The following is a 55,445-nucleotide window of genomic DNA, read 5'->3' as shown; positions in this document are numbered from 1 at the left end:
GCAGGTGGCGCAGTCGCTCCCGCTCCACGGCCAGTTCGGCAGCTTCCTTGCGCAGGCTTTCCTGTTCAAGGCCCGTGAGGCGCCGCAGGGGCATCGACAACACCGCATCGGCCTGACGCTCGCTCAGGTCGAGTTGCACCTGTAGGGCCGCCCGGGCACTGGCGGCATCGGGCGCCGCGGTGATCAGGGCGATCACCTGCTGCAGGGCATGGAGCGCCTTTAGTAGGCCCTCCACCACCTCTAGGCGGTCTTCGCAGCGCTTGAGGGCGTGACGGGTGCGGCGGATCAGGGTCAGTTCCCGGTAGTCCAGGAATTCCTGCAGCAGGCGCCGCAGGTTCAGCTGCACCGGCTGGCCGTTTACCAGGGCCAGCATGATGGCGCCGAAGTTACTTTGCAGGGCGGTACGGCGCTGCAGGTCGGCCAGCACGGTTTCGGCGTTGGCGTCGCGGCGGAGTTCAATTACCACCCGCATGCCTTCACGGTCGCTTTCGTCGCGGATATCGGCGATGCCGCCGATCTTGCCGTCGTTTACCTGCTCAGCCAGTTTCTCGATCCAGCCGGCTTTACTGAGCTGGTATGGCAGCTCGGTGATCACCACGGCGCCGCGGCGATGGCGTCCCTTTCCGGGCTGTACCTCCTCGATGTGGGCGACTCCCCGCATCGGGATGCTGCCGCGGCCCACGAGGTAGGTATCGCGGACTCCTTGCCCCACCAGCACTTCGCCGCCGGTGGGAAAGTCCGGGCCGGGCACTAGCTCCAGCAGCTTTTCATCGCTTAGCTCCGGTTTGCGAACTAAGGCGATCAGGGCATCCACCACCTCGCCCAGGTTGTGGGGCGGGATGTTGGTGGCCATGCCCACGGCGATACCGGTGCAGCCATTTAGCAGCAGGAAGGGCAGCTGGGCTGGCAGCACCGTCGGCTCTTGCTGGGAGCCATCGAAGTTGGCCGCGAAGTCAACGGTGTCGGCGCCGATTTCATCCAGCAGCGCTTCGTTGGCGATCGGAGCCAGGCGGGTTTCGGTGTAGCGCATCGCCGCCGGGGGGTCGTCGTCGACGGAGCCGAAGTTGCCGTGGCCATCCAGCAGGGGATGGCGGCTGGCGAAGGTTTGCACCTGGCGCACCAGGGCGTCGTAGACGGCCTGATCACCATGGGGGTGGTACTTGCCGAGTACGTCGCCGACGACCCGGGCGCATTTCCGGTAGGGGCGATCCGGGGTGAGCCCCAGCTCGTGCATCGCAAACAGGATGCGGCGCTGCACTGGCTTGAGGCCGTCGCGTGCGTCCGGCAGGGCCCTGCCAACGATCACGCTCATGGCGTATTCGAGGTAGGACCGCTGCATCTCCAGGTGCAGCGCAATCGGTTCGATGCGGGCGTCGTTGCCCGGTCCGATGGATTCGCCTGATCGCTCCTCGGCCATCCGGTGTTGGGGTCTGGGGCAGCAAGCTGGGGCTCAGCCTACAGATGATGTCCAGGCCTCCCCATCTACTCCTCGTCGCTGCTTTCGCCCTCCGGGCTGGCATTGGCAAGGGCCCGATCCACCACGGGTTTGAGTTCGGCCAGCTTGAAGAGTTCGGCGGTGCTGCTGCGTAGCTTCGGTCCCCAGAGCTGGTCCTTCTGGTGGCTGTCGAGCACGTAGTTGGGTTCGGTGTCGAGGGCCTTGCCAACCAATTCGACAGCTTCGCTGCGATTTTCCGGACCGATGGCAAACAGACTGGCAGCCAGGGCCAGGGTTGGTTCAGCCGCATCTGGCTTGATCTTCAACACCTCGCGCCAGCGGCTGATAGCCGCCTTTTTATTGCCCTGCTCGAACAACACCAGCCCCTGGTTGTTGAGGGCTTCCCAGAAGCCTTTGCGCAGGGAAGAGGCCCGCTCAAAGGCAGCCAAGGCTTGGCCGCTCTGGCCTAGCAGGATGCGGGCGTTGCCCAGGTCGAAATAGGCGCCGGCGTTGCGCTTATCCAGTTTCAGGCCTTGCTCCAACAGGCCGATGGCCTCACTGGGTTTGCCGGCCCGTAGGGCTAGGGAACCCTCGGCAAACCAGATTCCAGGGTTGCTTGGATCGAGTTTCTTGGCCTTGGCCAATGAGGTGCCGGCCTGTTCAAGCTGGTTGCTGCGCAGCTGGGCCTCAGCCAGCAACACCCAGCCGCGGGGATCTTCTGGTAGCAGCTGCACAGTCAGGGCAGCCAGCCTGGCGGCGTCCTTGGCTTGACCAAGTCGCAGCAGCCGGGCCGCCGCCTGGGCGATGCCCAGACCGGCAGCTTCGAGTTCCTGCCGTTGGGGCACGTACACGTAGGGCACCAACGCCCGGGCGGGCAGCCCCGCTGTCAGCAGCAGCCCGAGGGCAGCGGGCAGCAGGGCAGTTCTGAAATCAGGGCGCGACCAGCGCGGAGCCATTACGGGGAGACGGGTTTGGCCAGCCTAGGCAGTGCCGCTCCGGCTGGCCCGCAGGTTGCGCCGCCACATCCAGGGTTTGAGTCGGCGCAGGGCCGAGGCTCGCAGCTTGGTATCCCAGTCGGCGTCGCTCCACCCCAGGGCTTCCTCGGCCTGCAGGTTCAGCAGCCAGGGCCGGGGCTGTAGATCCGGATCTTCACTGCTTCGCAGCGGCTGTTGATTCCAGGGACACACGTCCTGGCAGATGTCGCAGCCGGCGACCCAGCCCTCCAATTTGCTGGTGATCGCTTGCGGCAGTTCGGGATCGCGGTTTTCGATGGTGTGAAAGGCCAGGCAGCGGCGGCTGTCCACCACGAAGGGCTCGGTGATGGCGCCGGTGGGACAGGCAGGCAGGCAGCGGCTGCAGCTGCCGCAAAGGGGTGTGGCGGCAGCATCGGCAGGCAGCTCCAAGGTGGTGAGCAGGTGGCCCAGCAGTAGCCAGGAGCCACGCTCGCGATTGATCAGGTTGCCGTTTTTGCCAATCCAGCCCAGGCCGGCCTGCTCGGCCCAGGCCTTATCCATCAGCGGTGCACTGTCGACGCAGGCCCGCCAGCCCACCCCAGGCACCTGCTGCTCCAACCAGCGACCCAGCTGGCGCAGGCGGCCATCGATCACCCGGTGGTAGTCCCGCCCCCAGCCGTAGCGGGCCACCTTGAGCGCCCCCGGTGCCCGATCGGCCTCCACGTAGTAGTTGAGGCCCACCGCCAGCAGGCTGCGCACCCCGGGCAGTAGCTGCTCCACCGCGCGCCGGCGCGGGTCGGCCATCCAAGCCATGTCGGCTTGATATCCCGCTGCAAGCCAGCGCTCCAGGGCCGCCGTGCGCAGCTCTAGGCGCTCTCCGGCTGGTACGGCGGCGAGGCCCACCGGGTCAAACCCAAGCTGCTGGGCTTGCTGTTTTAGACGGAGTGCAAGGTCGTGGTGGGCGTGCAGCGTCATCGCCCGTACAGTTGCGCCGTTGTCTAAATCTGCCGCGAGACCCTTCTGTGAGCACTGCTTCCTTCGGCCGCCTGGGCCACCTGTTGCGCTGGCTCGGTCTCACCCTGGTCGTGATCTTCGGGTTGCACCTTTTAGCCATGTTGGCCAGCTGGAACTGGGCTCTGGAGCCGTTCCGAGCCATGTTCGCCGATCGCCTAGTTGGCGAGGCGCCGATCGCCCTGGTGGGCCTGCTCCTGATGTTGCTCGGTAGTCGCCTCGACCATCCCGCCGCCGGGCGTACCCCGCTCCGCTGGAGCGTGGTGGTGCTCTCCGGCTTGCTGGCGTTGGCGATGGTGGTTGCTGTTCCTCTGTCGATCACTTCCACCCAGAACCTTGAGCAGCAGGCCATGCAGGCCGATGCCGCCCTCGCCCAGCAGACCAGCGAGCTAGAGCGCCAGAAGCAGCAGCTTCAAGATCCCGCCTTCATCGATCAGTTGGTTGCCCAGGGCGAGCAGAGCGGCCAGCTCCCTGCCACCGATAGTTCGGAGATTAAAAAGCAGAAGGCTCGCAGGGTCATCGACACTCAGATCAAACCCCAGCTTCAGCGTGCTGAGCAGCAACTTGGCCAGGCCCGTTTGGGTCGTGATCTGGCCATTCAGCAGCGTCGCTTCGTGGGCACCGGCACAGCGGTGGTGCTGGCTATCGGCTTCGTGCTTTTGGCCTTAGTGGCCCTGCTGTGAGGACGGCTGGCTAAGTTGAAAGCAGATTGCTGCAGGCCGGATCTCCGGATTGTCACTTGGTTCAATCCAGCCCCAGATCGGATCAGCCCCTAGGGGATCGGCTTCAATCCGATCTTAAGAACGATTTGATCGCTGGTTTGCTGGTGGTGATTCCACTGGCAACCACGATCTGGTTGGGCACCACGGTTAGCCGTTTCGTGCTGGCGTTTCTCACTTCTATCCCTAAGCAGTTCAATCCCTTCAATACCCTCAATCCGGTGTTGCAGGAGCTGATCAACCTGGGCGTTGGTCTACTGGTGCCCCTGCTCGGCATCCTGTTGATCGGCCTGATGGCCCGCAACATTGTTGGTCGCTGGCTGCTTGAGTTTGGCGAAGGGACTCTGCTGCGCATCCCCCTAGCTGGCTCGGTTTACAAAACCCTCAAGCAGCTGCTGGAAACTTTCCTCCAGGGCAACTCCAGCAAGTTTCGTCGGGTCGTGCTGGTGGAGTATCCCCGCGAGGGTCTCTACGCCCTGGGCTTTGTGACTGGCGCGATCGGCTCTGCCCTGCAGGCAGGCTTCACTGAGCCCATGCTGAGTGTGTTCATTCCCACTGCGCCGAATCCAACCACCGGCTGGTACACCGTTGTGCCAGAGGGTTCTGTTAAGGATATCGAGATCTCGGTGGAGGATGCTTTCCGCACGATCATTTCCGCCGGCATCGTCAACCCCGACGAGCGCTCCACCCCCAATCGCAGCTTCTCCAGCCTGCTGGCCCAGCTGCGCACCCCCCAACTTTCCTGAGGCAGAACCCACCTGATGCAGAGCCGCACCCTCTCCCGTGAACTGGCCCTGCTGATGCTTGGTCAGACCAGTGATCGCGGCTCGTCTGCCCCGGCCTTGCCAACTGGCATGGAGGGCCTGTTGCAGCAGGTGCTCGCCACCCTCAGCCAGGACGTGCGTGAGTCCCTGGATCGCTCCGCCGAAGACTTGCAGGCCGCCCAGCAGCAACTGCTTGATAGCGAGTTGCAGGAGCAGGGTGAGCAGCAGTTGCCCCGGGTGCGCCAGCACCTCAACGCCGGCCTGGTCGCGGCTGAACAGGCCCTTAACCGCCTTTCTGCAAGCCTGGAGTTGCCCCGGCTGCTGATGCTGGCCGACCAAGATGAGGTTCGCCTAGGCGCCATTGCCCGGGTCGAGGCCGTGCTGCGCGACCGTCAGGCGATTGATGAGCGACTGGATCGTGTGATGGAGGGATGGCGTCTTACTCGCCTGCCCCGCATCGATCGGGACATCCTGCGGCTGGCAGCCGTAGACCTCGAGAGCTTCCGCACCCCCCCTGCTGTGGCCTGTAACGAAGCCGTGGAGTTAGCCAATCGCTATAGCGATGAGCAGGGCCGCCGCATGATCAACGGGGTGCTGCGGCGCTTTACGGCAGCTCGTTCCGCGGCGGAGGCCTGAGCAAGCCATGGTTTACGACTGGTTTAATCGCACCGGCCCATCCCCAGCTGACCCATCAGCAACCCCGCCGCCAGCTTCTGAACAGGTTTCGGGTCAGGGTCCAGAACAGGCTCAAGAACAGCCTGTTGAGGTTTCCTCCGATCCCAACGCTGAGGCGCTCGAATGGGCCCGCCAGGCCTACGCCCGCCTCAAGGCTCAGCAGGAGGAGCAAAAGCGGCGGCAGCTTGAGCCCGAATCTGCCACTGAGCCCCCTCTTCCAGATTCTGTACAGCCTGTACTGATCAATACCCAGCAGCCCGAACAGGGTCTTGAGCAGGATCCTCAGCAGGTTGCCCAACCGGCCACTCCAGTGGCCGCGCCCCTTTCCCTGCTGGAGCAGGCAGCGGCCCAGCGGGCCGAACGTCAACAGGCGATCACGGCTCCAGGAGCTCCCGCCCTTGAAGCCCCTGCAGCGCCCGAACTAGCTGAGCCCAGCTTGGGCGCTTTCGACGCCACCTTCACCTGGTCGGCTGAGGTACTCGCGGCCCAGGGCAAGCGGGTTGATCAGGTTTCGCTTGAGGAGATCGACTGGCTCACTCGTTTGCGCCAGGGCCTCGAGAAAACCCGCCAGGGCTTGGTCACCCAGCTGCTCGACAACCTGGGTGATGACCCGCTTACGCCAGAGGTGGTTGATGGTCTGGAAACCACCCTGCTGCGGGCAGACGTTGGGGTGGAGGCCACCGACCGGGCCCTTGGTGCCCTGCGCCAGCGGCTCAACCAGGAGGTGGTGGATCCCGCCGAAGGCCTGCGCTTCCTTAAGGAGCAGCTGCGCGCCATTCTCGACCAACCGATCGAGGCCAGTGGCCAGCCCCTGCTAGCCCCCCGCCGCGAGCAACTCAACGTATGGCTGTTGGTGGGGGTAAACGGCGTGGGCAAGACGACCACGCTCGGCAAGCTGGCCAACTTGGCGGTGCGCAGCGGCTACAGCTGCTTGATCGCTGCTGCTGATACTTTCCGGGCCGCGGCGGTGCAGCAGGTGCAGGTGTGGGGTGAGCGCAGCAAGGTGCCGGTGATCTCCAATCCCAGCGCCAATGCGGATCCAGCGGCCGTCGTCTACGACGCCATCGGTGCTGCCCAGGCCAAGGGCACTGAGCTGGTGTTGGTGGACACGGCTGGCCGCCTGCAGACCAAGCACAACTTGATGGAGGAGCTCAGCAAGGTGCGCAGGATTGTCGACAAGCTGGCGCCGGAGGCGGTGGTGGAGTCGCTTTTGGTGCTGGATGCCAGCCAGGGTCAGAATGGCCTGCGTCAGGCCATGGCTTTTGCCAAGGCCGCCGGACTAACCGGCGTGGTGCTCACCAAGCTCGATGGCAGCGCCCGTGGTGGTGTGGCCCTGGCCGTCGCCTCTGAAGCCAGGCTGCCAATCCGTTTCATTGGCGCTGGTGAGGGTATTCGCGACTTGCGCCCCTTCAACAGCTTTGAGTTTGTTGAGGCCTTGCTGGCTCGCTGAGGTCCTGCTTGCCTTGGCCGGTAGGGCACTTGCCCGCTTCGCCGCTATCTTGCGAAACCGCTGCGGCCGCACCGTGCCCAATCGGTGAGCAACAAGCCGCCCCCCCATCCGGTTTCTCCCCAGGGTCCGGCCCTGTTGTCGGCTGCAGCCTCGCTGCGGCAACTGCTCGATAGCCTCAGCCGCGAGCAGCGGCGCAACCAGGAGCTGCTGGCTTCCTTGGCTTTTGCCCTGCGCAGTTTCACCAATCTGGGTCGCTTTCTGGAGCTGGTGCCGCTGGTGGCGGCCCGGCTGGTGGAAGCCGAGGGGGCAGTGCTGGTGGTATTCCACGAGGATGGCCGCCTCTGGCGCGAGTATCTGCAGGCCACGCCTGCCGAGCCCTGCGCCGAGCTGGTGCGCCAGCTGGCGGCGTTGGCGGATGGGGATTTGGCAGCTCTCAGCGGTGATGCGGCTGTGGCGGCCTTGCTTGATCAGCGGGTGGGCCGGTTGCTGGGCGAAGCCCAGGTGGTTGCCACATCGGTGGTTTCCCGCAGCCTCCAGCGAGGCCGCCTCTACATCTTCAGCAATCGGCAGGGCTTTGCCTGGAGCGAGGTGCATCGCCGCCACCTGCAGCTGGTGGCCGACCTTGCCGCCGTGGCTCTGGAAAACGAGGCCCTGCTCCAGACCATGCGGCGCCACGAGCGGCTCGATCGCCAGCTCAGCATCGGTGCTGAAATCCAGGCCCAGCTGCTGCCGGACCGCTGTCCGGTGATCGATGGCGTTGAGCTGGCCGCCCGCTGCCGCCCCGCCTTCCAGGTGGGTGGTGACTATTACGACTTCATCCCCACCCGCCCCCAGCTGCTGGGCCGCCGCCGCGAACAGGCCCGCTGGGCGCTGGTGATGGGCGATGTGATGGGCAAAGGCGTGCCGGCAAGCCTGCTGATGACCATGCTGCGCGGCATGTTGCGGGCCGAGGTGCTGAGCGGCCACTCCCCCGAGCGCATCCTTCACGACCTCAACCAGCTGGCCCAGGAAGACCTGGCCCAGTCGCACCGGTTTGTGACCCTCTTTTATTCCGATTACGACCCCCGCACCCACCTGCTGCGCTACGCCAATGCGGCCCACAATCCGCCGTTGATCTGGCGGCGCCAGCGCAACCAGGTGGAGCGCCTTGATGCCCCAGGTCTGCTGATTGGTTTGCAGAGCGAAGCCGATTACGGTCTTGAGCAGATCGTGCTGGATCCAGGCGATGTGCTGCTCTATTACACAGATGGGGTGACTGAGGCCACTGGCTTCAGCGGCGAGCGCTTCGACGAGGAGCGGTTGGTGCTTCAGCTGCAGGTGGCCTGCCGCTCCGGCATCGGCGCTCAGGGGATTCTCGACCAGCTGTTTGCCCGGCTCGATCGCTTCGTGGGGGCAGACCGGCAGCTCGACGATGACGCTTCGATGGTGGTGCTCAAGGTGAAGGAGGAGCTGATGCTGCCCTCCCTGCCAAGCTGATTACCTGCCTAGCGCCGCCCGCCGAGCCCCGAATGGCTGTTGATTCCACTGCGTCTACCTGGAGCCAGCGTTTCGAGCAGGGCCTGCATCCGGCGATCGAGCGCTTCAACGCTTCGATCGGTTTTGACATCACCCTGCTGCAGCAAGACCTGGACGGCTCCATCGCCCATGCCCGCATGTTGGGTAGTTGCGCTGTGATCAGCGAGAGCGAGGCGGCCCAGTTGATCGAGGGCCTGGAGAATGTGAGAGCTGAGGCAGCCAGGGGCGAGTTCAACCCCGGCCTGGAGGCTGAAGATGTGCACTTCGCCGTTGAGCGGCGTCTGATTGAGTTACTCGGCCCCCTGGGTAAGAAACTGCACACCGGCCGCAGTCGCAACGACCAGGTGGGCACCGACCTGCGTCTGTGGCTACGCGGCCAAATTGATGCCATTGACGGGGGCTTGTTGCGCTTTGAGCGGGCCCTGCTGGCTCAGGCCGAGTTGCATAGCACGGTCTTAATCCCCGGATACACCCACCTGCAGAGGGCCCAGCCGGTGTGTCTGGCCCACCACCTACTGGCTTACATCGAGATGGCCGAGCGGGACCGGGCCCGTTTGGCAGACGTGCGCGGCCGGGTGAATATCTGTCCCCTGGGGGCCGCGGCCCTGGCGGGCACGCCGGTGCCCATCGATCGGCGCCAGACCGCCGCCGAGTTGGGCTTTGACACCATCTACGCCAATAGTCTCGATGCGGTTAGTGATCGGGACTTTGCGGTCGAGTTCATGGCTGCCGCCAGCTTGGTGCTGGTGCACCTAAGCCGGCTCAGTGAGGAGGTGATTCTCTGGGCCAGCGAAGAGTTTGGCTTTATCGGCCTCACCGACCGCTGTGCGACTGGCAGCAGCTTGATGCCCCAGAAAAAGAACCCTGATGTGCCCGAGCTGGTGCGGGGTAAGAGCGGCCGGGTGTTTGGCCACCTGATGGGTTTGCTGACCATGATCAAGGGCCTGCCCCTCGCCTACAACAAGGACTTCCAGGAAGACAAGGAGGCCCTGTTTGACGGGGTGCGTACCTGCCTCGATTGCCTGGAGGCGATGGCGATTCTGTTTGAAGAGGGGCTCGAGTTTCGGCCCCAGCGCCTGGAGGCGGCAGTGGCGGCGGATTTCTCCAACGCCACTGATGTGGCCGACTACCTGGTGGCTAAGGGGGTGCCCTTCCGCGAGGCTTACCAGTTGGTGGGCGGCCTGGTGAAGGGCTGCCTGGCTGAGGGAATCCTGCTGCGCGACCTGCCCCTAGGGCGCTGGCAGCAGCTGCACCCTGCCTTTGAAGCCGACATTTATGAGGCCATTACTCCCCAGCAGGTGGTGGCGGCCAGGCGCAGCGAGGGGGGCACGGGCTTTGACCAGGTTGAGCAGCAGTTGCAGCAAATTCGGATGCGACTTGCCTGCTGAGAGCAGCCAGCTTTCGTCAGTCGTCTTAGGGTGGATCGGTTAGTGGCCCATTGGCCCACATGCATCGGTCCCGCGGCCGATCTTCAGTTCGTGAGTATTTTTGTCGGCAACCTTCCCTTCCGCGCTGAGCAGGAAGACGTGGCGGAATTGTTTGCACCCTTCGGTGAGGTGTCTAGCTGTTCCCTACCCCTTGAACGGGATACCGGGCGCAAGCGCGGTTTCGCCTTTGTTGAGATGGGCGATGAAGCAGCAGAGGCAAAGGCCGTTGAGGCATTGCAGGGTGCTGAGCTGATGGGTCGTCCCCTGCGCATCAACAAAGCCGAGCCTCGCACCGGCGGCGGCGGCGGAGCTGGTGGTGGTGGCCCGCGCCGGGGTGGTTATGGCGGCGGTGGCGGCGGTTACGGAGGAGGCGGTGGTGGTGGTGGAGCAGGCGGTGGCGGCGGTTATGAGGGTGGCGGCGATCGGGGATCTGGTGCCCGCGGCTGGGAAGATCGGAGCTATGGCGCTGGCAATCCTGCTGGTGGCGACAGCTTCGACGCTGGGCGCACCCGCCGCCGCCGCAGTGGCGGTGGCGATAGCGGTGGTGGCGACTTCTACGGTGGTGCCGAGGGCTAGTAGCCCCGCTCTGCCAGGGATAGGGCCGCGGCTGCCAGAACGCCAGCATCTGCGTCCCTTGCCCCTGCTTTTTCGGTGAGTTGCTGGCGCCAGCGTTTGGCGCCGCCTACCCCCTCCACCACATGTACTAGGTGGCGGGCGATGGGCCACAGCCGCCCGCCCCGACTGCGCCATTGCTCGGCGTAGGCAACCAAACCCCCCACCACGCTGGAGGCTGTGGCCAGCGGCTGGCTGTCGTCGGCGTAGATCTGCTGGTCCACCTGCCTCCACTGGAGGGGATGGGCATAAGCAGCTCGACCCACCATGGCCCCGTCCACCAATTCGAGCTGCTGCACGCAGTCGTCCAGGCTTTCCAGACCGCCGTTTAACTCGATGCTCAGTTGCGGTCGATCGCGCTTGAGGGCGTGCACCACGTCGTAGCGCAAGGGCGGGATCGTTCGGTTCTGTTTGGGATCGAGCCCCTCCAGCCAGGCTTTGCGCGCGTGTACTGAAAAGCGCTGGGCCCCCGCTGCCGCCACCGCATCCACGAAGGCCAGCAACTCGGCGTATGAGTCGCGCTCATCAATGCCGATGCGGTGTTTCACCGTTACCGGCAAGGGGCAGGCGGCGGCCATGGCGGCAACGCAGCGGGCCACCTGGTCAGGATCGGCCATCAGACAGGCCCCAAAGCGGCCTTTTTGCACCTTCTCGCTGGGGCAGCCCACATTCAGGTTGATTTCGTCGTAGCCCCATTCAGCCGCCAGGGCAGCGGCCTCAGCCAGCAAGCCAGGATCGTCGCCGCCCACTTGCAGGGCTAGGGGTTTTTCGATCGGATCGAAGCCCAGTAGGCGCTCCAGCCGCCCCCCCGGTGCGCTGGCATCAGGTGCTTGCCTGGCGTGGTGCAGGGCCTGGGCTACCACCATTTCGGTGTAAAGCAGGCTGCGCCTGCTGATCTGCCGCATCAGCACCCGGAAGTGCCGATCCGTGTAGTCCATCATCGGGGCCACACTGAAGCGATAACTGGCTGGATCGATCTGGCCCATCTCCCCATGCTGCCAATTCATGCTGCAGTTGTCGTGGCCGGTGGCGGTGCCGCCGGGTTCATGGCCGCCATCTGTGCTGCTGAGGCCGGCCTTGGCGATATCGCCCTGCTGGAAGCCACCAACGAGCCGTTGAACAAGGTGTTGATCAGTGGCGGTGGGCGCTGCAATGTCACCCATGCCTGCTGGGATCCTCGGGCGTTGGTGGGGCACTATCCCCGGGGCGGCCAAGCCCTGCGGGGTCCCTTTTCGCGCTTTGCTCCCGGCGATGCCGTCGCTTGGTTTGCTGACCATGGCCTCGAGCTGGTGGAGGAGCCGGACGGCCGCCTGTTTCCCCGCTCAAATCGTGCCGAATCGGTGGCAGCCACTTTGCGCCGAGCGGCCCTCCAGGCTGGGGTGGAGCTGCACACGGGGGTGAGCTTGCAGCGGGCCGCGGCAGCTGCTGCCGGTGGTTTTGACCTGCTGGTGCGGGGCGGCGGGGCGATCAGAGCCGATCGGTTGGTGCTTGCCACCGGCAGCCATCCCAGCGGCCGCCAGCTGGCGGCGGCCCTAGGCCATGGGCTGGTGGCGCCTGTGCCCTCCCTATTCACTTTGGCCCTGGCTGGCGATCCCCTGCTGGAGCTGGCCGGAGTGGTGATGGATCCGGTGGAGCTGGCTTTGCACCTGCCGCAGGAGCCCCAGGCCGCTCGGGCTGCCCAGCCTTTTCGCCAGCGGGGCCCGGTGCTGATCACCCATTGGGGTCTGTCCGGTCCAGCCACCCTGCGGCTCACGGCTTTTGCTGCCCGCGCCCTCAAGGCCAGTGGCTATCGGGGTGAGCTGCGCCTTGATTGGAGTGGTGGCTTGTCCCAGCAGGATCTTGAGGGCTTGTTTGCCGAGGCCAAGCGAGACCAGGCCAAGCGGCAACTAGCCAACTGGCGCCCCTGGCCCGCCCTCAGCCGGCGCCTATGGCTGGCCCTGTTGCAGCGCCATGGCCTAGACCCTCAGCAGCGCTGGGCTGACCTTGCTAAGCGGCACCAGCAGCTGTTGGTATCGGCGTTGCGTGATACCCGGCTGGCCATTACCGGGCGGGGCCCCTTCGGCGAAGAATTCGTGACGGCAGGGGGCATTCCTCTAGGTGAGGTGAACCTGGCGACGATGGAGAGTCGCCAGCAGCCTGGTCTTTATTTGGTGGGTGAACTTTTGGATGTGGACGGGGTGACGGGGGGGTTCAACTTCCAGCACTGCTGGAGCAGCGGCTGGCTGGCCGGCCAGGCTTTGGCTGAGAGTTATTTGATCTGATCAAACACCGAGAACATCGGTAGATACATAGCCAGCAGGATTGAGGCCACAATGCCGCCGACAAGCACGATCATGGCGGGCTCCAGCATGGAGGTAAGTGCCTTGACGGTGGCTTCCACTTCGTCTTCATAAAAGTCAGCCACCTTGGAGAGCATGGCGTCCATTTCGCCTGTTTCCTCGCCGATGGAGAGCATGCTGATAGACATATTAGGAAATACGTTCATGCGTCCAAGCGCCACACTTAACGGAATTCCCTGCAACACGTCTTGGCGGCTATTGCTAATTGCATCTGAGATAATGGAATTATTTGTGATTTCCCTAACTATGTCAAGTGACATCAAAATGGGCACCCCCGCGCGCGTTAGGGAGCTAAAGGTTCGGCAGAACTGGGCCGTTGCTGTTTTTTGAATCAATTCGCCAAACAGGGGGAGCTTGAGCACAAGGGCATCTACTCGCCGCCGGCCTATCGGTGTGGCATAAAACTTGCCAAATAGAAATACCCCGGCAATAAGTCCTAATACCAGATATAGAGAAAAGGTTGAGCGCAGTAGGCTGCTGAGGTCCACCATCATCTGAGTGAACCAGGGGAGTTCGGCGCCTAGGCCATCAAAAATACCGGCAAAGGTGGGAATGATGAAGATTGTCATTCCCAGAAAGACTGAGATGGCGATGAACAACACAGCCACCGGATAGCCCATGGCCCCTTTGATCTGGTTTTGCAGCTTGGCGTTGTCCTCAAGCAGTTTTGCCAGTCTCTTTAGGGATTCATCCAGCACACCGCCGGCTTCCCCCGCCTCCACCATGGCGATGCTGAGCTTGTCAAATACTTTGGGCCAGCGCCGTAGGGCTTCGCCCAGGGAGATCCCCTGGTTTACCTCCAGGCTGATCGATTGCAGGGCCCGTTTGAACAGGGGCATCTTTTGTTGAGATGCCATTAGGTCGATGCTGCGCACAATTGGCACGCCAGCATTGACAAGGGCCGACATCTTGCTGGCAAATACAGCTTTATCCTTGATGCCAGGTTTTGCCTCTAGCAGTTCATTGAGTTTGGAGAATTTGAGTTTTTCACTTAGTTGGGCTGCGGCACTTGATCCCGTCGCCGTGGTTTTCGGCTTGGCCTTGATTTCGGTGGCTCGGATGCCTCGCAGCCTCAAGCTGCGCTTAGCGTGGGCCGGATCGGTTGCCTCGATATCTACAAGGAATGACTTGCCTCGAGGATTGATGCAGGTGGCAACGAAGGCAGGCATGGCTTAGGAGTTCCTAGTGGTGAATCAGCTCAGTTGCTTGACTAAACGTATGAGCTCGTCAGGCTTTGAGGTTTTCAAAAGGGCTTCATCCATCATGACTTGGTTGCTGAGCACTAGATCCCCAAGGGCTTTTTCCAGCGTTTGCATTGATAGTTGACCACCTGTCTGAATTGCAGAGTAAAGCTGGGCGGTTTTACCTTCCCGGATCAGGTTTGCGGTGGCTGGTGTATTGATCATGATCTCCTGAGCCATGACTCGACCAGATTGGCCGGGGCTTGGATTGTGGCGCTTGCACAGGGTTTGGGCAAAAACGGCCACAAGGCTGCTGCTTAGCTGCACCCGAATCTGATTCTGTTGGCTGGGGGGAAAAACATCCACCATGCGGTCCACGGTTTGGGCGGCCGAACTGGTGTGCAGGGTGCCCAATACCAGGTGACCGGTCTCTGCTGCCGTAATTGCTAACTGGATGGTGTCGAGGTCTCGAAGCTCGCCCACCAGGATTACGTCGGGATCTTCCCGAAGGGCTGCCTTTAGGGCATTGGCAAAGCTGCGGGTGTCTTCGTTGAGCTGGCGCTGGTGGATGACACTTTTTACTGGTCTGTATGTGAATTCAATCGGGTCTTCAATGGTCAATATATGTTCTGCCCGGGTTTGATTTATATGCTCGATCATTGCCGCCAGGGTTGTGGTTTTGCCAGAGCCGGTGGGGCCTGTTACGAGAATCAGCCCTTTGGGCATGTGGCTCATTTCCTCCACAATCGGTGGTAGCCCTAGGCTTTCCAGGGTAGGTACGGTGTTGGAAAGGGCTCGCAGGCAGGCGGCGTAGGTACCCTTCTGGCGATAAACATTGACCCTGAAGCGGGCGATCCCTTTAAGGCCATAGGCGCAATCTAATTCCCAGGTTTGCTCTAGCTGCTTGCGCTGGGCATTATTTAGCATGGAGAAGATTAGTTTATTGCAGCTTTCTTCGTCTAGGGAAACATCGTGTATGGGCCTTAGTTGACCGCTGAACCTTCCATAGGGAGGTTGGCCGGCGCTGATATGGAGATCACTGCCGCCATCCTTTACAAGCTGGGTCATCAAGTCTTCAATCATTACGGCCATGGGACCCTCAGCGGCTAGTTAGACAGTAGGGACATTCAAGCCAGTCGTCATGGAGCCCGGCGCCGCAGTTGCTGCAGGTGAGGGTGCTTAGTGACTTAGAGCGGCGTTCAGCTTCCAGGCCTGAATCAGTGAGCAGCATCCGTTCGACCTCGGCCAGGGTTGTGTGACCTTCGCGCACTAAGTGCAGCCCGTAGCCCAAAAGGGTTTTCATGCCGTTTTCAAGCGCCATTCGCCGCAGCACATCTGTGGGTTCCCTCTTGGCGACAGCTGCTGCCAAGGTATCCGTCATCCGTAGGATTTCGTAGACACCGATTCTTCCTTTGTAGCCGGCACCGTTGCAAGCAGGGCAGCAGCCTTCCTGGTTGCGGTTCTGGGTGTTGGCCTTGAAGAAGGTCACCGTGGTTTCGTGGCTACTCAACAGACCAAAACGGGCCAGTTCTTCCGGATTGGGGGTGTAACTAATTCTGCAAGCCGAACACACCCGACGCAGCAGCCGCTGGGACACGATGCCCAGCAGTGATGCGCTCACCATGAAGGGCTCCACACCCATTTCATCGAGGCGGGCGATGGCGCTGGCCGCGTCGTTGCAGTGCAGGGTGGTCATCACTAGGTGGCCAGTAAGTGCGGCCTCGATCGCCGTTTTGGCCGTCTCCAAGTCGCGGGTTTCCCCCACCAGCAAAACGTCAGGGTCCTGTCGCATAAAGGTACGTAGCGCCATACTGAAATCGAGCCCCTTCTCTCGATTTACTTGGGTTTGGGTGATGCCATGCAGGGTGTATTCAATCGGGTCTTCAACCGTGGAAATGTTGATGCCTGGATCGTTGCGCTCAGCCAGTAGGGCGTAGAGGGTGGTTGACTTGCCCGAGCCGGTCGGGCCTGTCACCAGAATCATTCCGTAGGGTTTAGATCCCAGCTCTCGCAGGGTTTTTCTTGCATCCGCATCGGTGATTAGGGTTTCTAGGCCGAGCTGAGTAGCGCCGCTGTCAAGTAGGCGCAGGCATACTTTTTCACCATTTCGGCTGGGCAAAGTGCTTACCCGAAAATCCATTTTGCGGCCGCGGAACATGCGCCTTATGCGGCCGTCTTGAGGCAATCGTCGCTCGGCGATATCCAGATCCGCCATGATTTTGATGCGTGATGTGACGGCTGGCGTCAGGCTCTTTGGGAGGTCCTCGAAGTGCTTCTGCAGCACACCGTCGAGGCGAAAGCGAATTTCCAGGGTGTTTTCCTGGGGTTCCACGTGAATATCACTGGCCCCCAAGGTGAGCGCCTCGATCAGGATTCTGTCCACCAGGCTGATGATTGGTGACGCATTGGCACTGCTGCTGCCAGCAGCAGTGCCCTCCAGATCTTCGACATCGGCAACCTCCTGCAGCTGCCCTTCGGAGGTGCCAGGGATTCCTAGGTCTTTGGTTAGGGAGCGGGGGGGGTTAAAGCTTGCAGGTGGTCGCGGTTGGGCCGGCTTGGAGGCTGCGGGAGAGGGAGTTGGTGCTTTTGCCGTGAGCGCAGTTGCGAGATTTGTCGCCAACGCCAACTTCAGCTCCGCGTTGAAGCCGGCACGTTGCAATTCCTCACTTAAATTCTGGCGCTGCTGGGCCCCCCAGTTGCTAGGTACGGCAACTACCAATCTCCCTTTGGCTTCTTGAAGGGGCAAGGCGCCCAGTTCGCGCCAGCGGGCCTCTGGCAGCCCTTTGCCCGTAAAAAGTAAGTCTTGACCAAGGGCCTGCAACTCGGTTGCTTGCAGCACCGGCTCACCAACCAGCAGCTCCACCTCCAGACGTTGCTGCTCTTCGCTGCTGGCTTCAGGGACGGGGCGGGAAGGGGTGAGGGTCATGGAGCCAGAAGGTGCGGGCTTCCGCCGCTTGTGGGAGGTAGGCCCGGCGCTTCAACATGTCTAGAACCAAAGTCCGACCTTGTCAGCCATGAGCGGTGACACCTCGATGAGCGGTGATAGCAACCTGGGAGCTGGGGCCCCCCAGGCCGCTGATCCCAGCGAGATTCCGGCTACTTCGGAGATGGAGGCTGGAAAGGAGGCCGGCTCTCACCAGATTTCTGATCAGGGTTCCGATCTGGCTGGCCAGCTGGCGGCACTCAAGGCAGAGCATGAGGCCCTTAACGGCCAATACATGCGTCTGGCTGCCGACTTCGACAACTTCCGCAAGCGCCAGAGCCGCGACAGCGAAGACCTGCGCCTACAGATCACCTGCTCCACCTTGGGTGAGATTTTGCCGGTGGTCGATAACTTCGACCGGGCAAGGCAGCAGCTGAATCCCCAGCATGAGGAAGCCCAGGCGCTGCATCGCAGCTATCAGGGCCTGTACAAGCAGCTAGTGGATGTGTTCAAGCAGCTTGGGGTTTCACCGATGCGGGTAGAGGGTGAACCCTTCGATCCCAGCTTGCATGAGGCGGTCTTGCGTGAACCCAGCGAGGCTCATGCCGAAGATGTGGTGATCGAGGAGTTGCAGCGCGGCTACCACCTAAACGGTCGGGTGCTGCGCCACGCCCTGGTCAAGGTGTCGATGGGGCCTGGTTCCGGCGCCGTCCCCGCTGGCCCCCAAGCAGCTGAGAATGGCCAGGCTGAGGAGCAGGACGGCTGATGGCCGACTATTACGACCTGCTCGGCACTGCCCGCGACGCCGATCCAGACACTTTGAAGCGGGCCTACCGGCGGATGGCCCGTCAGTACCACCCGGATGTCAACAAAGATCCTGGGGCTGAAGACAAATTCAAGGAGATCGGCCGGGCCTACGAGGTGCTCAGCGATCCCCAGACTCGCGCCCGTTACGACCAGTTTGGTGAGGCGGGCCTAGGCGGCGGCGGCGCGCCTGATATGGGCGACATGGGCGGCTTTGCCGACCTGTTTGAGACCTTCTTCAGTGGCTTTGGGGGGGCGGGTGCTGGAGCGGGTCCACGGCGGCGTGGTCCCCGTCAAGGCGATGACCTGCGCCTCGACCTCACCATCAACTTCCAAGAGGCGGTGTTTGGTATCGAGAAGGAGGTGCAGGTTCGCCATCTCGAAACCTGCAGTACCTGCCAGGGGTCCGGGGCCAAGGCGGGCAGTGGACCCACAAGCTGCGGCACCTGTGGCGGCGCCGGCCAGGTGCGTCGGGCCACCCGCACCCCATTCGGCAGTTTTACCCAGGTGGCGGCTTGTCCTACCTGTGAGGGCAGCGGCCAGGTGATTGCCGACCCCTGCGGCGCCTGCGGTGGCCAAGGTTTGCAGCAGGTGCGTAAAAAGCTGCGGATCAACATCCCAGCTGGGGTTGATTCCGGTACCCGGCTGCGGGTGGCAAATGAGGGCAATGCCGGCCAGCGGGGTGGTCCCGCCGGCGATCTCTATGTGTTCCTGAGCGTTCAATCGGCTGCTGGCTTGCGCCGCGATGGCATCAACATCCACTCGGAGGTAACGCTCAATTACCTCCAGGCCATTTTGGGCGACACGATCGAGGTAGACACGGTGGACGGCCAGGAGTCGTTGGAGATTCCAGCCGGTACCCAGCCCGGAGCGGTGCTCACCCTGCAGAGCAAGGGGGTGCCCAAGCTGGGCAATCCGGTGGCTCGAGGCAACCACCTGGTTAGCATCAAGGTGCAGCTGCCCACCAAGCTCAATGCTGAGGAGCGGGAGTTGCTGGAGCAGCTGGCCGGCCACCACACCAACAAGGGCCACAAGCATCCCCATAAAAGCGGCTTGTTTGGGGGCCTCTTCGGTTGAGCGCCAGTTGGGCAGACGGCAACCCAGATGCCCAGCTCGATCTGCGTGGCATCGCTTGTCCGCTCAACTTCATTCGCACCAAGCTGGCCCTGGAGCGTTTGGTTCCTGGCCAGATCCTGCAGGTGGACCTAGATCGGGGAGAGCCCCAGCAGCAGGTGACCCAGGGGCTGGAGAGCGCAGGTCATGGGGTTACCTGCTGCGATCACCCGGAGCAACAAGGGGCCGTGCGGCTGCAGGTTCGTTGTCATGGGGGTTGAGCCTGGGCCATTGCGCCTAATTGGGCAGGTGGTGGCCCTGTTGGCCAATTACTGCTGGGTGGAACTGGATCAGCTAGGGCCCACTGGCCTGAGTCGACTTTTGTGCACCCGGCGCACCCGCCTTGGCAAAAGCGGCCAAACCATCGCCGTTGGGGATCGCGTTTGGGTGGATGGCATCGACTGGCCTGCTGGCCGGGCGGCTGTGGCGGCCCTGGAGCCGCGTCAGAGCCTGCTTGAGCGGCCCGCCGTTGCCAATGTGGCCCTCGTGGTGGTGGTGGTGGCGCTGGCGGAGCCAGAGCTGGATCTGCTCCAGCTCACACGCTTTTTGTTGACGGCTGAGGCGACGGGGCGGCCGGTGCAGTTGGTGTTCTCCAAGGCGGATCTGGTTTCGCCTGACGAGGTGGCTAGTTGGTGCCAGCGAGCTGCTGCCTGGGGTTACGACGCCCTGGCGGTATCTACCAGTAGTGGCGAGGGCATGGAGCCTTTGCTGCAGCGGCTGGCCCAGCCAGGTATCGCCGTGCTTTGTGGACCTTCTGGGGTGGGGAAGAGCAGCGTGCTCAACCGTCTTTGCCCCGAGCTCGGCCTGCGGGTGGCGGCGGTGTCAGGGCGGCTGCAGCGGGGCCGCCACACCACCCGCCATGTGGAGCTTTTCCCCTTGGCGCCCGGAGCCCTGCTGGCCGACACGCCTGGATTCAACAGGCCGCGGCTGCCCGCCGATCCCGTTGCCTTAGGCCCCCTGTTTCCGGAGATTCGGCAACGACTGGGCTTGGGCTGCTGCCGCTTCAGCAATTGCCTGCACCAGGGCGATCCCGGCTGTGCCGTTGGCTCCGACTGGGAGCGTTACCCCCTTTATGCCCAGTGTCTGAGCGATCTGCTGCTGGATGGCGAGCGAACGGGCCGGGTTGCGGACTCCCCTGACGGGTCGGGGCTGCGGCGCCGCGGTCAGGGTCTAGAGCCCCGCCTGGCGCCCGGATTGCGGCAGCTCTCCCGCCGTCGCCAGCGTCAGCAGCTGCTGGATGGGGAAGAGGATGGCCAGGCTGGCACTGGAAAAGTGACGGATTTCAGCCGCCCAGACCTGGCAGATTGAGATTTAGGCCACCGGTGAGTTCTTCCATGCGGCCTTTCATCGTGCCGGTGGACAGTTCGTAGGCGGCTTGCAACGCTTCCAGCACGGCGGCCTCGCTGGCGGCAGCCCCTTCGGCGATCAGTTCGGGGGCCAGTTGCACTCGCAGCGGTTGCTGGTTGCCCGTGAGCCAGATGCTGGCCCGGCCGTCGGCGCTGCGGCCCTCCAGTTCCATTGCATCAAGTTCTTCCTGGAGCTTTTGGGCGTTTTGCTGCAGCTCCTGGGCCTTCTTGAAGGCCTCGGTGAGCTGACCGAAGTTGGGGAGTCCGAAGCCAGCCATGCCCTAGAAGTTGCTCGGCTCAGGCTAAGGGGCAGCTAGTGCTCAGGACCGAAGCCCAGCCGCTTTACCTCAGGGTGGAGGGTCAGGCCGTGGCTGGCCAGCACCCGGCGTTGCACTTCTGCGATTAGGGCATCGATGTCGCTGGCGCTGGCCTGGCCAATGTTGACGATGAAATTCGCGTGGATTGGCGAGACTTGGGCATCACCGATCTGCAATCCCTTCAGGCCCAGCGCTTCGATCAGCTGCCCTGCTTTCTGTGGTTCTGGGTTGCGAAAAACGCTGCCGCAGCTGGGTTGTTGGTAGGGCTGGGTGCTGGTGCGGCAGTGCAGATTGGCACTGGTGCGCGAGGTAATGGCTGCGGGGTCGTGGCCGGCCTCCAGCTGGAAGGTGGCTGCCAGCACGATCCAGCTCTCTGCCTGGAGGCGGCTGTGGCGATAGGCGAAGTCCAGTTCCCGGGCTTCCAGCTCGAAGGGCGTTGCGGGATTGGCCGGGTCCAGCACCCGCACCGAGTGCAACCATTCGGCCGCGCAGCCGCCCTGAGCGCCCGCATTCATCACCACCGCGCCCCCTACGGTGCCTGGGATGCCCACGGCCCACTCCAGCCCGCTCAGGCCAAGCCGGGCTGCTTTGCGGGCCAGGGTGGGGATCGGTTCTCCGGCTTCCGCTTCCACCAGGCCGCTGGCGGCGTCGAGCCGGCTCCCCTGCAGCCGCCTGTTGCAGATGGTGAGGCCGGGCAGGCCGCTATCGGCGATCAGCAGGTTGGAGCCTGCGCCGATGCAGCGCAAGGACAGGACCTGGGCTTGGGCCCAGGCCGCCAGAGAAACCAGCTCTTCGCGCTCTCCAGGCTCGGCAAACCACTCCGCTGGACCTCCCACCTTCCAGGTGGTGAAGGGCTGAAGCCCTACCCCTTGGCGTAGGGCAGGGTGGCAGCTGGGGGCCGCAATCATCGGGCTCATGCCGCCAGGGGGGTTGCAGAGGCAGCGATGGCGCTGTCAACTGCCTGCTGGCGCTGTTCGAGGCGTTCCCAGAGGCTGTTGACGTCCCCAGCACCCATGGTGATCACCAGATCACCCTCTTGACTTTTGGCGGCCACCTGGGCGGCGAGCTCGTCGAGAGTGTTGGCCACCGCCACCGGCAGGTTGGGTGCCAGCTGCCGCACCGCCTCGGCCATGGCGGCGCTGGAGATGCCTGGAATCGGCGCTTCACCAGCGGCGTAGAGGGGCGCGATCAGTACCGAATCGGCTTCCGATAGGGCCGCTGCAAAGCCGTCCAGAAACTGGGCTGTGCGGCTGTAGCGATGGGGCTGAAACACTGCAACTAAACGCCGTGGCGCCACGGGCAGGGCGCTGCGGCCGCTGTCCACCATCAGCTTGGCCATGGCCAGGGTTGCGGCCACCTCGCTGGGGTGGTGGGCGTAGTCGTCGACCACCAGCCGGCCCTGCCATAAACCGCGGAAATCAAAGCGCCGTCCTGGGGCCTGGAGGGCGGCTACCGCCTCGCCCAGCTCGGCAAATGAAACCCCCTCCAGCCGGCAGGCGGCCATGGCCGCAACCGCGTTGCTGAGGTTGTGACGACCGGGCAAGGGCAGTTCAAAGCGGCCCACCAGCTCACCGTCTTCATAGAAGTCGGCAATGGTGCCGTCACCCCTTTGCTCTTGGGCAATCGCTGCAAAGGAGACGCCTGCGGCGCTTTCGATCGACCACCAATGACTGGCTTTGAACCGCTCGCGCAGCACCGGGTCGTCGTGGTTTGCCAGGAGCCTTGATGTGTTGCCGGCGAACCTTTGCAGGGTGGTGATCAGGGCTTCGAGGTCGGGGTAGTGGTCCGTGTGGTCGAGTTCGACGTTGGTGAGCACGCCGAGGGATGAGCGGAACTTCACCAAGGAGCCGTCCGATTCATCCGCCTCCGCCACCAGCAGCCTGCCTTCGCCATGGCGACCGTTGCTGCCAAAGGCGGGCACGATGCCGCCAATCACTGCGGTGGGGTCGTTTTGGGTAGCAGCCAGCAGGGTGGCGATCAGGGTGCTGGTAGTGGTTTTGCCATGGCTCCCGGCTACGGCGATGGAGTCCTGGCTATTGATCAAGGCGGCCAGCACGTCGGAGCGGTGGCAGATCGCCAGACCCATGCGACGGGCCTCCAGTAGCTCCGGGTTGGTCTCTGGCACCGCGGAGCTGATCACTACTTGAGGTGAGACCGAGGTGCCGCTGCGGATAGCAGCAACCGTGGCGGCATTCTGCTCCAAAAACACCCGCACCCCCAGCCGCCGCAAGCGGTCGAGCACGGCGTTGTCCCGGGGGTCGGAGCCACTTACCGCGTAGCCCCGTTCCGCCAGGATCCCTGCCAGGGCAGACATGCCGATGCCGCCAACCCCAATGAAGTGGAGTGGCTGGTGACGATCGAGCAGGGGTGCCAAACGCAACTCCAAATCAGGGTTCAGATGAGCACAAAATTAAGCTGATAACAGCCCGAAAACCTTTACGAGTTGCTGCGCGTTTGCGCATGGTCCTCGGCGTGCGCCCTTCCTGCAAGAGGGGAGACCGGAACAATTTCTGTATGATTGGCAGCCAAAACCACCTTCGTTAGCGGCTTTTGCCGCAATCGGCCATGACTTTGCGCGTTGCGATCAATGGATTTGGCCGGATTGGTCGCAACTTCACCCGCTGCTGGCTGAGCCGTGGGGCCAACACTGGCATCGAACTAGTGGGCATCAATGGCTCCGGTGACACCAACACCATGGCCCACCTGCTCAAGTACGACTCCATGCTCGGCCCCCTGCGGGGCGTGGACGTCACCACCACCGAGGACACGATCGTCCTCAACGGCAAGACGATCAAAACCTTCTACGACCGCAATCCCGCCAACCTTCCCTGGAAGGAATGGGGCGTAGATCTGGTGATCGAATCCACCGGAGTATTCAACGATGATGTGGGTGCCAGCAAGCACTTTGAAGCTGGTGCCAAAAAGGTAATTCTCACGGCACCTGGCAAGGGCGCAAAGGTTGGCACGTTTGTGGTGGGCGTTAACGCCGATCAGTACCGCCACGAAGATTGGGACATTCTCAGCAACGCCAGCTGCACCACCAATTGCATGGCTCCTGTGGTGAAGGTGCTGGATCAAGCATTCGGCATCGTCAAGGGCACGATGACGACCACCCACAGCTACACCGGTGACCAGCGCATCTTGGATGCGGCCCACCGCGACCTGCGCCGTGCCAGGGCCGCTGCGGTAAACATTGTTCCCACTAGCACCGGCGCTGCCCAGGCTGTGGCGTTGGTCTATCCGCCGATGAAGGGCAAGCTCAGCGGCATCGCTATGCGAGTGCCCACACCGAATGTCTCGGTGGTTGACATGGTGCTTGATATCAGTCGCGACACCACCAAGGAAGAGGTGAATGCCTTGCTCAAGGCCTCATCGGAAAATGGCATGAGGGGCATCATCAAGTATTGCGACCTGCCATTGGTGTCCAGCGATCATGCCGGCACCGATGAATCGGCGATCATTGATTCGGAGCTCACTACGGTTATGGGTGGCAACATGTTGAAGGTAATTGCTTGGTATGACAATGAGTGGGGTTATAGTCAGCGCGTTGTTGATCTGGCCGAAATTGTTGCCAAACAGTGGAAGTGAGCTGAGCTAATCGCCAGCTTTCAGCCGCCCCCAAGGGCGGCTTTTTAATGCTTACTTTAGAAATTCAGCTGTGGGGTTGGAGATTTTCGAATCCTGATAGCACTCGTGCTTTGACGATGCCGTCGTCCGCGGTGAGTTCTTCGAGAACATCAAAGCCATCCACCACATAACCGAAAGCGGCATAGCGGCCGTCGATCAGGTTTAGGCCCGCAGGGGTCAGTTCAGGTTCGAACAGGAAGAGGAAGAACTGGGAGGAGCCGTCGTCTAGCACTTCATCTGAGTGGGCCCAGCCCAGGGTGCCCTTGGTGGAGAAGGGTAGTTCTGGTGCGGCCTTGAACATGCCGAGGTCTTCGAAGGTTTGGTTGTAGAAGGGCTCGCTCTGGCCTGGCACCTTGATCTCTAGCGGCACCTTGCGCTCCGTTTTGGTTTTCGGGTCGATATATCCATCATTTGGGCCTTCCGGATCGCCGGTTTGCAGCACGTAAAAATCTTCGGCTCGAATGAAGGGCAGTCCGTCGTAGAAGCCGCGTTGCACCAGATCAACAAAGGCGCCGGCGGTGAGTGGCGCGTTGTAACCGTCTACAACCGCAGTTAGGTCGCCTTTAGTGGTGGTGAGCTGCACGGTTGCCCGGCCCAGCAGCCTGGGCAAATCGGCAAATTCAGCAGGAATTTGATAGGGGAACGGCCCCACCAGCAGGTCTTCGGCTTTGCCGATGCTGTTGAGGGCCTCACGGCGGGCTGCTAGCAAGGGGTCGCGCTCCTGGCCTTCGGCGGCGGCGGCGAGCACTTGCAGTTGCTCTCCCACCTGGTCCAGCAGAGCTGCGGCCTCAGTTTTTGCTGGGGCATCGAAGCCTTCGAGCATGGCTGCCTTGCGGCTGCCCAGTAAGGAAATGCAACGCCGCACGGAGCTGGCTAGGGCTGGCCAGCGCTTAGCGCGCAGGTCGTCGCTGGTGGCCTCGAGGCGATGCTGAAGCTCCTGCAGGTCGGGGGCCTTGATTGGCAAGGCATTGCGCAGCAGCGCTGCAGGGTCGGTCACGGCGTTGCCCTGGGGCAGGGCAGCCCAGGCGGTGGGGGCAGCGAGCAGTACAACCAGCATCAAGCTGGCTACGCCAGCAAACCAGCGCGCCCACGTTGAGCGATTCGCCCAGCTGGATTGGCCCCGTGCCATGGCAACACCCTGTCGTTGAGCGGACTTTGGCACAACTTCAGGGCCTCCGGAATGGCCCCGCAGAGGCCCGTTCCGGTAGCCAGCCTTACAATCCCCCAGATCTGAACCGCCGGAATGATCTCCAGCAACGACTTTCGAACCGGTACCTCAATCGAGCTGGATGGCCAGGTCTGGAGGGTCGTTGAGTTTTTGCACGTCAAGCCCGGCAAGGGATCGGCGTTCGTGCGCACCAAGCTCAAGGCGGTGCAGAGCGGCAACGTCGTGGAGAAGACCTTTCGGGCAGGTGAGATGCTGCCCCAAGCCATTCTCGAAAAGAGCACCCTCCAGCACACCTACATGGAGGGTGACGACTTCGTGTTCATGGATATGGGCAGCTACGAGGAAACCCGGCTGACGGCCAAACAGATTGGTGACAGCCGCAAGTACCTCAAGGAGGGCATGGAGGTCAACGTGGTGGCCTGGAACGGCAAACCCTTGGAGGTGGAACTACCCAACTCGGTGGTGCTGGCTATCACCCAGACCGATCCGGGCGTCAAGGGCGATACGGCCACGGGCGGCACCAAGCCTGCGATCGTTGAAACGGGAGCCCAGGTGATGGTGCCCCTGTTCCTGTCGATCGGCGAGAAAATCAAGATCGATACTCGTACCGACAGCTATTTGGGCAGGGAGAACTGATCGCCATGCAGCTCAACCACGACCAGCTTCAGCACCTTCTCGCCCTGCTTGGCGAGAGCGACATCCAGGAGTTGAAGCTCGAAGGAGACGACTTCCGCTTGGAGGTGCGTCGCAACCTTCCCAGTGCAGCGCCTACAACTGTTTTCCAGGCCAGTGCCGCTCCGGCCCAGGTGCTGCAGGCAGCGTCCCCCCTGCCCGTTGCCCCCTCGGCTCCACCGCCACCGGCTGCTGCCAGCCGCGGCGACCTGCTTGAGGTCACAGCACCGATGGTCGCCACCTTCTATCGAGCTGCAGCTCCCGGCGAAGCCCCCTTTGTGGAAGTGGGTGCCCGCATCAAAGTCGGCCAGACCGTCTGCATTCTTGAGGCGATGAAGCTGATGAATGAGCTGGAGTCTGAGGTGGGCGGTGAGGTGGTTGAAATCCTGGTGGAAAACGGCACTCCCGTGGAATTCGGTCAGGTGTTGATGCGGGTGCGGCCGGCCTGAGCGGCTAGCCCAGATCCCTTGCCGTAATCAGGGCAGCCGCCATGCTGTCGGCCCTGGCTAGGCTTTGGCCAGCTATCGCGAAGCCTGTGCCGTGATCTGGTGAGGTGCGCATAAACGGCAACCCCAAGGTGGTGTTGACTGCGGCATCAAAGGCCAGCAATTTCACCGGGATTAGTCCCTGGTCGTGATACAGCGCCAGGTAGCCATCGGGGCCTGGTCTGGGGCCCGGCCAGGCGGCGGCCGCGCTTAGCCAGCAGGTGTCCGGCGGCAATGGGCCTTCGAGCTGCACCTCTGGATGCTGCCGGCGCCAGGCCTCCAGGGCTGCTTCCAACCAGGTGCTCTCCTCTTGCCCCAGGCGCCCCGCCTCGCCGGCATGGGGATTGAGTCCTGCCACCACTAGGTGGGGGGCTGGGTTGAAGCGCTGGCAGAAGGCCAGGAGCTTATCCAGCTTGCGTTGCACCAAGGCTCCATTTAGATGTTGGGGTACGGCGGCCAGGGGAATGTGGGTGGTGGCCAGCAGGGTGTTGAGACGCCAGTGGCCCGCGGGTGCTAGCGCGGTAAACAGCATCGAGGCTTCGGGGCTGCCGCTGAGTTCCGCCAGCCGCTCGGTTTGGCCTGGGTAGGGGTGGCCGGCAGCGTGCCAGCTGGCCTTGGCGATTGGCGCTGTCACCAGGGCCCGGCAGCGGCCGCTTTGCACCAGCTCGACGGCGGCGGTGAGCCAGTTGAAGCTTGCTGCTCCGCAGGCCGGGGTGCTGCGTCCTGGCTGGCAGCTCTCCACTAAGGGCAGATCGAAAATCTCCAGCTCTGCCGGATCCCGCAGCGTTTCGCTGCTGCTGGGCTTGAGCAGTTGGTAGCTGGTTTCCAGCCAGCGGCGGCAACCCACCAGCAGGGGCTGCTGTGAGCGCCATTCCGCCCTGGCCAGGGCCTTGAGAGTTACCTCAGCGCCTATGCCGGCAGGATCCCCTAGGGCAATGGCAAGCCGGGCTGGGGTGGGGTTGGATGGGGCTTGGCCGCTTGTGGTGGAGCCCATGCTGCGCTGGTTGTTGCTGGGGGGTCTTTTGCTGGGTCTGGGCACGGGGCTCAGCAAGGGCTGGATCGAGTTGCGTTGGGGGCGCTTGCTGGCTGATTTGGGCCTGCCCTACGTGGTTGATCCCGGGGATCTGCGGGACTGCCCGCCACCTAGCTCCTCCGCTAAGCAGGCCCGGTAGCCCTCCCGGTAGTTTGGATAGCGCAGCTTGTAGCCCAGCTGTTGGGTCAGCAGCTGGTTGCTGACCCGCCGGTTTTCGCTCCAGAAGCTGCGGGCCATGGGGCTCATGCTGCCGGCGACCTCGGCGTAGTGCTCCATTGGTGGCAGTTTGTGCCCCAGTAGGTGGGCCGCATAGCCCAGGGTCTCGCTGGAGGGGCAGGGGCAGTTGTCGGTCACATTGACCACTGTCGGGCGCTCCTGCTGCGGCCGGGCCAGGCAGTGCAGCAGGCAACCGACGATGTCGTCGACGTGTACTCGGCAAAACATTTGGCCAGGCTTGTGGATGAGACGGCTTTGCCCCGCTTGCAGGGCCGCAAATGGCGAGCGGTTGGGTCCGTAGATGGCTGGCAGCCGGAAAATCTGCACGGGTAGTTCTGTGGCTAGCCACGCCTGCTCCGCCGCAACCCGGGCCTGGCTGCGGCCGGCTCGGGCTGGGGTTGGGGCGGTTTCGTCAACCCAGGCCCCAGCGGTGTCGCCATAGACGCCGGTGGTGGAGAGGTAGCCCAGCCATTGCAGGGGCAGCTCTCGCAGGCTTGGTCCTAGTAAGCGCAGCGCCGGATCGTCCTGGCTTGGATCCGGGGGCACGCACACCACCACATCCGTGATGCCAGCCAGGGCGCCAGGGGCTGGCAGGGAGGCGCCGTCTGGAGAGCTGTTGAAGGGGAGCCATTCCAGGCCCTCGCCGCTGGAGCGTGGTTGGCGGCTGGTGAGGCGAACCGCCATGCCGCTGCGCTGGGCGGCCTGGGCGAGCCGCAGGCCCGTGAAGCCGCCGCCGATCACCAGCAGCTGGCGGGCGGGCTTGACAAGTGCCTGGATCATGAGTACACCTGTATTACCCCTGAAGTGATCGCCATGACGGTCTCAGTTTTCACGGTCTCAGCCTTTCCGGTCTCAGCCTTTCCTGTTACTGGTTCCCGTGTTTCAAGCTCCATTGCGCCAGGCTTGCGGGTTGCTCTTGAGTTCCCGGCACCAATCTCTAATACGCCGGTCTCTTCAAGGCAGCGGTCCCGCTCCAGTGGTCGTGAGATCACCGTGCCGGCGGTGTTGGCGGGGGTGCTGCTGCTGCTGGCTTTGGTGGTTGCCCCCGAGCGACCCCAGGTTCAGGAGGCCATCTGCCAGCGCCACAACGGCGCCGAGGCCTGCCGGGTCTGGTGAGGTTCCACCAGTTCTTCCAATTGGCCGGGATGCACCCACTGGAGCAGCCGCATTGCTAGACGCAGGTCTCCATCGGTCCAGGCACGAATCGCCATCGAGCGGCGAGGGTCGTAAAAGGGCTGTCGCCGGTACCAGGCAAAGGCATCCGCATCTCCCTTGGCGCCATTACAGGCCAGACAGGCGGGCACGCAGTTCTCGGTGACACTTAGCCCGCCCCGGCTCTGGGGGTGTACGTGGTCGATTGATTCCGAGCGCTCACCGCAATAAATGCAGTGTTGGTCGGTGATTAGATGAAGGGATTGGCGCCAGCGTCTGACGCGCAATTTGGGACAGAGATCCTCAAGGAACACCCCATCCCTGGCCTGCATCAGCGCGACTCGGTTGAGCAAAGTTTGCCCCCATCACCTGGGGTGTCAATGTGTCGACGATTGCACTTCCGCGGATGCGGTGTCTGCTGCGGCTGGGGGCGACGGGTTTGATTGAGGTAGTTAGCCCCTACGACGCGGTCACCCAAGCCCAGTTGCGGGCGATCCGCCCCCGGGGGAGTTGGTCGGGTCGGCAGCGTTGCTGGTCATTTCCCCTAGAAGCTGCCGCCGCCTTGCAGCAAGCCCTGGCAGGCCGGTTTCCTGTGCAGCCCGAGCTGGCCCAGTGGCTCGCCTGGCTGGAGCAGCCCCTGCCCCCCCTGCCCCCCCATCGGCAGTTGGTGGCGTCGGCAGATTTGGAGCAGCCCCTGCTGGATGGCCGCCTCCTGTTTGCCCATCAGCGGGCCGCGGTGCGCTGGCTACTGGCCCGCCGCGGCGCCGTGCTCGCGGATGCCATGGGGTTGGGTAAGACGCTCACAGCCCTGATGGCGGCTCGGGCCATGGTGCGCCAAGCCGATTGCCGCATCTTGGTGATTGCCCCGGTTGGTCTGCACGACCATTGGCAGGGTGAGGCGGCCAGCCTTGGCCTGCATCTGGAGCTGCACAGCTGGGCCCGGTTGCCCGACGCCTTGCCGCCCGCCGGCACCGTGCTGATCGCCGATGAGGCCCACTTCGCCCAAAACGGCCATACCCGCCGCAGCCAGGGGCTGCTGCGCCTGGCCCGCCACCCCCGGCTGCGAGCCATCTGGCTACTGACCGGCACGCCGATGAAAAATGGCCGCCCAGCCCAGTTATTTCCCCTGCTGGCGGCGATCGGTCACCCCCTTGCCCGCGACCAACGGGCCTTTGAGGAACTCTTCTGCCAGGGCCATTGGCGCGAGCAGGGCGGACGGCGCCTCTGGCAGGCGAATGGGGCCAGCCATCTGGAAGACCTGCAGCGGCTGGTGCGGCCCCTGGTGCTGCATCGCCGTAAGCAGGATTGCCTCGACCTGCCCCCCAAGCTGCGCCAGCTGTGGCCAGTTGAGCTGGATGAGCCTTCGGCCCGCGGCTTTCAGCACCGCCTGCAGCTCAAGGTCGACGACTATCGCCGTCGGGCTGCCCTCGGTGAGGTGCGCCGCGATGCCGAGCTGCTGGCCGTGCTCACGGCCCTGCGCCAGATCGGCTCCGATTACAAACTCCCAGCCACCCGGGCCTTGGTGGCTCCGTTGCTGGCCAAGGGCGAGGCGGTGGTGGTGTTTACGGCTTTCGTGGCTACGGCTGAGATGTTGCACCGCAGTTTTGAAGACAGTTGTGTCCTCACCGGCGCCCTGCCGCCGGCCCAGCGCCAGGCCCAGGTTGATGCGTTTCAGCGCGGTGAGCATTCCCTGCTGATCGCTACCTATGGCACCGGGGGCTTGGGCTTCACCCTGCATCGGGCGCGGCATGTGGTGCTAATTGAGCGCCCCTGGACCCCAGGGGATGCGGAACAGGCAGAAGATCGCTGTCACCGCATCGGTATGGGGGCCTGCCTGACCAGCCATTGGCTGCAGCTGGGCGTTGCTGACCAGTTGGTGGACGGCTTACTGGCCAGTAAGGCCGAGCGCATCGCCGTGTTGTTGCAGCGGCGCTCCCAGCTGCTGGAGCGCCGTAGTTTGCCGGCCATGATGAGAGACCTGATGGGTCGCTGGTGAGGCTGCTCAGGGTTGGGGGCGGTCTTGGTTTGCGCCCATGCCTTTGCCACTGCCCATGGCTTTGCCACCGCTTTCCCTGCAGAGCTGTTGACGCAGGTTCAGATCGGTGCGCAGTTGGGGATCCAGGCTGGCTGGTGGTTTAGAGCGGGCAAGGGCTGCAGCCCGGTTGATATCAGCGCAGGCTGCTGCCTCGTTGCCCGCCAGGCTGTGTAGCAGGTAGCGATCGTTGAGAGGGCTTGGGTTGGTTGGAAATGCCGCCACTACGGCGTCGCAGCGGCCGATCTGTTCCGTTAGCTGGTCGAGCTGCACGGTTTGCAGGCAGTCGTCGCTGCGTACCTGGCGCTGGGGCAAGGGCTCTTCAGCGCAGCCACCGGCAAGCAGCAGCAGCCCTGCCAGGGCTGCCAAGCTGCCCCCCGCTCGGCATCCGGCTCGGCATCCGTTTCGGCACAAATATTGGCGAGCCCTATTGACCCAGCCGCTCACTGCGGGAGGTGCCACTAGGCGCTGGGCTGGTGCTGGCTTCTGGCTTGGCTTCGGGTTTTGCGAACAGGTCACCTAGGTAGCGGCCGCAGTCGGGAAACACGCTGGGGTTCTGCACCACAGCTTCTGTGATCATCACCGCGGCGTGTTCCGGGGAGGTCTTGAACAGTTTGTCGTTTTGGCGTTTGATCACCGCGTAGGCGGCATCCCAGCTCACCTGGTGGCTGTTGCCGCTGCTGCGCATAAAGCAATAGATCTGAGCCCCCTTGCCCCCTGAGCCGGCGTTGGCGGCGGCGGCATTGGCCTCAGCTGTCTGGGCCTGGCCGGGTAGGACGAGGCCGAATCCAGCAGCGCTGCCAACCAGGACCAGCAGGGCTCGGCGTAGCCCGGGAATCTGCCTCAAAGTCATCTTTAGTGCCATGGCCTGGGGCGTCAACGGGGATACCGGAGCCCAACGTATCGATCACTTTGGCCTAAGTCGAGTCTGGGGCAGGGAAGAGCTCTGGCCTTGGCTGGTGCTGGTTTGTGTGTTGTGATCGGCTCCCATGCCCCGATTGCCATGGCTTACGAGTCGGTTTCCTTCCGCATCAGCCGTAATGCTGAAGATTTGGCCCAAACCGTGCACGCCCTCTCCCAGCGGCTGGTGAGGCTGGAGCAGCGTTTGGAAGCCACGGAGCTGCAACTTGATCGCCAGGGAGAGCATGATCCCCAGGAGATCACCAGTCTCGACAACGTTGAACGACTGTTGGTCGACTGTCGCGCCTTGCTCGAGCTCACCGACAACAACGAGCTCACCGACCAAGATGAGCTCACCGACCAAAACGATGAGATGGCGGCAGCGGCTTGATCCCGGGGGCTGGTCAGCGGTGTCAGAATGGGAAGAAAGTAGTTATGGCATACCCCACTCCCTCCCAAAATGGTTCCACCAATCGCTGCTCGCAAGCCTCGGGATTAGCCCCTTCAGTTACCAACCAGGCTCCTTCTGGCCGCAGCGGCTACCCACCTACCTCTGGAGAGGGGGAGCATCAGTTGGAGAAGCTGGAGTTTGCACTGGCAGTGGCCCTCACCCGGGGTGATGAACAGAGATCCCAGTCTTTGCGTGATCAAATTGCCGCGTTGGGTGGCAATCGGGAAGAGCCAGGAACATGAAGCGCGGGGGGCCTGGGTGAGCTAGGTGATGTTTTCACTGGGTATGTTCAGCCTGGCGTATGATCAAAAGGAATGCTTTGATCTTGCAATGGATATATCAACCCTTTCCAGGATGGCTAAAGCCGATTTTGCATGGGCCATTCCCGTTCAGATACCGTTGAGATGACTGCCATTTTTACTAGTCCTGCGCGTACTTCTTCGTTGGCCGCACCCTCGGCTGACGCGCGCGAACAATTCCTTGTTTCGATTCGGGCCGATGAGGCTCGGGCGCGCCTTGCTGCTGAGCAAGGAGATTTGCCCCAAGCCGCACGCTTCATCATTGCGGCTTTGGATGGCGAGCGCCGGATGGCGGCCACCGGCCCTCAGGTTTTGCAGCTGATCAAGCCTCGGGGCTGAATCAGGCTAATCCCGCTGGCCTAATTCGCTAATTCGTCTGCTAGGCCAATTCGTCTCTTGCCCAATCTGATGATTTGAGAATAAAGCGGGTGACCGGACTCGAACCGGCGACGTTCAGCTTGGGAAGCTTCTCGATTGATTGGCCGAACTGCCTGTGCCGCTGTGAGTCTCGTAAGGCTTCTGGCTTGGATGTGAGAAGGTCTGTGAGAAGCTTTCGATCAGGCGCTTGCCATCGATAGCTGATCTGCAAGCAGCGCATAGCCCATGGCTCGATAGCCCCGCAGCCGTCGCTCCCACATCCGTTGCGTGATCGGATGGCCGAGATCAAGCCAATCGATGATGCGCACGCTTGTCTTGCCGCTCTGTTGTCTATGCAGGCGGCCGGCGTATTGCTGCAGTGTGCCCTTCCACGACACGGGCATCGCCAGCAGCAGGGTGTCGAGCGGTGGATGGTCGAAGCCTTCCCCCACCAGTCGCCCGGTGGCCAGCACGATGCGGGGTGCATCAGGAGGTAACGCTTCCAGCGCGGCGCTGCGTTGGCGTGCGCTTAGGCGTCCATGCAGCAGAAACAGGTTTGCTACCTGCTCGGCCAGCGCACCGGCAATCGCGGTGATGTGATCGGTGCGCTCACTGAGCAGCAGCAGCTTGCGGCCATCACCCCAGCAGGCGAGAGCCTCGACCACGATCCGCTCGGTGCGGCGTGGGTCCTCCGCCAAGCGACGCATCAGCTCCTGGATCGGCAGATCGGCCGGTAGTGCAGGGAGCTGATGGGTGCGGCTCACCAGCTCCAGGGTCTTAGGCGCCCCGGCAGGTCGCTGGGCGGAGTGGCGAATGGGGCCGCACTGCATGAACAGGATCGGCTGCAGACCGTCCCGGCGCACCAGGGTGGCCGACAACCCCAGCACGTGGCGGGCCTTCACATGCCTGAGGATCGTTTCAAAGGAGGCGGCGGCGATGTGGTGGCATTCGTCGACGATCACCTGCCCGTAGCTCTGCACCACGGGGTTCACCTCCCCCTTCCGAACCAGCGACTGCATCACGGCGATGTCGAGTTGGCCGGTGGGCTTGGCTTTGCCACCACCGATGCATCCGATCGCCTCAGGAGCGACATCCAGAAAGGCGTGGAGCCGCTCTTGCCATTGGCGCAGCAACTCCGCCCGATGCACCAGCACCAGGGTGTTGACCCTGCGGCGCGCCAGGATCGCTGCTGCCACCACTGTTTTCCCGAACGCCGTTGGCGCCTGCAGCACGCCGATGTCATGGCGCAGCATTGCTGCCACGGCGGTCTCCTGGTCATTGCGAAGTTGGCCCGTGAACACCAGCTCCAGCGGTAAGCCGTTCTGGCGTTCATCCATCAGCTCCCAGCTGACCCCTTGCTCCTTCAGCAGGGTCTGCACGGGTTCCAGGCAGCCCCGCGGCAGGGCAATGTGCTGGGGAAAGTTCTCGGCGCAGCTGATCACCCGCGGTTTGTCCCATACCGACAGGCGCATCGCCTGAGCCTTGTAGAAGGCCGGGTTGGCGAAGGCGGTGAGGCGGATCAGGCGATTGAGCAGTGGCTGCGGCAGGGCCGAGCGCTCCACATAGAGGCGATCGGCCAGGGTGAGCGTGAGGGAGGTTGGCAGCGGTCCGCTGAGCTTCGCAATTGCAGGAGGTGCCTTCCACGGGGTCGCCAGGTCCTCCTCGTCGATGAAGCTGAGATCGAGCGGATGGGCACCGCCGGTGGCGGTCTGAAGCACGCTCTGCAGCCCCGCCATCGACAGCCGCTGCAGGGTTGCCAGATAGGCCCACTGATCGGGATAGGGCTGCAGGTCGTCATCCACGAACACGCTGCAACCCCGCTGCCGGGCTTCCTTCTGCAGCGGCAGGGCGATCAGGTTGCCGAAGCCCCCCTTGGGCATGGTGTCCTGATTCGGGAAGAGCCGGTCGTAGGAGCTCAGCTGCAGCTGGCGCGATGCCTATCAGGTGTGACTGATCAGGGCTGCCCCGAGCTGGCGGGCCTCTCGGGCCGGTATCGCCTCATCGAAGAACATCCACACATGGGCGCCCTCTCCGGAACGGGAGATCTCGAGTGCGGCCGGCACCGCTAGCTCCCGACACGAGCGTAGAAAGGCCCGGGCGTCATCGCGCCAGTCCTGCTCGTCAAAGTCGACGGCCAGCAGGTGGCAATGGTCGTTGCCCAGCAGGGGGTAGAGGCCGATGGTGTGGTCTCCGGCCAGATGGGCGTAGATCGCTGCATCGCTGAGGGGCAGCAGCTCCCGGTGGTTGCAGTCGCGGCAGGAGATCCGTGGCTTCTCGCAGATGCCTGACCGCCACTCATTGGCGCAGGCCGGCGCATAGCCCGAACGGCCACTGCTGCTGCTCTGCCAGCGCAGGGCATGCATGTCATCGCGACCGCGGAACAGGCGCCGGAACAGCGCCACCTTCTCCTGCGTGGAACTGGGGCCGTTGGCAGGTGCTGCCTTCGAAATCGGCGCGGGTTCCGTTGGGGCAGGTTCGCCGGATCTCCATGCGATGCCGTGGGCCTCCAGAAGCCCAATCAAGCGGGCGTTCTCCCGGCGCAGCCGATCTAGATAAGGGGGCTTGGCGTCGGCCATGGGGCATGCGCTTCAGCGCTGATCGGCATGTTGGTAGACAACATTGCGCTCCCGCTTGCCCACTGCCACGACAAGTACGAGGAGCTCATGGTCACGCACCTCGTAGACCAGACGGTACCCGGCGGCCCGCAACTTGATCTTGTAGCGGTTGGAGGATCCACGCAATTTGCTCGCGGGGATCCTGGGCTCAGTCAGCCGCTCGGCCAACTTGTTCTTGAACTGCTCTCGGGTTCCTGGCGTTAGCTTCCGCCACTCCCGAAGGGCTTCCGGGTGAAATGCCAGCTCAAAGGGCATCGAGGCTGACCCGCACCGGCTCCTGGCCGTCCGTCAGGCGGGCATCGGCGATGCGGCCCAGCTCAAGGTCGTCCACCAGATCCATCAGTTCTTCGTAGGCCCTGGCCGGCACGCAGTAGAAGGCCGGCTCGTTGCGGTTGAGCACCGCGACGGCCATCCCATCTCCTGCCGCCACGGTGGCCATGGGGTTTTTCTTATGTTCCGAGATGCTCACGGCTGTCTCGGAGAGTACGCGGTGGGCCATCAGCGGGACAAGAAGGCAATACACCACAATCTAGGTCTCCAGCCAGGTCTCTTGAAAGGTCGCCGGGCGAGTCTGGATCGACTGGGTGGTGCCCGGCTGGTCTCCAGCAATTTTGGAGACCGTGCTGGGGAATTGTTTCCCTGTTATTGCAGTGTCAGGCGAGCGGTCGTTGATGCTGAAGCGGCTTGCCCTGATTACCTCCGGACATGATGTTGGGCCGAATTAAGTAGGCAATCTCCGCCCAGCCGTGATTCCGGACCGTCCAGGGCTCGACGGCCCATGAGTTCACCCCGCGCAGGTGAATGCCTGACTAATCAATGGCGCAGTCGTGAGAGGAGCTCTGTGAGAAGGTCGCTATCGCTCCCTGGCATTGCCTGCTATCACCTCGTTACTACTGGCCCTCTGCAAGTCGATGCGAGAGCGGCCGTACGCTTGACTTTCAGCGATTCTCAATCCTGGACTGAAAGCGGGTGACCGGACTCGAACCGGCGACGTTCAGCTTGGGAAGCTGACATTCTACCACTGAATTACACCCGCAAGGTGTATAAATCAAATTAGCAGAGTCTTGGGGAGAACGGTGCAAAGCCTGCTCTCCCCGGACGCTTGCTCAGCCCTTGGCTAGGGCGGCCGCACAGGCGGCTACGCCAGCACCGGCGCTGCCTTTGTGTAAGCCCAGATCCTGCAGGGTTGCTTCGATGGCAGCTACGGCTGTGAGCACGTCGCGATCACAAACAAAGCCCAGGTGGCCGATGCGGAACACCTTGCCCTTGAGGTGATCCTGGCCGCCAGCCAGCAGGATGTCGAACTTTTCTTTCACGGCTTTGCGCATCGCTTCGGCGTCGATGCCTTCTGGCGCCACGGCGGTGATGGCCGGGCTGCCACAACCCTCCGCGGCATAGAGGGGCAGACCAATCGCCTTCATACCTGCTTGGGCCGCGGCCCGGTGACGGGCATGGCGGGCGAAGATCTTTTCAAGACCCTCTGCCTGCATCATTTCCAGGGCTGCTTCGAGGGCGAAGTAGAGGTTGATGGCCGGGGTGAAGGGGTTGCTGTCGGCATGGGCCGATTTGCGGTATTTGGCCAGATCCAGATAAAACTTCGGCAGATCGGAGTGCTTGCAGGCTTCCCAGGCCCGGTCGCTCATGGCCACGAAAGCTAACCCCGGCGGCATCATGTAGCCCTTCTGGGAGCCGGAGCCGATCACGTCGATGCCCCAGTCCTCCATGGGCACATTGCAGGCACCCAGGCTGGTGACGCAGTCGGCGATGCAGAGGGCGGTGCCGTGGGCCTTGACGTGCGAGGCGATGGTCTGCAGATCGTTGATTACCCCAGTGGAGGTTTCCGAGTGGGTGATGATCACGGCCTTGATCGCTTTGGCAGTGTCGGCTTCTAGGGCGGCGCGGAAGGCCTCGGGGTCCAGGGGCTGGCCCCATTCGGCCTGGATCACCTGCACGTTCAGGCCGTAGGCCTTAGCGAGCTTCACCCAGCGCTCGCCAAACTTGCCGTTGTCGCCGCAGAGCACCGTGTCGCCTGTGCTCAGCACGTTGATAATTCCAGCCTCCATGGCAGCGGTGCCGCTGCCCGTGATCACCAGCACGTCGCCCTTTGTCTGATGCAGCCACTGCAGCTGTTGGGTGGTGCGCTTAACGATTTTCTGAAAGTCAGCGCTGCGGTGGCCGATCGGATGGCGGCCCATGGCAAGCAGGACGCGTTCCGGCACCGGGGTGGGGCCGGGGATCATCAGGCTGAGTTTGTCCTGCATGGTTAGGGGATACGGCGGGCGGCGACGGACCGCACAATCAACCACCATAAAAAACAGTGTTCTTTCGCCCGTTGCTTGAGCTGAACCAAATCGACCCTGCCTCGGCGGATGCCACTGCCGGATACACCGTGCCGGTGTGGCTCACGGCCGCAGCCCGGGCGGCCCTGGTGATCCTGCTTGGCCAGCCCTGGCAGCGTCACCAGCCCCTGTGGCTCCATTCCGACGCTGCGGCAGCCGGCGAGCTGCCCGCCCGGGTGCCGGTGCTAGCGGCCGCGCCCTTGGCCGATGGCTGGGTGCTGGCCATGGCTTGCTGTGATCCGGGGCCGGAGGTGCTCGACCTCACCCGTGGCTTGCAGCTATGGGTGCAATTGCGCTGGCTGGAGGGGCCAGGCAAGTGGCTTGAGTTGCGGGCCGGCGAGGGGGTGGGGGTGCTGCAGGCCAGTGGTGAGGCGTGCGTGTCGGCCTATGCCGAACAGCTGCTCGAGTGCAACCTGCGGCCCCTGGTGCCGCCGGGAAGACGTTTGGAGCTGCAGGTGGTGATTCCAGAGGGCAGGCGTCTGGCCGAGCGCACCAGCAATGCGGCTTTTGGGGTGGTGGATGGCCTGGCCTTGATCGGCACCCAGGCTGAGGTGCAGCGCAGCGCGGGCCCCGACCAGCTGGCCCAGGCCCTTGCGGCTCTGCGCGAACGCGCCGCAGCGCCTGCTTTCTGCGGTGATCTGGTACTGGTGATCGGTGAGAACGGGCTCGATCTGGCGCCCAGGCTGGGTTTGCCACCTGATCTGTTGCTCAAGGCGGGCAACTGGCTCGGACCGCTGCTCGTGGCGGCGGCCGAGGCCGGGGTGCGCCGCCTGCTGCTGCTGGGTTATCAGGGCAAATTGATCAAGCTGGCGGGCGGCATCTTCCACACCCACCACCACCTAGCCGATGGCCGCGCCGAGGTGCTCACGGCCCTGGCGGCCCTTGCCGGGCTGGGCGGGGAGGCCCTGCAAGCCCTCCACGACGCCCCCACCGTGGAGGCGGCCCTGGGAGAACTGGCCCAGCGGGACGGGCCGCGAGCCGAGCGCCTGCGTCAGTCCATTGCTGCGGCGGTGGAGCAGCGCAGCCTGCGCTATCTGGCCCGCTATGGCCAGGAGTCGATGGCGGTGGGGGCCGTGCTGTTTGATCGCTCTCGCCAGATCTGCGGCCAGGGACCGGTTGGCTTGGAGTTGCTCACGGCTTTACGCAGCCCTGCCCGGAGCGACACCTAGGCTGGTTCGAATGCTCCAGGGCCCAGCGTTGTCGATGTCTTCCACCGCTTCCCCTACCGCCCCAGTGCCCCAGCTTGACCCCACCTCCCAATCGACGCGCTATCCGGCGATTGTGATTCTTGATTTCGGCTCCCAGTATTCGGAGCTGATCGCCAGGCGGGTTAGGGAAACCGAAGTCTTCTCCCTTGTGATGGGCTACACCACCACGGCCGAGGAGCTGCGGGCGATTGCCCCCCGGGGCATCATTCTCAGCGGCGGGCCCAGTTCGGTGTATGAGCCGGGGGCTCCTGTGTGCGACCCGGCTATCTGGGAGCTGGGAATTCCGGTGCTTGGCGTTTGCTACGGCATGCAGCTGATGGTGCAGCAGCTGGGGGGCTCGGTGGTGGCCGCCGGTCGGGCGGAATACGGCAAGGCTCCGCTGCACGTTGACGACCCGATCGATTTGCTGACCAACGTCGAAGACGGCTCGACGATGTGGATGAGCCACGGCGACTCGGTGGAACGGCTACCCGAGGGCTTCTTGCGGCTGGCTCACACCGACAACACCCCAGAGGCCGCCGTCGCTGATCACCAGCGGCGCTTATACGGCGTGCAGTTTCATCCTGAGGTGGTCCACTCCACCGGCGGCATGGCAATGCTGCGCAATTTTGTGTACCACATTTGTGGTTGTGAGGCCGATTGGACCACAGCAGCTTTCATTGACGAAGCGGTGGCTGATGTGCGCGCCCAAGTCGGCGATAAGCGGGTTTTGCTGGCTCTCTCGGGAGGCGTTGATTCCTCCACCCTCGCCTTTTTGCTGCACAAGGCGATTGGCGATCAGCTCACCTGCATGTTCATCGATCAAGGCTTCATGCGCAAAGGCGAGCCTGAGTTTCTGGTGGAGTTTTTCGACAAGCGCTTCCACATCAACGTGGAATACATCAATGCCCGCGAGCGCTTCATCAGCAAGCTCGATGGCATCACCGACCCGGAGGAGAAGCGCAAGCTGATCGGCACGGAATTTATCCGGGTGTTTGAAGAGGAAAGCAAGCGCCTCGGCCCCTTCGACTACCTGGCCCAAGGCACCCTCTATCCCGATGTGATCGAGAGCGCCGGCACGGGTATTGACCCCAAAACAGGTGAGCGGGTGGCAGTGAAGATCAAAAGTCACCACAACGTTGGTGGCCTGCCCAAGGATCTGCAGTTCAAGCTGGTGGAACCCCTGCGTCGTTTGTTTAAAGACGAGGTGCGCAAGGTGGGCCGCAGCCTGGGTCTGCCCCAGGAAATCGTTGGCCGGCACCCCTTCCCCGGTCCTGGTCTGGCGATTCGCATCCTCGGTGAGGTCACCAGCGAGAAGCTCAACATCCTTCGTGACGCCGACCTGGTTGTGCGCGAGGAGGTGAAGGAGGCAGGCCTATACAACGAGATCTGGCAGGCTTTTGCCGTGCTGCTGCCGGTGCGCAGCGTGGGGGTGATGGGCGATAAACGCACCTATGCCTTCCCGATCGTGCTGCGCTGCGTCTCCTCGGAAGACGGCATGACGGCCGATTGGTCTCGCCTTCCCTACGACCTACTCGAGAAAATCTCCAACCGCATCGTCAATGAGGTCAAGGGCGTGAACCGGGTGGTGCTCGACATCACCAGCAAACCGCCTGGCACCATCGAGTGGGAGTAGGTGTTGCGGGAGTAGCCCGAGACGCCGACCTTCGATACCATCGGCTCCCAGCCCATACGTCGTGACTGCCGCCTCCGCGCCCCCCAGCTCGACACCCCCCGATCCCGACATGCAGCGACGGCTGCAGCAGGACAGCATCGTCCTGGCCGGCAAAACCATATATCTCAATCCCTTTCTGTATTGGCGTCGTTTCGATGCCAATACGGACCGCTGGCTGCGGGAGCCAGGCCAGTTGATGGAAGACCAGATCGCCAGCAACCGGCTCCGCTTTTATCCCGAGGTGGACTGGGAGCTGCTTGAAGAGGGTGAGCGGGCCGCCAAAGATGGCGCCGTGGAGATGTTCCTCAAGAGTCTGGAGCTGATCAGCACCTTCAACCCTGAGCTCTCGGCCGGTCATCTGCTCGAGGTTGAGCGCAAGATGGCGGTCACCAAGAAGAAATCATTTGAGCGCTGGGTGACCCGCTCCCTGCGCCGGCGCCAGCAGGAGGAAGAGAAGGCCCGGCGACGCTTTGACCGGGAGCGCAGCCTGCGGGCCTGGGGAGAATGGCTGGCCCTTGACGTCACCCGCCAGGCACTGGTGCCGCTGGCCTCGCTCCTGGTGATCGCCGTGGCGGCGGGTTGGTGGTGGGGTAGTCAGCAGAACTGCCGCCAGGTGATTGTTAATCCAGGGATCCAGCGGTTGGCTCCCTGAGCACCGGGTTGCAGGCAGGTCAGACTGTTGTTCCTGAGCCAGGAACGCCGCCATGGCCACCGACCCCTTTGATGCCCTCCGGCTCACCTTGATGCAGGACGTCCTGCCCGTGGGTTTGGCGGTGGTGGAGCGGGCTCGTAAGGGCGGGGCTCGCCAGGTGATGGCAGCTTTTGACGGCCAGGAGGCTGATCCCCTCGGCAGTTTGCGGGAGGAGGGCGAGCCTGCCGCTAGTCAGCTGCGCCAGGGCCTGGATCGGGTCAGCCCCGGCCTGGGCAACCCGGTGATGAAGGTGGAGGTCCACGATGTGGCCACAGAGGTAGGGGCTGAGGGAGCACACCAAGCCGATCCCCAGGACGCCTTGGAGCTGCAGCAGGGTCTGGCCCGCATAGCTGCTCGACTGGAGCAGCTGGAGCAGCGACTCGAGCCCAACGCCTGACCATGCCCTTTGGTCCAGCTGCCTCCCGTCACACCGGCATGGGCCGTCAGTCGGCCCTGCTGCTGGCTGTGGTGTTGCTGTTCAGCGGTGCCATGGTGGCGCGCTTGGCCTGGTTGCAGTTGCTGCACGGCGCTGAGAACCGCGCCAGGGCCGATGAAAACCGAATTCGGCTGCTGCCCCGCAACCCGATCCGGGGTCGCCTTTTGGATCGTCATGGCCAGGTGCTTGCCACTAGCCGGCTCACCTACAACCTCTACATCCAGCCGCGGGAGGTGGGTGACGCCCAGTGGCCGGCCCTGCGAGATCGCTTGGCGACGGTGGTTGGGTTACCTGCGTCCCAGCTGGAGGCGCGCCGACGCAGTGGTGCCAATGCGGAGGGATTTCGGATAGCTCTGGCCAGTGGCCTCAAGTCTGAGCAGGTGCTGCGCTTCCGGGAGCAGGCTGCCGGGCTCCAGGGCGCCGAGGTGGATGTGGACATCCTGCGCAGCTATCCCCACGGCCGGCTGGCTGCCCACGTGCTCGGTTACACCAGCGGGATCACGGAAGAGGAATACACCCAGCTCCAGCCCAAGGGCTACCGGATCCAGGATCGGGTGGGCCGCAGTGGGGTCGAGAAGCAGTTTGAGGGGCACCTGCGCGGCGAGTGGGGCGGCCAGCAGGTGGAGGTGAACGCCGCCGGCGAGGTGCAGCGCATCATCGGGGAGAAGTCTGCTAAGGCTGGTCAGGACCTGCGGCTCACCCTGGACCTGGCGCTGCAGCAGGCTGCAGAGCGCGCCCTCGACGGGGTGCGCAAGGGGGCGATCGTGGCGCTCGACCCCCAAACCGGAGCAATTCGGGCCCTGGCCAGCCGGCCAACCTTTGACCCCAATGTTTTTTCGCCGGCGCCGAGTTCCAGCCAGTGGAGCAGCCTCAATTCCCCCGATGCGCCCCTGCTGAATCGCGCCTTCCAGGGCTTTCCACCGGCCAGCACCTTCAAGATTGTCACCTCTGTGGCGGGTCTGGAGTCGGGCCGCTTCACGGCCGACTCGAAGGTGATGACGATGAATTCGTTCTGTTATGCGGGCCTTTGCTATGGCGACCATGGCGCCCATGGGGCCATCGGTTTTCCTTTCGCCCTGGCCGTGAGCAGCAATACCTTTTATTACCAGGTGGGGCTGAAGGTGGGCCCCGATGAGCTGTTCAAAGCTGCCCGGCGCATGGGCTATGGCCAGGTCACGGGCATTGAGCTGGTGGAGGAGGAGACCCCGGGCTTGCTGGGCGATCAGGCCTGGAAACAGGAGGTGCTGGGTGAGGGCTGGACACCCGTGGACACCATCACCTCGGCCATTGGCCAGGGGGCCTTGCAGGTGACCCCGATCCAGATGGCGCGGCTATATGCCGCCGTGGCCAACGGTGGTTGGCTGGTGACACCCCACCTGGTGGAGCGCCCCACGAAACGCACCTGGATCGGCCTTAAGCCGGCCACCCTGCGGGTGTTGCGGGATGGGCTGCGCCAGGTGGTGACCATCGGCACCGCCAAGCTTCTCAATGATCCCAACCTGCCTCCGGTGGCGGGCAAAACCGGCACTGGCGAAGATCCACCCCGGCCTGATCACGCCTGGTTTGGCGGCTATGCCCCAGCGGATAAGCCCACCTTGGTGATCATCGCCTTCGGGGAAAACTCCGGCGGCTATGGCGGCACGGTGGCAGCTCCGATGGTGAAGGCTTTGATGAACACCTGGTTCCGGGGCAGCCTGCCGGGGCAGGCGCCCCAGTCCTGATTCAGGCCACTAGTTGCAGGTCGGGCTTGGCCAACAGGCGCTGGTAGTAGCCGCGCAGTTGTTCGGTAGCTCCAGCCCAACCCCAGCGCTCGGCTTCCTCGCGGGCGTTGGTGCGCAGCTCGGCCCGTTGACTGGCATCGCCAAGGAGGCGCTCCACCGCAGCAGCCAGGCTGCCTTCCTGGTCTGGTTCGTAAAGGCAGCCATTGACCCCATCGCTGACGATGTCCGGGATGCCACCGCGGTTGGCGCCCACCACCGGGCAGCCGGCCGCCATGGCCTCCAGCAGCACCAGGCCCAGGGTTTCGGTGCTGGAGGGGAATAGAAAAGCGTCGCCGCTGGCGTAGGCCGCCGCCAGCTCTTGCCCGGCTAGGTAGCCCAAGAAGTGGGTAGGTGTGCCCGCAAAGATCTTCTCGAGTTGCAGCCGGTAGGGACCATCTCCAACTAGGGCCAGCCGGGCATCGGGCATTGTTTCAAGTACGGGCCGGATCCGTTCGATCTGTTTTTCCGCAGATAGGCGGCCGATATAGAGCAGCAGCTTGCCGGTGTCGCTCTGGCCATTTAGCAGCCGCTGTCGCATGGCATCGGAGCGCAGCGCCGGCTGGAAAAGCTCAGTGTCTACGCCGCGCTGCCACAAATCGGTGTGCTGGATTCCTTTCTCACTTAGCTCTTGCACCATGGCGGTGGAGGTGCAGAGGTTGAGCCTGGCTTGGTTGTGGGCAGCTTTGAGCAGTTCCCACAGCAGTGGCTCGAGCATGCCCATGCCGTAGTGCTCCAGGTATTTGGGCAGATGGGTGTGGTAGCTGGCTACCAGGGGATAGGCCTTGGTTTTGGCCAGCCAGATGCCGCCGAGCCCCAGGACGGCGGGATTGACAACGTGGACAAGATCAGGCTTGAAGCGATCCAGGGCTTCTGCCACCGCTGGCCGAGGCAGGGCCAGCTTGAGCTCGGGGTAGAGGGGTAGGGGCATTGCGGGCACCCCCACCACTTGGGCTCCCATGTAGGTCTCGGGGGCGCCTTCCGGGCAGAAGATAAGGACCTCATCGCCAGCCGCGACCAGATGCTGCACCGTCTTGGTGAGCCTGGTGACGATGCCGTCCACCTTGGGCAGAAAGGTTTCGGTGAAAAAGGCGATCTTCAAGGGTTTGGAGTTGTGCCTTAGGTCGTCTGGATGGCCTGAGCCTGGGTTTGGGTCCAGGCGGATTGGCAGGGAATGCGACTGCGGTCGCAGCGATCAGCCCACCGGCGCGCCACATCCACCACTTCAGCCAGCAGGCCGTCATCGAGGGTGGTGGGGTTGAGGCCCAGCTCGATGAAGCAGCGGTTGTCGACGATTAGATCGTTTTCGACGGCTTCGTTGCGCGGATTGGGCAGGTAATTGATCTGGGCGTCCGTGAGAGCCGCCACTTTGCGGGCTAGTTCACCAACCTGGTGGCTTTCGGTCATCTGGTTGAAGATCTTCACCCGCTCGCCCATGGCCGGCGGATTTTCCAGGGCCAGCTGCACGCACTTCACCGAATCGCGGATGTGGATGAAGGCGCGGGTCTGGCCGCCGGTGCCGTGCACAGTGAGCGGATAGCCGATCGCTGCCTGCATCAAAAAGCGATTGAGCACGGTGCCGTAGTCGCCGTCGTAGTCGAAGCGGTTGGTGAGGCGTGGGTCGCGCTCGGTGGCCTCGGTGTTGGTGCCCCAGACGATCCCCTGGTGCAGGTCGGTGATGCGGATCTGATCGTTTTTGTTGTAGTAGAGGAAGAGCAGCTGGTCCAGCGTCTTGGTCATGTGGTAAACGCTGCCCGGGCTGGCCGGGTGCAGGATCTCCTCCTCGAAGCGGCTGCCGTCGGGCTGGGGCACTTCCACCTTGAGGTAGCCCTCGGGGATGGTGGCGCCGCGGTGGGAGCCGTAGCCGTACACACCCATCGTGCCTAGATGCACGATGTGGATGTCGAGGCCGCTCTCCACGATCGCGGCTAGCAGGTTGTGGGTGCCGTTGACGTTGTTGTCGACGGTGTAGCGCTTGGTGGCGCTGCTTTTCATCGAGTAGGGAGCTGCGCGCTGCTCGGCGAAATGAACCACCGAATCGGGTCGCTCGTGGCGTAGCAGCTCCAGAAGCCGGTCGTATTCCCTGGCGATGTCCAGATGGACAAACCGCATTGGCTTGCCGCCCACCTGTTCCCAAGCCTTGAGACGGTCGCCCATGGTGGCGATCGGCGTCAGCGACTCCACCTCCAGGTCGACGTCGATCTTGCGCCGGCTGAGGTTGTCAATGACCACCACCTCATGGCCCGCATCTGCCAGGTTCACCGCGCAGGGCCAACCGCAGAAGCCGTCGCCACCGAGAACGAAGACCTTCATTGCAACGCCCATTCCGAAAACCCCAGACCCCTGCAGGACGAGCGGATGCTCCGCTTCGCAAGCTACTACAGGCGTTCAGCTTCAGCTCCCTACCCGGCCAACCTCGGGTGAGCTGGGATTGGCGTTTGCCCGTATGGGCAGCCGACCGGCGTGGAAGGCGCTGCGGCCGGCCTCACAGGCCATGGCCATGGCCCGCGCCATCGCCGGGGGGTCTCCTGCCAGGGCAATGGCGCTGTTGATCAGCAGGGCGTCTGCGCCCATTTCCATGGCCTGGGCGGCCTCGCTGGGCACGCCGATACCGGCGTCTACCACCACGGGCACCTTGGCGTTTTCGATGATCAGGGCGATGTTGGCGGCGTTGCGGATGCCCTGGCCCGAGCCGATCGGCGAGCCCAGGGGCATCACGGTGGCGCAGCCAGCCTCTTCGAGTCGCTTGGCCAGGAGTGGATCGGCATTGATGTAAGGCAGCACCGTGAAGCCCTCCTTCACCAGTTGCTCAGCAGCTGCCAGGGTGCCGAATGGATCGGGCAGCAAATGACGAGTGTCTGGAATCACCTCCAGCTTCACGAAGCAGTTGTCCTCCTGGCCTGCCAGCTTTGCCAGCTCCCGTCCCAGGCGGGCCACCCGGATCGCCTCCTCGGCGGTGGCGCAGCCGGCCGTGTTGGGCAGCATCCAGATGCGCTGCCAGTCGATGGCCTCCAGCAGGCCTGCATGGCCGGCAGCCTGGCTCTGCACCCGACGCACGGCAACGGTCACGATTTCGCAGTCGCTGGCGCTCAGGCTGGCCTGCATGGCCGCCAGGCTCGGATATTTACCGGTGCCGGTCATCAGGCGGCTGCGGAAGCTGCGCCCACCGATCACAAGTGGATCTTGGTGGGTGTGCGGTTCGCTGGTGGGAGCGGTGGTGACCACGGGGCAGGGCCAGATCTCGGCAACGGTCCTAGCCTCCCACTAGTCGGTTTTGTTGTTGTGTCTTTCGCCGTTCTTCGTGCTGCCCTGCCTCTGGCGCTGTTGCCAATGGGTTTGTTCCCGGCGCAGGCTGCTACACCCCTGGCCAGTGAGGCCTTTGTGCCTTTTACTGCTCCCGCGGCTGCCAGCGTTGGTGGTGAGTCGCTCAGTGGTCTGGGAGGTGCGGAGACCTTTGATCCAGTTGGCCGGGCCCAGCTGCTGGCCGGGGAGATGCCGCTCGTATGGAGTGGTACTTATCAATCCTTTGATAATTCCCAGATTGTGAGTGCTGAGCTGCGGCTTGCCTCGGTTAATCCGATGGGCCAGATGATCGACCTGCGCGGCGAACTTACGGTGGGTGGGGTTACCACTCCCGTGCAGGGCAACCTCAATGCCGAATCAGACCAGCTTGACCTGCTGATGCTCTGCCAGTGCGAGGTGTCGGGCCTGGAGATGGGAGGGGTATTTACGGGTCTGCAGGGCCTGCAGTTGTCAGGCTGGCAAGCCCCCCGTCTCACCAGCCGTGGCGGCCGCCTGGATCTGCGCCCCCTATCAAGTGCAAGTGCTAGCCGCGTCGTTGCACCAACCCGCGGTGCTGCAGTGCGCGGGCTTTGGTGAAGGTTGACTAGATAATCGCTTAGGCCGCCCGATTCAGGCCGGCCTTGCGATCGAGAAGTTTTAGACGTTTGCGGGCGGTTTTGTTGTTGGCGTCAAGGGCAATCACCTGCTCATAGGTCTGCTTGGCCTCTTCCAGCTTCAGCTGCTTTTCTAGGGCGAAGGCAAGATTATTGAGCGCTACCGGGTAGGCGGGCTTGGCTTCCAATGCCAGCCGGTAATGGCGAATTGCCGTTTTGTAGTTGTTTTGAGCGGCCAAGGCAAAGCCCAGGGCGTTTTGAATCACTGCTTGGGCTTCAGCCGGTTCTTTAGCGGCTTCGGCTTTCTTTAGAGCTTGCTTGAGTGATTCGGCGGCTTGGCCGTACAAGCGCTTACGTAATTGCACTGAGCCAAGCTCGTACAACGTGGCCGCGTTTGAGGGTTTAGGGCCCTCGCTACGCTCAAGCTTGGCCAGGGTGACTTCATCTGAGCGCACTCGCCAGATTTGACGGGCCACTACAACAGCAGCGACCCCCAGCAGAACGATCAGCCCAATTAGGTAGGCCTGGGGAAGGAGGGCGTCCAAAAAGACCTACCAGTGGAACTCAGTTTGAAGCAGCACCCACGACGCTGGTGAAGCTGCCGGGGTCGACCACGGCAAGCTGGGCCAGCATTTTGCGGTTGATGCGCACGTCTGCTTTCTTTAGGCCACCCATAAAGCGGCTATAGCTCAGGCCATTGAGCCGAGCTGCTGCGTTGATCCGGGCGATCCAGAGACGGCGGAAGTCGCGCTTGCGACGACGGCGGTCCCGGTAGGCATTGCAAAGCGCCTTCATCACCCGCTGGTTGGCGGTGCGGAAGAGGGAGCCATTGCCGCCGCGGAAGCCACGGGCTAGGCGAAGAATCTTGTTACGGCGTTTGCGGGCAACATTGCCCCTCTTGACGCGTGACATAGCAGTAGATCAGGAAGATAGAAGTGAAAATCGGCCGAGGTCGCGCTCAGGCGTAGGGGAGCATCGCCCTCACGTTGTCCGCATCGCGCTCATCAACAAGAGCCATTGTGCCCAGATGACGCTTGCGCTTCGGGCTCTTGTGATCGAGCAGGTGGTTGAGGAAGGCCCGGCGCCGCAGAAACTTGCCGGTGCCGGTGGCCTTGAACCGCTTGGCGGCTGCTTTGCGGGTCTTGAGCTTCGGCATTTCTCGGGTTGCGGCGGGCACAAACAAGCAGAGTACGACGTGGCAGTGCCCTCCTCCAAGACCCCTCTTTTTAAGCAATGTTTTCAGTCCGGTCCTCTTCGGCCCAATCGTTGTTGCCGTTAGCCGTTTGGGCCAGCACGCTGCTGCTCGCGGGGGGATGTCGGGCCGCCGCACCTCCCATTTCACCTGGATCCGGCCCTGGTTCCGCGCTGCATTGGCCCGTGCAGCCTCCGCCGGCAGTGGCGGCCACAGTGCCGGTGCTCTGGGTGGCCCTGGCAGCCCATTTGGGTCCGCCTACTCCCTTGGAGCTACGCAGCGCGGCTGGAAACCTCACCCTGCTGAGTGCGACGGGCCAGCGGTTTCAGGCGCCCCGGTTGCAGTTGCACTGGCGCAGGCTGCCGTTGGCCGAGCCCTTAGCGCTGCGCCGTCAGGTGTGGGGGCCCTTTGCCAGCTACGAGAGCGCCCAGGAGGCTGCTGGCCGTTGGCAACTGGCCGGTGCTACGCCAGTGATTGCCCACCCGGCCGAGTGGGAAGTGTGGGCCGCGCCCGATGCCCATGCGCCCGCTGGAGTTAGGCCGCGGCTGGTGGAGCAGCTGCAGCGCGATCGCCTGGTTTTGGAGCTGCGGCGCCCGGATGGCCCGATTCGCCTCGAGGGCCCCTTGCGCTTGGAGGCCCCGGGGGGGCTGCGCTGGCAGGGGGGGGTGTTTGCAGGTCCGTTCCGGCTCCAGGGAGATGCCTACGGCAGCTGGTCATTGGTGGAGGAGGTGCCCTTAGAGCGCTACCTACTTGGGGTTGTTCCCCATGAGATCGGTGCAGGCTCCCCCGCGGCGGCCCTGGCTGCCCAGGCGGTGCTGGCCCGCACCTGGGCCCTGCGCAACCAGGGGAGATTCGTGGTGGATGGCTACCACCTATGCGCCGATACCCAATGCCAGGTGTACGCAGACCCCCGCCAGGCCGGAGCAGCTGTACGCCAGGCGATTGCCGCCACCCAATATCAAGTCTTGAGCTGGCAGGGTGCGCCGATTCATGGCGTGTATCACGCCACAAATGGGGGGATTGCGGCCGGGTTTGAGGAGGTGTGGATTGGGGACGCCCTGCCCTACCTGAGGCCGCGGGTGGATGGTCCGCCGGCCGTTGCAGCCGCCGTGGTTTTGCCGTTGCAGCCGGCCCGGCTAGGAGCGGCCCTGGCGGCTACCGCCCGCGCCTATGGCTTCGACCACCCCCGCTTCCGCTGGTCTCGCCAGCTCGATTCGGCCCAGATTCAGCAGGCCTTGAGCCGCGCTGCCCTGCCCTTGGGCCTGCCGCCCACACGCCTGGCGGTGCTGGAGCGGGGCCCCAGTGGACGGGTATTGGCGCTGGAAATACAGGCGCAGGCAGCCAGCGGAGTGCGGCAGAGCGTGGTGCTGCGCCGTGATGCGATTCGCCGCACCTTGCGGCAGTTGCCCAGCACCCTCTTTGTGTTGCGGCCGGACGGCCCGGGTCGCTGGATTTTCGAGGGGGGAGGGTTTGGCCACGGTGCCGGCCTGTCTCAAGCAGGAGCTATCGACTTAGCCCGGCGTGGCTGGAGCCTGGCTCGCATCCTCGATCACTACTATCCGGGTACCAGGCTCCAGTCCCTCAGGGCGTTGCCAGGCATCAGCCCCCTGTCCGAGCCCGGCTCGGCTGCCAGTTCCCCCTAGAGTTCGGCGACTTTCGGGATCGCCATGGTTGTGGGTGGCCGTACCACCGATCACCGTCGCGGCAAGTCGGCCCTGTTCCTGATCGGCTGCGGCTGGGCGGGAATGGCTCCCCATTGGCTCCATGAGTCGCTGCGCCTGATCCCGGCTCTCACCCTGGCCGTGCTGCTTGGGGGCTACAGCCTGCGCACCGTGTTGCGCCAGGTTTTTGGTTCGGTAGGCAGCCTAGAATCAGCTCAAGCCTCCGCCGCTCAAGGGGCTGAACCCCTGCCCGCAGTGGACGTGGTGGTGGCGGCCCGCGATGAGCAGGCAGTTATTGGCCGCCTGGTGGAGCGCATTGCTCAGTTGAGCTACCCGCAGGGGCAGATGCGGCTCTGGGTAATTGACGACGCCAGCAGCGATCGGACTCCCCAGGTTTTGGCTGAGCTGCAGGAGCGTCATCCTTTTCTGCAGGTATTGCGGCGTGAGCCAGATGCCGGCGGCGGCAAATCGGGAGCTCTAAATCTGGTGCTGCAGCAGCTTCAGGGCCGCTGGATGTTCGTGCTCGACGCTGATGCAGACCTTCAGATCGATACTCTGGAGCGGCTGATTCCCTACGCAGAAGCTGGTGGCTGGTCGGCCGTGCAGTTGCGCAAAGCTGAGGTGAATGCCACCGCCAATTGGCTGACCCGAGCCCAAGCCATGGAGATGGCCCTCGACGCCGTGATCCAGCAGGGTCGCTTAGCTGTGGGAGGAGTAGCCGAATTGCGCGGCAATGGCCAGCTGCTGCGCCGGGACGCCCTGCTCAGTAGCGGTGGTTTCAACGAGGGCACGGTCACCGACGACCTAGACCTCAGTTTCAGGCTGCTGCTCGACGGCCAGCCGATTGGCATCCTCTGGGATCCGCCGGTACAGGAAGAGGCGGTGCTGAGTGTGGCTGCCCTCTGGCGTCAGCGTCAGCGTTGGGCTGAAGGCGGTTTGCAGCGCTTCTTCGATTACTGGCCCGGCCTGATTTCGGAGCGTCTAAGCGCAAGTCAGAAGCTTGATTTAACCAGCTTCTTCCTGCTCCAATACTTTTTGCCGGTGGTGGCGATTGCCGATTTGATCGGCGCCGTGATTACGGGCACCCGCCCAACCATCTGGCCCCTTTCCTTTGTTGCCTTTGGGCTCTCTGGAGGGGCGATCTTGGCCGGTTGTCGTCGCCCTAGCGAGGGCCCGGCCCTGCCGGCCATGAACGTCTGGAACCTGCTCCTGGGTATTGCCTATTTGAGCCACTGGTTTGTGGTGATTCCCTGGACCACTCTGCGCATGGCCCTGCTTCCCAAGAGCCTGGTTTGGGCCAAAACCATGCACCTCGGCGAGGAGGAAGAGTCCCAAATCGAAGATCCGGCCACCGCCTGATTACCCGTTCCACAATTGTGCTGGCCCCGCTCAGGCAGCCGCCTCCTCTGCATCGCCAGTCAATGCATCGCCAGTTAATTCATCGAGCGGCCCATCAAGTTCAACTACTTCGCCATTGAAGAACTCCGCCAGTCTTTTGGCCTTGTCATCGAGGGGCGCGGCTAAGGGGGGCGCAGTTGCGGCTGGGGCTGCTGGTGTTGGTAGGGGTGCTGGGGCTGGGGCTGGTGCTGGCGTTGGCGTTGGCGTTGGCGGTGGTGGTGCCGGTCTGGGGGTGGCGGCACTGGGGGCGGTGATCGTTGGTGCGGAGCTCTCCCCACCCCCTTCCAATGTGAGCTGGCGCGGGCTGCCTAGGGCCTTAGCTACCGCTGCTTCCAGCAGGGGCAGGCGGCTCTGCACCATGGCCATCCAGTTGCCGGCAACCTGCACCACGGCACGGCGCTCATCGAGGCGCACCAGCCGGGCTTGTTGGGAAAGCAACATTCGCGTAGAAGGCAGCTCCAGGCCCGCCAGGATTTGCTGCCAGAGCTCCGGCAGGTTGGCGGAGCTGGTGGGCTCGACGCTGACTGGAGTTGCAGCTGGAGCCGGCGCTGGAGCTGGGATTGGGGCGGCGGCTGGGGGGGCAACTGCCGCGACCGCCGGTGCAGCTGCTGTGGAGGCTGCGGCAGGCGCTGCGGCAGCGATTGGCTGGGCGGCAGCTACCGGCTCGGCCAGCAGGCCTAATAGCAGCACCTCTAGCCACAGGCGCGGGTTGACGCTGTGGCGCAGCTGCTGCTCGCTGCCCCTTAGCTGGGCCTGCCACTGAAGCAGGCGGGCTTTGCCGAGGGAGCGGGCCAGATTGGGTAGGGCTTGGCGGAACTGGGGCGACACGCTGGTGAGCTCTAGGCGGTCGGGCGCCGTGCCAGCTAGCACCAGATCCCGCAGCAGGCTCACCAACCCCTGCAGCACGGCGGCGGGCTCCCGGCCCCGCTCCAGCAGCTCGCGGCAACCCTCCAGCAGGGCGAGGGGATCGCAACTGGCCAGGGCACCGGCTAGGGCCAGTAGTTCCTGCTCCGGTACAGCCCCCAGCAGCTCCCATACCGCTGTGGCCTCGATCGGCGCCGGCAGCAGACTTAGCTGATCAAGCAGGCTCTCCGCATCCCGCAGGCCCCCCTGGGCTCGCTGGGCCACCACGTGCAGGGCTTCTGGAGTGATGCCGATCCGCTCCTGCTCGGCGATCCAGCTGAGGTGTTGCTCGAGGGCCTGCAGGGGGATGCGGCGGAAATCGAAGCGTTGACAGCGGCTCAGGATTGTGGCGAGTACCCGCTGGGGGTCGGTGGTGGCCAGCACAAACACCACCCGCGGCGGGGGCTCCTCCAAGGTTTTGAGCAGGGCGTTGAAGGCGGCGGTCGAGAGCATGTGGCACTCGTCCACCACATACACCTTCCAGCGGGCCTGCACTGGAGCGAAGCGGGAGCGCTCGATCAGCTCGCGGATGTTGTCGACACCGGTGTTGGAGGCGGCGTCGATCTCGATTACATCGAGGGCATTGCCGGCGGCGATGGAGGTGCAGAGCTCGCAGACGCCACAGGGCTCGGGGGTGGGCCCATCGCTGCCGATGCAGTTGAGGGAGCGGGCCAGGATGCGGGCGCTGGAGGTTTTACCCGTGCCGCGCGGGCCACAAAACAGATAGGCCGGCGCAATCCGGCCGGTGCGCAGGGCATTGCTCAGGGTGGCGGCGATCGCCTCCTGCCCCACCAGCTGGTCGAAGCGCTGGGGACGGTATTTGTGGTGGAGGGGTTGGTAGCTGGAGATCGCCGTTGGGCTCATGAAGCTGAGGCTTGAGATTAGTGGCCCTGGTCCGGTTCGAGCTGGCGCCTTAGCCGCTCTTCCAGTTCTTCCACGGCCGTGAGTTGGTCGGCCAGTTTCTGGGCCGCCAGCCTCAGGCTTTCGAAGCGGTCCTGGCCCCAGCGCGCTTCAGCTCGGCCTAGCTCCTGCTCCAATTTCTGCTGCAGGCCTTGGCGCAGCTTGTCGAGTTCGGCCAGGTTGCCCTGGCGCAGAAGCATTCGGGCAGCACTGAGCATGGCCGCTGGCACCCACTGACCGATGGCCAGGGCCCCGAGGCTGCCGGTGTGCAGCAAATCCTCGACCTGGGCGCTGCGATGCCGGCCGGTCTTGCACCAATGGGCGAAGTGTTCGCAGTTGTTGAACAGCAGGTTGTAATTCTGTTCGCCTAGGCGCCCCATGGCCCGCCGCAGGGTCACGCCGGCCGGGGAGCAGTCGCCTGCTGCATAGGGAACCACCGCCACAGGTTCGCCGCGGCTGAAATCGGCTAGGGGGCTGCGCAGGATTTCGCGCCCTTCCAGGTAGTGGGCCACGCTGCCGTCGCCTAGATCGATGCCGTGGTGCAGGAACAGACCGTGCTGGCGCGGCACCTGCAGGTGGTCAGCTGCGGCCATCGTTTCGCGCCCGATCAGGCGCTGGCCTGCTGTGGCGAATCCAGGCTGGCGCTGCCGAGGGGCACCACCTTGCCCTTGCTGCGCTGCTCCACCAGCTCCCGGGTCACGGTGAAGCTCTTGACGTCGTTGCGGGAGGGCAGGTCGTACATCAGGTCGAGCATCAGCTCTTCGACGATGCCGCGCAGGGCCCGGGCGCCGGTCTTGCGGCGATGGGCCTCGATGGCAATCGCTTCAACAGCGCCGGCTTCGAAATCGAGCTGCACGTTGTCCATGCTCAGCAGGGTTTGGAACTGCTTGATCAGGGCATCCCGGGGCTCGGTGAGAATGGCTTGCAGGGCCGGCGTATCGAGGGGCTCAAGCACCGCACTAACCGGCAGCCGACCAATGAATTCAGGGATCAGGCCGTAGCGCACTAGGTCTTGGGGCTCTAGATGGCGCAGCACCTCGGCCCCATGGCGATCCTTGCCGCTGCGGGGCCGGCTGCTGCCATCGGCACTGAGGAAACCTATGGAGTTGCGGCCCAGCCGCTTCTGCACCACATCTTCGAGGCCGACGAAGGCACCACCGCAGATGAACAGGATCTGACTGGTGTCGATCTGAATGCATTCCTGGTAGGGATGCTTGCGGCCTCCCTGGGGCGGCACGTTGGCCACGGTGCCTTCGAGCATCTTCAGCAATGCCTGCTGTACCCCTTCTCCGGAGACGTCGCGGGTAATAGAGGGGTTTTCGCTCTTGCGGGCGATCTTGTCGATTTCGTCGATGTAAATGATGCCCCGCTGGGCCTGCTCCACATCCTGATCCGCTTTCTGCAGCAGCCGCAGCAGGATGTTTTCCACGTCTTCGCCGACGTAGCCAGCCTCGGTGAGGGTGGTGGCGTCGGCCACTGCAAAGGGCACATCGAGCATTTCGGCCAGGGTCTGGGCCAGGAGCGTTTTGCCGCAGCCGGTGGGGCCGATCAGCAGGATGTTGCTCTTGTGCAGCTTGGTAGCTGTCTGGTCGGTTTCGCCCTTGCCATCGCCTTGCCAGGCCAGGCGTTTGTAGTGGTTGTAAACAGCTACGGAAAGATTTTTCTTGGCCTCGTTTTGGCCCACCACCTGGCGGTCGAGAAAGGCCTTGATCTCTTGAGGCTTGGGCACCTCCGCCAACGTTGGAGCTGGTTTGGTTGTTTTTTTGCTGGGGGCCTTACCGCGACTGGAGTCGGCGGCATGGCGGCCGCTCCCGCCGCC

The 55,445-nt window shown here is 63.5% G+C and carries 55 protein-coding genes, 1 tRNA gene and 1 pseudogene (1 of these 57 running past the window's edge); 26 read left to right on the top strand and 31 right to left on the bottom strand.

Translation table 11 applies throughout. The features are described from left to right. The 3 genes from KBY72_RS01705 to queG all read right to left on the bottom strand — a co-directional run. Positions 1-1,417, bottom strand: the 5' portion of a protein-coding gene (locus tag KBY72_RS01705) for a DNA topoisomerase (ATP-hydrolyzing) subunit A (protein ID WP_254960589.1). Its footprint begins 1,112 nt before the window's first position; the window shows 1,417 of its 2,529 coding nt (coding positions 1-1,417); the start codon lies at positions 1,415-1,417; the stop codon falls past the left edge of the window. 65 nt (positions 1,418-1,482) lie between these two features. After that, the gene (locus tag KBY72_RS01700) at positions 1,483-2,391 is read right to left on the bottom strand and encodes a tetratricopeptide repeat protein (protein ID WP_254992966.1); all 909 of its coding nucleotides are present in this window, start codon (positions 2,389-2,391) and stop codon (positions 1,483-1,485) included. Between the two features lie 24 nt (positions 2,392-2,415). Continuing rightward, positions 2,416-3,363, bottom strand: a complete 948-nt coding sequence (queG, locus tag KBY72_RS01695) for a tRNA epoxyqueuosine(34) reductase QueG (protein WP_254960587.1) — start codon at positions 3,361-3,363, stop codon at positions 2,416-2,418. A gap of 47 nt (positions 3,364-3,410) precedes the next feature. On the opposite strand from queG, the gene KBY72_RS01690 reads away from it, so the two are divergent. From KBY72_RS01690 to KBY72_RS01660, 7 genes are all read left to right on the top strand, one after another. Continuing rightward, on the top strand, positions 3,411-4,082 hold the full coding sequence (locus KBY72_RS01690) for an HpsJ family protein (protein ID WP_254960586.1): 672 nt from the start codon (positions 3,411-3,413) through the stop codon (positions 4,080-4,082). A 56-nt stretch (positions 4,083-4,138) separates the two neighbouring features. Beyond that, entirely contained in the window at positions 4,139-4,864 is a 726-nt protein-coding gene (locus KBY72_RS01685; RefSeq protein WP_254960585.1) for a DUF502 domain-containing protein, read from the top strand. Between the two features lie 15 nt (positions 4,865-4,879). After that, on the top strand, positions 4,880-5,518 hold the full coding sequence (gene nusB / locus KBY72_RS01680) for a transcription antitermination factor NusB (RefSeq protein ID WP_254941698.1): 639 nt from the start codon (positions 4,880-4,882) through the stop codon (positions 5,516-5,518). 7 nt (positions 5,519-5,525) lie between these two features. Beyond that, positions 5,526-7,007, top strand: coding sequence for a signal recognition particle-docking protein FtsY (gene ftsY, locus KBY72_RS01675; protein WP_254960584.1), 1,482 nt, complete (start codon positions 5,526-5,528; stop codon positions 7,005-7,007). An 84-nt stretch (positions 7,008-7,091) separates the two neighbouring features. Beyond that, entirely contained in the window at positions 7,092-8,483 is a 1,392-nt protein-coding gene (locus KBY72_RS01670; protein ID WP_254960582.1) for a PP2C family protein-serine/threonine phosphatase, read from the top strand. Between the two features lie 32 nt (positions 8,484-8,515). Continuing rightward, positions 8,516-9,910 carry an argininosuccinate lyase gene (gene argH, locus KBY72_RS01665; RefSeq protein WP_254941695.1) on the top strand — a complete coding sequence of 465 codons (1,395 nt, stop codon included), beginning with the start codon at positions 8,516-8,518 and terminating at the stop codon, positions 9,908-9,910. Between the two features lie 90 nt (positions 9,911-10,000). Continuing rightward, positions 10,001-10,525 carry an RNA recognition motif domain-containing protein gene (locus tag KBY72_RS01660; protein WP_254960581.1) on the top strand — a complete coding sequence of 175 codons (525 nt, stop codon included), beginning with the start codon at positions 10,001-10,003 and terminating at the stop codon, positions 10,523-10,525. On the opposite strand, the gene dusA is transcribed toward KBY72_RS01660, so the two are convergent. After that, positions 10,522-11,568, bottom strand: a complete 1,047-nt coding sequence (dusA, locus tag KBY72_RS01655) for a tRNA dihydrouridine(20/20a) synthase DusA (RefSeq protein ID WP_254960580.1) — start codon at positions 11,566-11,568, stop codon at positions 10,522-10,524. The genes KBY72_RS01660 and dusA overlap by 4 nt on opposite strands. Here dusA and KBY72_RS01650 point away from each other — a divergent pair. Then, positions 11,554-12,822, top strand: coding sequence for an NAD(P)/FAD-dependent oxidoreductase (locus tag KBY72_RS01650; protein WP_254960579.1), 1,269 nt, complete (start codon positions 11,554-11,556; stop codon positions 12,820-12,822). The genes dusA and KBY72_RS01650 overlap by 15 nt on opposite strands. On the opposite strand, the gene KBY72_RS01645 is transcribed toward KBY72_RS01650, so the two are convergent. The 3 genes from KBY72_RS01645 to KBY72_RS01635 are packed head-to-tail and all read right to left on the bottom strand — an operon-like array spanning position 12,810 to position 17,007. Next, complete coding sequence (locus KBY72_RS01645; RefSeq protein WP_254960578.1) at positions 12,810-14,069, bottom strand: type II secretion system F family protein; 1,260 nt, start codon at positions 14,067-14,069, stop codon at positions 12,810-12,812. The two genes, KBY72_RS01650 and KBY72_RS01645, sit on opposite strands and share 13 nt — an antisense overlap. A gap of 24 nt (positions 14,070-14,093) precedes the next feature. Then, positions 14,094-15,173 (bottom strand): type IV pilus twitching motility protein PilT, encoded by a 1,080-nt coding sequence (locus KBY72_RS01640; RefSeq protein ID WP_254960577.1) that lies wholly within the window; start codon positions 15,171-15,173, stop codon positions 14,094-14,096. A 7-nt stretch (positions 15,174-15,180) separates the two neighbouring features. Then, positions 15,181-17,007: a GspE/PulE family protein gene (locus tag KBY72_RS01635; protein ID WP_254992964.1), complete on the bottom strand. Its 1,827-nt coding sequence runs from the start codon at positions 17,005-17,007 to the stop codon at positions 15,181-15,183. A gap of 88 nt (positions 17,008-17,095) precedes the next feature. Here KBY72_RS01635 and grpE point away from each other — a divergent pair, with 88 nt between their 5' ends. The 4 genes from grpE to rsgA are packed head-to-tail and all read left to right on the top strand — an operon-like array spanning position 17,096 to position 20,229. Further along, positions 17,096-17,770 (top strand): nucleotide exchange factor GrpE, encoded by a 675-nt coding sequence (grpE, locus tag KBY72_RS01630; protein ID WP_254960575.1) that lies wholly within the window; start codon positions 17,096-17,098, stop codon positions 17,768-17,770. Continuing rightward, positions 17,770-18,885 (top strand): molecular chaperone DnaJ, encoded by a 1,116-nt coding sequence (dnaJ, locus tag KBY72_RS01625; protein WP_254960573.1) that lies wholly within the window; start codon positions 17,770-17,772, stop codon positions 18,883-18,885. Before grpE ends, dnaJ begins: the two co-directional genes overlap by 1 nt. Continuing rightward, a complete protein-coding gene (locus KBY72_RS01620; protein WP_106632510.1) occupies positions 18,882-19,142 on the top strand; it encodes a sulfurtransferase TusA family protein in 261 nt (86 codons plus the stop codon). Before dnaJ ends, KBY72_RS01620 begins: the two co-directional genes overlap by 4 nt. Then, positions 19,132-20,229, top strand: a complete 1,098-nt coding sequence (rsgA, locus tag KBY72_RS01615) for a ribosome small subunit-dependent GTPase A (RefSeq protein WP_254960572.1) — start codon at positions 19,132-19,134, stop codon at positions 20,227-20,229. The genes KBY72_RS01620 and rsgA overlap by 11 nt, the downstream gene beginning before the upstream one ends. Here rsgA and KBY72_RS01610 read toward each other — a convergent pair. The 3 genes from KBY72_RS01610 to murC are packed head-to-tail and all read right to left on the bottom strand — an operon-like array spanning position 20,204 to position 22,958. Then, positions 20,204-20,545 (bottom strand): YbaB/EbfC family nucleoid-associated protein, encoded by a 342-nt coding sequence (locus KBY72_RS01610; protein WP_254960571.1) that lies wholly within the window; start codon positions 20,543-20,545, stop codon positions 20,204-20,206. The two genes, rsgA and KBY72_RS01610, sit on opposite strands and share 26 nt — an antisense overlap. A gap of 35 nt (positions 20,546-20,580) precedes the next feature. After that, the gene (murB, locus tag KBY72_RS01605; RefSeq protein WP_254960604.1) at positions 20,581-21,492 is read right to left on the bottom strand and encodes a UDP-N-acetylmuramate dehydrogenase; all 912 of its coding nucleotides are present in this window, start codon (positions 21,490-21,492) and stop codon (positions 20,581-20,583) included. A 5-nt stretch (positions 21,493-21,497) separates the two neighbouring features. Continuing rightward, positions 21,498-22,958 (bottom strand): UDP-N-acetylmuramate--L-alanine ligase, encoded by a 1,461-nt coding sequence (gene murC, locus KBY72_RS01600; protein ID WP_254960602.1) that lies wholly within the window; start codon positions 22,956-22,958, stop codon positions 21,498-21,500. Between the two features lie 191 nt (positions 22,959-23,149). Here murC and gap point away from each other — a divergent pair, with 191 nt between their 5' ends. Next, the gene (gap, locus tag KBY72_RS01595) at positions 23,150-24,172 is read left to right on the top strand and encodes a type I glyceraldehyde-3-phosphate dehydrogenase (protein ID WP_254960570.1); all 1,023 of its coding nucleotides are present in this window, start codon (positions 23,150-23,152) and stop codon (positions 24,170-24,172) included. A 64-nt stretch (positions 24,173-24,236) separates the two neighbouring features. Here the strand turns inward: gap and KBY72_RS01590 are convergent, their stop codons facing one another. Beyond that, positions 24,237-25,340 carry a peptidylprolyl isomerase gene (locus KBY72_RS01590; protein WP_254992962.1) on the bottom strand — a complete coding sequence of 368 codons (1,104 nt, stop codon included), beginning with the start codon at positions 25,338-25,340 and terminating at the stop codon, positions 24,237-24,239. A gap of 114 nt (positions 25,341-25,454) precedes the next feature. Between KBY72_RS01590 and efp the strand changes: the two genes are divergently transcribed. Both efp and accB read left to right on the top strand, forming a co-directional pair. Continuing rightward, positions 25,455-26,015 (top strand): elongation factor P, encoded by a 561-nt coding sequence (efp, locus tag KBY72_RS01585; RefSeq protein ID WP_254960568.1) that lies wholly within the window; start codon positions 25,455-25,457, stop codon positions 26,013-26,015. Positions 26,016-26,020: 5 nt separating this feature from the next. Beyond that, on the top strand, positions 26,021-26,500 hold the full coding sequence (gene accB, locus KBY72_RS01580; protein WP_254960567.1) for an acetyl-CoA carboxylase biotin carboxyl carrier protein: 480 nt from the start codon (positions 26,021-26,023) through the stop codon (positions 26,498-26,500). A 4-nt stretch (positions 26,501-26,504) separates the two neighbouring features. On the opposite strand, the gene pdxA is transcribed toward accB, so the two are convergent. Together pdxA and KBY72_RS01570 are read right to left on the bottom strand one after the other, a co-directional pair. Beyond that, a complete protein-coding gene (gene pdxA / locus KBY72_RS01575) occupies positions 26,505-27,530 on the bottom strand; it encodes a 4-hydroxythreonine-4-phosphate dehydrogenase PdxA (RefSeq protein WP_254992986.1) in 1,026 nt (341 codons plus the stop codon). A gap of 108 nt (positions 27,531-27,638) precedes the next feature. Further along, positions 27,639-28,565 carry an SDR family oxidoreductase gene (locus KBY72_RS01570; protein ID WP_254960566.1) on the bottom strand — a complete coding sequence of 309 codons (927 nt, stop codon included), beginning with the start codon at positions 28,563-28,565 and terminating at the stop codon, positions 27,639-27,641. 33 nt (positions 28,566-28,598) lie between these two features. On the opposite strand from KBY72_RS01570, the gene KBY72_RS01565 reads away from it, so the two are divergent. Next, complete coding sequence (locus KBY72_RS01565; RefSeq protein WP_254992960.1) at positions 28,599-28,901, top strand: hypothetical protein; 303 nt, start codon at positions 28,599-28,601, stop codon at positions 28,899-28,901. Here KBY72_RS01565 and KBY72_RS01560 read toward each other — a convergent pair. Next, positions 28,847-29,269, bottom strand: coding sequence for an HNH endonuclease (locus tag KBY72_RS01560; RefSeq protein WP_254960564.1), 423 nt, complete (start codon positions 29,267-29,269; stop codon positions 28,847-28,849). The genes KBY72_RS01565 and KBY72_RS01560 overlap by 55 nt on opposite strands. Positions 29,270-29,343: 74 nt before the next feature. Here KBY72_RS01560 and KBY72_RS01555 point away from each other — a divergent pair, with 74 nt between their 5' ends. Continuing rightward, complete coding sequence (locus KBY72_RS01555) at positions 29,344-30,933, top strand: DEAD/DEAH box helicase (RefSeq protein ID WP_254960563.1); 1,590 nt, start codon at positions 29,344-29,346, stop codon at positions 30,931-30,933. 6 nt (positions 30,934-30,939) lie between these two features. On the opposite strand, the gene KBY72_RS01550 is transcribed toward KBY72_RS01555, so the two are convergent. Together KBY72_RS01550 and KBY72_RS01545 are read right to left on the bottom strand one after the other, a co-directional pair. Further along, a complete protein-coding gene (locus KBY72_RS01550; RefSeq protein ID WP_254960562.1) occupies positions 30,940-31,338 on the bottom strand; it encodes a hypothetical protein in 399 nt (132 codons plus the stop codon). Positions 31,339-31,396: 58 nt separating this feature from the next. Continuing rightward, positions 31,397-31,822, bottom strand: a complete 426-nt coding sequence (locus tag KBY72_RS01545; protein ID WP_254960561.1) for a DUF6554 family protein — start codon at positions 31,820-31,822, stop codon at positions 31,397-31,399. Positions 31,823-31,972: 150 nt separating this feature from the next. Between KBY72_RS01545 and KBY72_RS01540 the strand changes: the two genes are divergently transcribed. Beyond that, positions 31,973-32,260 carry a hypothetical protein gene (locus KBY72_RS01540; protein WP_254960560.1) on the top strand — a complete coding sequence of 96 codons (288 nt, stop codon included), beginning with the start codon at positions 31,973-31,975 and terminating at the stop codon, positions 32,258-32,260. A 916-nt stretch (positions 32,261-33,176) separates the two neighbouring features. On the opposite strand, the gene KBY72_RS14490 is transcribed toward KBY72_RS01540, so the two are convergent. The 6 genes and pseudogenes from KBY72_RS14490 to KBY72_RS01510 all read right to left on the bottom strand — a co-directional run bounded on the left by KBY72_RS14490 (position 33,177) and on the right by KBY72_RS01510 (position 37,852). After that, positions 33,177-33,683, bottom strand: a complete 507-nt coding sequence (locus KBY72_RS14490) for a DEAD/DEAH box helicase (RefSeq protein WP_409995474.1) — start codon at positions 33,681-33,683, stop codon at positions 33,177-33,179. Between the two features lie 165 nt (positions 33,684-33,848). After that, positions 33,849-35,552: pseudogene (locus KBY72_RS14485) on the bottom strand (TOTE conflict system archaeo-eukaryotic primase domain-containing protein); the annotation flags it as partial. Between the two features lie 12 nt (positions 35,553-35,564). After that, positions 35,565-35,846 (bottom strand): type II toxin-antitoxin system RelE family toxin, encoded by a 282-nt coding sequence (locus tag KBY72_RS01525; protein ID WP_254959190.1) that lies wholly within the window; start codon positions 35,844-35,846, stop codon positions 35,565-35,567. Continuing rightward, positions 35,836-36,090, bottom strand: coding sequence for a type II toxin-antitoxin system Phd/YefM family antitoxin (locus KBY72_RS01520; RefSeq protein WP_254992958.1), 255 nt, complete (start codon positions 36,088-36,090; stop codon positions 35,836-35,838). Before KBY72_RS01520 ends, KBY72_RS01525 begins: the two co-directional genes overlap by 11 nt. A gap of 465 nt (positions 36,091-36,555) precedes the next feature. Next, positions 36,556-36,627 (bottom strand) — tRNA-Gly (locus KBY72_RS01515). Between the two features lie 70 nt (positions 36,628-36,697). Next, entirely contained in the window at positions 36,698-37,852 is a 1,155-nt protein-coding gene (locus tag KBY72_RS01510; protein ID WP_254960556.1) for a pyridoxal-phosphate-dependent aminotransferase family protein, read from the bottom strand. 89 nt (positions 37,853-37,941) lie between these two features. On the opposite strand from KBY72_RS01510, the gene cbiD reads away from it, so the two are divergent. The 5 genes from cbiD (at position 37,942) to mrdA (ending at position 43,640) form a co-directional block, all read left to right on the top strand. Beyond that, positions 37,942-39,099: a cobalt-precorrin-5B (C(1))-methyltransferase CbiD gene (gene cbiD, locus KBY72_RS01505; protein ID WP_254992985.1), complete on the top strand. Its 1,158-nt coding sequence runs from the start codon at positions 37,942-37,944 to the stop codon at positions 39,097-39,099. 34 nt (positions 39,100-39,133) lie between these two features. Beyond that, entirely contained in the window at positions 39,134-40,753 is a 1,620-nt protein-coding gene (gene guaA, locus KBY72_RS01500) for a glutamine-hydrolyzing GMP synthase (protein WP_254960555.1), read from the top strand. Positions 40,754-40,862: 109 nt separating this feature from the next. Beyond that, positions 40,863-41,444 carry a hypothetical protein gene (locus tag KBY72_RS01495; protein ID WP_254960597.1) on the top strand — a complete coding sequence of 194 codons (582 nt, stop codon included), beginning with the start codon at positions 40,863-40,865 and terminating at the stop codon, positions 41,442-41,444. A gap of 52 nt (positions 41,445-41,496) precedes the next feature. Next, the gene (locus tag KBY72_RS01490) at positions 41,497-41,880 is read left to right on the top strand and encodes a hypothetical protein (protein WP_254960554.1); all 384 of its coding nucleotides are present in this window, start codon (positions 41,497-41,499) and stop codon (positions 41,878-41,880) included. Positions 41,881-41,882: 2 nt separating this feature from the next. After that, a complete protein-coding gene (gene mrdA / locus KBY72_RS01485) occupies positions 41,883-43,640 on the top strand; it encodes a penicillin-binding protein 2 (RefSeq protein ID WP_254960553.1) in 1,758 nt (585 codons plus the stop codon). 1 nt (position 43,641) lies between these two features. On the opposite strand, the gene KBY72_RS01480 is transcribed toward mrdA, so the two are convergent. From KBY72_RS01480 to KBY72_RS01470, 3 genes are all read right to left on the bottom strand, one after another. Beyond that, positions 43,642-44,778 (bottom strand): glycosyltransferase family 4 protein, encoded by a 1,137-nt coding sequence (locus tag KBY72_RS01480; RefSeq protein ID WP_254960552.1) that lies wholly within the window; start codon positions 44,776-44,778, stop codon positions 43,642-43,644. 17 nt (positions 44,779-44,795) lie between these two features. After that, complete coding sequence (locus tag KBY72_RS01475) at positions 44,796-45,989, bottom strand: NAD-dependent epimerase/dehydratase family protein (protein ID WP_254960551.1); 1,194 nt, start codon at positions 45,987-45,989, stop codon at positions 44,796-44,798. An 81-nt stretch (positions 45,990-46,070) separates the two neighbouring features. Beyond that, a complete protein-coding gene (locus KBY72_RS01470; protein ID WP_254960550.1) occupies positions 46,071-46,901 on the bottom strand; it encodes a thiazole synthase in 831 nt (276 codons plus the stop codon). Positions 46,902-46,958: 57 nt separating this feature from the next. Between KBY72_RS01470 and KBY72_RS01465 the strand changes: the two genes are divergently transcribed. Next, positions 46,959-47,555, top strand: coding sequence for a hypothetical protein (locus KBY72_RS01465; protein WP_254960549.1), 597 nt, complete (start codon positions 46,959-46,961; stop codon positions 47,553-47,555). Between the two features lie 19 nt (positions 47,556-47,574). Here KBY72_RS01465 and KBY72_RS01460 read toward each other — a convergent pair whose 3' ends face one another. Genes KBY72_RS01460 through rpmI form a run of 3 tightly spaced genes read right to left on the bottom strand, consistent with a single transcriptional unit; the run spans position 47,575 to position 48,728 of the window. Continuing rightward, positions 47,575-48,117, bottom strand: a complete 543-nt coding sequence (locus KBY72_RS01460) for a tetratricopeptide repeat protein (protein WP_254960548.1) — start codon at positions 48,115-48,117, stop codon at positions 47,575-47,577. Positions 48,118-48,136: 19 nt separating this feature from the next. After that, positions 48,137-48,484 carry a 50S ribosomal protein L20 gene (gene rplT / locus KBY72_RS01455; RefSeq protein ID WP_254960547.1) on the bottom strand — a complete coding sequence of 116 codons (348 nt, stop codon included), beginning with the start codon at positions 48,482-48,484 and terminating at the stop codon, positions 48,137-48,139. A gap of 46 nt (positions 48,485-48,530) precedes the next feature. Further along, on the bottom strand, positions 48,531-48,728 hold the full coding sequence (gene rpmI, locus KBY72_RS01450) for a 50S ribosomal protein L35 (RefSeq protein WP_254960546.1): 198 nt from the start codon (positions 48,726-48,728) through the stop codon (positions 48,531-48,533). Between the two features lie 221 nt (positions 48,729-48,949). Here rpmI and KBY72_RS01445 point away from each other — a divergent pair, with 221 nt between their 5' ends. After that, positions 48,950-50,407: a SpoIID/LytB domain-containing protein gene (locus KBY72_RS01445; protein WP_315859512.1), complete on the top strand. Its 1,458-nt coding sequence runs from the start codon at positions 48,950-48,952 to the stop codon at positions 50,405-50,407. A gap of 24 nt (positions 50,408-50,431) precedes the next feature. Then, positions 50,432-51,784: a glycosyltransferase gene (locus KBY72_RS01440; protein ID WP_254960544.1), complete on the top strand. Its 1,353-nt coding sequence runs from the start codon at positions 50,432-50,434 to the stop codon at positions 51,782-51,784. Between the two features lie 30 nt (positions 51,785-51,814). On the opposite strand, the gene KBY72_RS01435 is transcribed toward KBY72_RS01440, so the two are convergent. The 3 genes from KBY72_RS01435 to clpX all read right to left on the bottom strand — a co-directional run. After that, positions 51,815-53,590 (bottom strand): DNA polymerase III subunit gamma/tau, encoded by a 1,776-nt coding sequence (locus KBY72_RS01435; RefSeq protein WP_254992957.1) that lies wholly within the window; start codon positions 53,588-53,590, stop codon positions 51,815-51,817. A gap of 17 nt (positions 53,591-53,607) precedes the next feature. Then, complete coding sequence (locus KBY72_RS01430) at positions 53,608-54,219, bottom strand: lecithin retinol acyltransferase family protein (RefSeq protein ID WP_254960542.1); 612 nt, start codon at positions 54,217-54,219, stop codon at positions 53,608-53,610. A gap of 14 nt (positions 54,220-54,233) precedes the next feature. Then, the coding region (gene clpX, locus KBY72_RS01425; protein WP_254992956.1) for an ATP-dependent protease ATP-binding subunit ClpX at positions 54,234-55,445 on the bottom strand (1,212 nt) is incomplete at its 5' end.

The sequence above is a fragment of the Cyanobium sp. BA5m-21 genome, from assembly GCF_024346235.1.
GTDB classification, from domain to species: Bacteria; Cyanobacteriota; Cyanobacteriia; order PCC-6307; family Cyanobiaceae; genus Cyanobium_A; species Cyanobium_A usitatum.
Note: the sequence above shows the minus strand (reverse complement) of the source record. Positions and strands in the feature narration are given on the sequence as shown.

Coding starts and splice junctions, on each gene's coding strand:
- KBY72_RS01700 (WP_254992966.1), bottom strand. CDS start 2,391: ATGGCTCCGCGCTGGTCGCGCCCTGATTTCAGAACTGCCCTGCTGCCC.
- queG (WP_254960587.1), bottom strand. CDS start 3,363: ATGACGCTGCACGCCCACCACGACCTTGCACTCCGTCTAAAACAGCAA.
- nusB (WP_254941698.1), top strand. CDS start 4,880: ATGCAGAGCCGCACCCTCTCCCGTGAACTGGCCCTGCTGATGCTTGGT.
- ftsY (WP_254960584.1), top strand. CDS start 5,526: ATGGTTTACGACTGGTTTAATCGCACCGGCCCATCCCCAGCTGACCCA.
- argH (WP_254941695.1), top strand. CDS start 8,516: ATGGCTGTTGATTCCACTGCGTCTACCTGGAGCCAGCGTTTCGAGCAG.
- KBY72_RS01650 (WP_254960579.1), top strand. CDS start 11,554: ATGCTGCCAATTCATGCTGCAGTTGTCGTGGCCGGTGGCGGTGCCGCC.
- dusA (WP_254960580.1), bottom strand. CDS start 11,568: ATGAATTGGCAGCATGGGGAGATGGGCCAGATCGATCCAGCCAGTTAT.
- KBY72_RS01645 (WP_254960578.1), bottom strand. CDS start 14,069: ATGCCTGCCTTCGTTGCCACCTGCATCAATCCTCGAGGCAAGTCATTC.
- KBY72_RS01640 (WP_254960577.1), bottom strand. CDS start 15,173: ATGGCCGTAATGATTGAAGACTTGATGACCCAGCTTGTAAAGGATGGC.
- KBY72_RS01635 (WP_254992964.1), bottom strand. CDS start 17,007: ATGACCCTCACCCCTTCCCGCCCCGTCCCTGAAGCCAGCAGCGAAGAG.
- grpE (WP_254960575.1), top strand. CDS start 17,096: ATGAGCGGTGACACCTCGATGAGCGGTGATAGCAACCTGGGAGCTGGG.
- dnaJ (WP_254960573.1), top strand. CDS start 17,770: ATGGCCGACTATTACGACCTGCTCGGCACTGCCCGCGACGCCGATCCA.
- rsgA (WP_254960572.1), top strand. CDS start 19,132: ATGGGGGTTGAGCCTGGGCCATTGCGCCTAATTGGGCAGGTGGTGGCC.
- KBY72_RS01610 (WP_254960571.1), bottom strand. CDS start 20,545: ATGGCTGGCTTCGGACTCCCCAACTTCGGTCAGCTCACCGAGGCCTTC.
- murB (WP_254960604.1), bottom strand. CDS start 21,492: ATGATTGCGGCCCCCAGCTGCCACCCTGCCCTACGCCAAGGGGTAGGG.
- gap (WP_254960570.1), top strand. CDS start 23,150: ATGACTTTGCGCGTTGCGATCAATGGATTTGGCCGGATTGGTCGCAAC.
- KBY72_RS01590 (WP_254992962.1), bottom strand. CDS start 25,340: ATGGCACGGGGCCAATCCAGCTGGGCGAATCGCTCAACGTGGGCGCGC.
- efp (WP_254960568.1), top strand. CDS start 25,455: ATGATCTCCAGCAACGACTTTCGAACCGGTACCTCAATCGAGCTGGAT.
- accB (WP_254960567.1), top strand. CDS start 26,021: ATGCAGCTCAACCACGACCAGCTTCAGCACCTTCTCGCCCTGCTTGGC.
- pdxA (WP_254992986.1), bottom strand. CDS start 27,530: ATGGGCTCCACCACAAGCGGCCAAGCCCCATCCAACCCCACCCCAGCC.
- KBY72_RS01570 (WP_254960566.1), bottom strand. CDS start 28,565: ATGATCCAGGCACTTGTCAAGCCCGCCCGCCAGCTGCTGGTGATCGGC.
- KBY72_RS01565 (WP_254992960.1), top strand. CDS start 28,599: ATGACGGTCTCAGTTTTCACGGTCTCAGCCTTTCCGGTCTCAGCCTTT.
- KBY72_RS01560 (WP_254960564.1), bottom strand. CDS start 29,269: ATGCAGGCCAGGGATGGGGTGTTCCTTGAGGATCTCTGTCCCAAATTG.
- KBY72_RS01555 (WP_254960563.1), top strand. CDS start 29,344: ATGCGGTGTCTGCTGCGGCTGGGGGCGACGGGTTTGATTGAGGTAGTT.
- KBY72_RS01545 (WP_254960561.1), bottom strand. CDS start 31,822: ATGACTTTGAGGCAGATTCCCGGGCTACGCCGAGCCCTGCTGGTCCTG.
- KBY72_RS01540 (WP_254960560.1), top strand. CDS start 31,973: ATGGCTTACGAGTCGGTTTCCTTCCGCATCAGCCGTAATGCTGAAGAT.
- KBY72_RS14490 (WP_409995474.1), bottom strand. CDS start 33,683: ATGCGTCGCTTGGCGGAGGACCCACGCCGCACCGAGCGGATCGTGGTC.
- KBY72_RS01525 (WP_254959190.1), bottom strand. CDS start 35,846: ATGCCCTTTGAGCTGGCATTTCACCCGGAAGCCCTTCGGGAGTGGCGG.
- KBY72_RS01520 (WP_254992958.1), bottom strand. CDS start 36,090: ATGGCCCACCGCGTACTCTCCGAGACAGCCGTGAGCATCTCGGAACAT.
- KBY72_RS01510 (WP_254960556.1), bottom strand. CDS start 37,852: ATGCAGGACAAACTCAGCCTGATGATCCCCGGCCCCACCCCGGTGCCG.
- guaA (WP_254960555.1), top strand. CDS start 39,134: ATGTCTTCCACCGCTTCCCCTACCGCCCCAGTGCCCCAGCTTGACCCC.
- KBY72_RS01495 (WP_254960597.1), top strand. CDS start 40,863: ATGCAGCGACGGCTGCAGCAGGACAGCATCGTCCTGGCCGGCAAAACC.
- KBY72_RS01490 (WP_254960554.1), top strand. CDS start 41,497: ATGGCCACCGACCCCTTTGATGCCCTCCGGCTCACCTTGATGCAGGAC.
- mrdA (WP_254960553.1), top strand. CDS start 41,883: ATGCCCTTTGGTCCAGCTGCCTCCCGTCACACCGGCATGGGCCGTCAG.
- KBY72_RS01475 (WP_254960551.1), bottom strand. CDS start 45,989: ATGAAGGTCTTCGTTCTCGGTGGCGACGGCTTCTGCGGTTGGCCCTGC.
- rplT (WP_254960547.1), bottom strand. CDS start 48,484: ATGTCACGCGTCAAGAGGGGCAATGTTGCCCGCAAACGCCGTAACAAG.
- rpmI (WP_254960546.1), bottom strand. CDS start 48,728: ATGCCGAAGCTCAAGACCCGCAAAGCAGCCGCCAAGCGGTTCAAGGCC.
- KBY72_RS01440 (WP_254960544.1), top strand. CDS start 50,432: ATGGTTGTGGGTGGCCGTACCACCGATCACCGTCGCGGCAAGTCGGCC.
- KBY72_RS01435 (WP_254992957.1), bottom strand. CDS start 53,590: ATGAGCCCAACGGCGATCTCCAGCTACCAACCCCTCCACCACAAATAC.
- KBY72_RS01430 (WP_254960542.1), bottom strand. CDS start 54,219: ATGGCCGCAGCTGACCACCTGCAGGTGCCGCGCCAGCACGGTCTGTTC.